We start from the raw sequence: 57,671 nt of genomic DNA on the forward strand, positions 1-57,671 counted from the left end.
ACCCAGCAGCCCGCCCAACACGGCACCAACTGCACGGGTATTGGCGATGGAGTCCTGAATATGCAGGCCAAAGTAGGTGCCCATAATGCAGAACACCGAGAAAATGACGTAGCACAGCAGCTTGTGCGGCAGACGGATGGTCACCTGCATCAGCGGAATAAACAGCGGCGTCTTGCTCAGCAGATAGGCAATGACAAGGTACACGCACATCTGCTGTAGCAGCAGTAACACCTGGTTAAATTCGTACATAAAAACGACTCATCCTGAACAACGGGGCGATCAAAAAAGTGCCGGGTATCCGGTCTGCTTATAGGCGGGTAATTAAATCACGCGGGGTCAAAGAAAACAGTGATGCAGGCAAAGCTTCGAGAGGGAAAAGCAGGCCGATCCCTAGGCAGGGACCGGCTTGGGCGATTTATGGCAACACTTTGGCCGACAGGATCACAATCGGTTTGCTAGGGACATTCTGGTAAGGGCCCACGTTACCGGTTGGCACCTGGGAGATTTTATCAACCACGTCCATACCTTTAACGATCTTGCCAAATACCGCGTAGCCAAAATCACGCTGGCCATGATCGAGGAAAGCATTGTCTGCCACGTTCAGGAAGAACTGGCTGGTGGCGCTGTCTTTATCGGCGGTACGCGCCATGGAAATAGTGCCACGCAGGTTACGCAGGCCGTTGTCGGCTTCGTTCTTGATCGGTGCATTGGTGGTTTTTTGCTGCATATCCGCAGTAAAACCACCGCCCTGAACCATGAAACCTGGGATCACGCGGTGGAAAACGGTGTTGTTGTAGTAACCGCTGTTCACGTAGTCAATAAAGTTCTTGGTTGAGACCGGAGCCTTCTGACTGTCGAGCGCCAATTCGATATTCCCTGCCGAGGTGGTCAGCATGACGTGGGTTTCACCGGCGGCTAATGCGGCGGGTGCCATGGCTGTCAGGGAACACAGCGCAACGAAGGTCACTAAAGTACGTTTGAACATGAACGGGTCCTTTCTTTGAGATACAAACAACGGAAAAGCGCTTTGATTCTAAAGAGCTGTGCCCAGTAGCGCCAGCCATTTACCTATATTTACTCAATTGCCAGACGTTTCTGACTGCGCCCGACTTTATCCTGCGGACAGTATGATCCCCGTACTGATATTTGCCAAGCCGATCACGCATTATTTGCCCATTTTCGCCCTTCGTCGTTTTTTGCGACATGAATCCCGGTTTGGTTTTGCAATCCAGCTAGGCTAAACAAATGAGAGCGCTCTCATTGGCGCTTATAACCATAATAATACTGGAGAGCAATAATGAAGAAGATAGTGCTGTGCTGTGCCGCAGGGATGTCCACCAGCATGCTGGTCAAACGCATGCAAACCGAAGCGCAAAAGCGTGAACTGGCCGTAGAGATTGTGGCCGTACCAGCTGCGGATTTTGAAGCCGAGTTGACAACCGCCAGCGTGGTGCTGTTGGGGCCACAGGTGAAATACGAACTGGCCCGCTTCAGCCAGCTTGCCGAGCCGCATGGCCTGCAGGTTGCCGTCATCGACATGATGGATTACGGCACCCTGCGCGGTGACAAGGTATTAGACAAAGCCCTCAGCCTGATCGCCTGACGCCGCGGAGAACCCCATGAGCCTATACGCTTCCCTGATGCGCGTGGTCGAAAACCATATTGCGCCACTGGCCGGCCGGATTGGTAGCCAGCGCCATATTATTGCCATTCGTGACGGTTTTATCAGCGCCATGCCGTTTTTGATCGTCGGCAGTATCATGCTGATCATCGCCAACCCGCCGTTTGACGCGACCACCACCTCCAGCTTCGGCCAAGCCTGGTTAGGGTTCGCCAAGAAGCACTGGGACACCATCACCATGCCGTTCTTTATGACCATGGGTTTGATGAGCGTATTTGTCTCTATTGGTACCGCCTACAGTTTGGCAAAGCACTACGGAATGGATGCCCTGACCGCCGCATTGCTATCGCTGATGGCATTCCTGCTGGCCTCTGCGCCGCAGGTCGACAACAAGATGTCCCTCGATTTTCTGGGTGGTCAGGGGGTATTCACCGCCCTGATCTGCGCCATTTGGTCGGTCGAACTGATCCGCCTGCTGAAAAAGTACAATATCACCATCCGTATGCCGGAACAGGTTCCCCCCGCCATTGCCCGTTCGTTTGAACTGCTGTATCCGGTAGTGGGCATTCTGTTGACGGTCTATCCCATCAGCCTCCTGATGCAAAGCGAATTCCAACTGCTGCTGCCAGCAGCAATTATGCAGGTATTCCAGCCGCTGATTTCCGTTGGCGATACGCTGCCGGCCATCCTCGTGGCGGTACTGATTGCCAACCTGCTGTGGTTTGCCGGTATTCACGGCGACAACATCGTGACCGGCCTGCTGAACCCGATCTTTATGGCTAACCTGGCCACCAACGCCGCGCTGGTCGCAAACGGTGCAGCCATGACCCAAACGCTAACCGCGCCATTCTGGTCGTTCTATGTCTGTATCGGCGGCTCTGGCTCCACGCTGGTGTTGGCCTTCCTCTACCTGCGCAGCCGCTCAATTCATCTGCGCACCATCGGCAAGCTGAGCGTGGTCCCGGCGGCTTTCAATATCAACGAACCGCTGCTGTTCGGTTCGCCAGTGGTGATGAACCCAACGCTGTTTATCCCGTTGATTGTGGTGCCGATGGTTAACGCCACTCTGGCTTATTTCGCCCTGCACTGGGACATGGTGGAGAAAATGGTAGCGATGGCCCCCTGGACCGCTCCGGCACCGCTGGGAGCGATGATCTCCGCCTCCTGGGATATTCGTGCCGCCGTATTGGTGCTGGTGCTAATGGTGATAGACCTGGCGATCTGGCTGCCATTCTTCAAAGTGTATGAAAAACAACTATTGGCGCAGGAACACGAGCAGGCCGAGGCCGAACGCGAAGCCAGCAACGCCGCCACCGCGCAGTAACAGGAGAAATAACGTGACTGAACTGATGGCTGAAGTCAGCCAGGATTTTGAAAGCACCATTATGGAGCTGCTGGTATTTGCCGGTAGCGCCCGCAGCAGCGCACTGATGGCTTTGCAACAGGCCCGTGCCGGTAATTTCACCGGTTCAGCCGAACATATGGCCGAATCCAGGCAGGCCGTAAAGCAGGCCCACCGCATTCAAACCCAACTGATTGGCATGGACGAAGGCTGCGGCAAACTGGCCATCACCCTGATCACCGTGCACGCGCAGGATCATTTGATGAACGCCATGGTCATTCAGGATCTGGCCGATGACATGATCGAACTTTATCGCCGTCAGGCACAGCAGGAGGCTCGCTCATGAGTTCATTAAAAATCGCCATCATTGGCGGTGGCAGCAGCTACACGCCGGAGCTGGTGGAAGGCCTGATCCTGCGAATTGAAGAGTTGCCAGTGACCGAGCTGGCGCTGGTAGACGTTGAGCCTGGCCGGGAGAAGGTCGAGATCATTGCTGCCTTAACCCAGCGTATGCTGGCCCGTAACGGCTTGGAGCAGGTGAAGGTCAGCGTGCATTTCGACCTGGACGAGGCCATTCGCGGTGCCAGTTTCGTCCTCACCCAGTTCCGTGTAGGCCAATTGCCAGCGCGGGCAGCCGACGAACGCCTGGGGCTGAAATACCAACTGATCGGCCAGGAAACCACCGGCGTTGGCGGTTTCGCCAAGGCGCTGCGTACTATCCCGGTGATGCTGAACATCGCCCGCAAGGTAGAACAGCTGGCCCCCGATGCCTGGATCATCAACTTTACCAACCCGGCAGGTATCGTGACCGAAGCCGTTTCACGCTATACCAAGGCGAAAATCATCGGCCTGTGTAACGTGCCGATCAGCATGCATCACATGATCGCCAATATGCTGAAGGCCCCTTACGCAGAGGTACAGCTGCAATTCGCCGGGTTAAACCACATGGTGTGGGTCCACCAGGTGCTACAAAACGGTAAGGACGTGACCGGCAAGGTGATCGACATGCTGTGTGACGGTGCCGCGCTGACCATGAACAACATCAAGGAAGAGCCTTGGCCGCCAGAGTTCCTGCGTGCCGTTGGTGCGATCCCCTGCCCTTATCACCGTTATTTTTACCAGACCAAAGAGATGCTGGCAGAAGAGATTGCCGCCGCTGCCGAGCGCGGCACCCGCGCTGAACAGGTGATGAAAGTGGAGAAGGAGCTGTTCGAGCTGTATGCTGACCCGCATCTCGACAGCAAGCCCGAGCAACTCAGTTTCCGTGGCGGCTCCTTCTATTCAGAGGTGGCGCTGGAGCTGATCCGCGCTATTCACAACAATCTTGGCACGCAATTAGTGGTCAATACCGCAAACCGTGGCGCTATTCGCGGTTTGCCAGACGATGCTGTGATAGAAACCAACTGTATCGTCGATGCTCAGGGCGCCCATCCGATGACGTTTGGCCAACTGCCGGAATCCATGCATGCGCTGACCCAGCAGGTTAAAGCCTATGAACGCCTGACGATCGAAGCCGCCGTACATGGCGATCGCCGCAGTGGTCTGCTGGCGCTGGTCACCAATCCCCTGGTCGCTAACGCCCAAATTGCCCAGCCGCTGTTGGAAGAGGTGCTGGAGGTGAATAAAGCCTATTTACCGCAGTTTAACGGATAACTATCAACACCGGGTTCGGCTCGCCGGGCCCACTTATCTCCTGTAATCTAGGGGATAAGCCCAGAATCAGGAGCAACAAAATGGTGACGCTGGAAGATGTTGCAGCAATAGCGGGTGTATCCCGCGCGACTGTGTCACGCGTGGTCAACGGCGACAACAAAGTCAAAGCAGTCACCCGCGAGAAGGTCAAACAGGCGGTGGCCGAATTGGGCTACACCCCCAACCCCGCGGCCAGAGCGCTGGCATCCAGCCAAAGCAACACCCTGGGTTTGGTCACCACCTCATACCGTGGCGGCTTCTTTGGCGCCCTGATGGATTTCGTTCAAACCGAAGCCGAGTCCAACGGTAAACAGCTGCTGGTGACCCAAGGCCGTAACAGTGCAGAAAATGAACTGCTGGCGATCCAACGCCTGTTCAGCCTGCGTTGCGACGGCGTGATCCTGCACGTGCGCTGTCTCAGTGACGATCGGCTACGCCAGTTGGCTGCTGAACAGCCCCCCTTTGTGCTACTGGATCGCCTGGTACCCGGTCTGGAAGATCGCTGCGTCACCTTCGATCACGTTTACGCCAGCCAGCTTGCTACCCAGCAGTTGATCGATGCCGGTCATCGGCGCATTGCCTGTATCAGCGGCCCAGCCCAGCGAGCCTCCAGCCAACTGCGGTTACAAGGATTCCTCAATGCCATGCAGGCCGCCAACCTGCAACCGCTAGGCTGCCCGGAAGGGGTGTATGACCTGGAAAGCGGCTACCAGTGCGCTGACCAACTGCTGCGCAGCAAAATGCAGCCTACGGCGATTTACTGCTGCAACGAAGAAATGGCGATGGGTGCCCTGCTGGCGATCAATGAACGTCATCTGCGCGTACCGCAGGATATTTCGTTGGTCTGCTATGACAGCGGCGAGCGGGCGCCTTTTGTCCGCCCAGCGCTCACCAGCGTACATTTCCCTATTACCGAGATGGCACAGTATGCCGCTCGTCTGCTGATCGATCCACTGACCGCGCCAGTGCGCTTTGAGCCGACCATCATCCAACGCGATTCGATCGCCACACTCGGTAACTGATCACACAAAACTTAACAACCTTTCATACCTTGCATCAAAAAATCGATGCTCGTCACATAAACTCCCGTTGTCTATGCTAGGATCCGCCTCCTGGTGGCCTGATCGGGATCTTTTCCTATTTTTACCAGGAAAAACCAGCGGCCTTATGCCAGCTTTAAACCTTAGGGATCTCAGGTTACGGCCTGACAGCCTACGGGTATAAACCACAACAAAGATAATCAGGCCTATTACATGAATGACAGCAACCGCATCCGGCTAACATGGATCAGCTTCTTCTCTTATGCGCTGACCGGTGCATTAGTGATCGTCACAGGGATGGTGATGGGAAACATCGCAGAGTATTTCAATCTGCCGGTTTCCAGTATGAGCAATACCTTTACCTTCCTTAACGCGGGTATTTTGATTTCAATCTTCCTCAATGCCTGGTTGATGGAAATCATTCCGCTGAAACGTCAGCTGATCTTTGGCTTTATCCTGATGCTGCTGGCCATCGCCGGGCTGATGGTGGGCAAAAGCCTGACCCTGTTCTCGCTGTGCATGTTTGTGCTCGGCGTGGTCAGCGGTATCACCATGTCGATCGGTACCTTCCTGATCACCCATATGTATGCTGGCCGCCAACGTGGCTCACGCCTGCTGTTTACCGACTCTTTCTTCAGCATGGCCGGGATGATCTTCCCAATCGTTGCCGCGATGCTGCTGGCGCGTAGCATTGGCTGGTATTGGGTTTACGCCTGTATCGGGTTGCTGTACCTGGCCATCTTCGTGCTGACGCTGTGCTCCGAGTTCCCGGTTCTGGGTAACAAAGGAGAGAACAGCAGTGAGCCGGTGGTGAAAGAGAAATGGGGCGTCGGTGTGCTGTTTCTGGCTATCGCCGCGCTATGCTACATCCTTGGCCAGTTGGGCTTTATCCAATGGGTGCCGGAATACGCCACCAAAACCTTCGGCATGAATATCGACCAGGCGGGCAAAGTAGTCAGCAATTTCTGGACTTCTTACATGATCGGTATGTGGGTGTTCAGTTTCGTGCTGCGTTTCTTTGACCTGCAACGCATCGTTACCGTGCTGGCCGCACTGGCAACGGGTGCCATGTACCTGTTTATCAGCACCGATAATCCTGAGTACCTGAGCTACTACATCATGGCTCTGGGCTTCGTCTCCAGCGCGATCTACACCACGCTGATCACGCTCGGTTCACAGCAGACCAAGGTTTCTTCACCGAAACTGGTTAACTTTATCCTGACCTGCGGCACCATCGGCACCATGCTGACCTTCGTGGTCACCGGCCCGATTGTTGCCAGCAGCGGAGTCCATGCCGCGCTGACAACGGCCAATGGCCTGTATCTGGCCGTGTTTGTGATGTGTCTGCTGCTCGGTTTTGTGACCAAGCACCGCAACCATGGGCATACCACGCATTAATTTCTGTTAGCTTTCCACATGAGGGTTCTGCCAACGCAGAACCCTTTTTTATGTCTAACGCCTGAAGTCGACCTGCTCTGCCTGCTCCAGATACAGCGTGGTTTGCGCAGGCTGAGTGGCCGCGATGACCGCACCAGCACGGATCGAATAACGCACCGGCGTCTGGCGGCGTACCGCATCAAAACCGCTGTCTGCCGGAAGAATGACCAAATCAGCACTATTGCCCGCACGTAAACCGTAATCCGTCAGGTTCAGGGTTCGTGCGCTGTGGGTGGTGATCAGATTCAAACCGTCATCGATCTGGCCATAGCCCATCAGTTGGCAAACATGAAGCCCCATATGCAGCACCTGCAACATATTGGCGGTGCCCAGCGGATACCAGGGATCGAACACGTCGTCATGGCCGAAGCAGACGTTAATGCCCGCCTCCAGCATCTCTTTCACCCGGGTGATGCCACGCCGTTTAGGATAGGTATCAAATCGCCCTTGCAGGTGAATATTCACCAACGGGTTGGCCACGAAGTTGATACCAGACATCTTCAGCAACCGGAACAGCCGTGAGGTATAGGCCCCATTATAGGAATGCATCGCGGTGGTATGGCTGGCGGTAACCTTGGCGCCCATCTCCAGCTTCAACGCCAACGCGGCCACGGTCTCCACAAAGCGGGACTGCTCGTCGTCAATCTCGTCGCAGTGCACGTCCACCAGCCGATCATATTTCTGTGCCAGGGCAAAGGCCTTGTGCAGCGATTCCACGCCGTATTCGCGAGTGAATTCAAAATGCGGGATAGCCCCGACCACATCCGCTCCTAGCCGTAACGCTTCCTCCAACAGGGCTTCTCCATTGGGATATGACAGGATCCCTTCCTGAGGGAAGGCCACGATCTGCAGCGAGATCCAAGGAGCGACCTCCTGTTTGACCTCCAGCATGGCGCGCAGCGCGGTCAGTGTAGGATCGGACACGTCGACATGGGTGCGTACATGCTGCACACCGTTGGCGATTTGCCATTTCAGCGTCTGCCAGGCGCGCTGCTTCACGTCTTCATGGGTGAGCAGTGCTTTGCGCTCCGCCCAGCGTTCAATGCCTTCAAACAGCGTGCCGGACTGGTTCCAGGCGGGCTGCCCGGCAGTTTGCGTGGTATCCAGGTGGATATGTGGCTCGATAAACGGCGGCAGCGCTAGCCCACCCTCGGCATCCAACACGTCGCTGCGCCACTCCACCCCCTCAGGCTGTGGAATGATGTGCGCGATCCGCCCCTGATCGATGGCCAACTGCCATAGTCCTTCATGCCCGCTCAGGCGCAGATTATCGATAAACTTTACCGGATTGTTCGCCATTATTTACCTCTGCTCGGCTCCCATTTGGTTCATCATACTTGGGCAACCGCGGGCTGACAAAATCACCGATTGGCTTTCCTCCCTCTGACTACTCCTCAATGAGTATTTTTTCCTTAACTGTCTCGATTCAGCTAAAGTTGAGCAAAAACCACAACTTATCAAATATCGATAAAAATCATAGATATACCACCTTAGAGGTATATAGGGGCTATCTTGACCTGTATCAATAAATTGCCTTCGGGGAGGAATAAGGTACATGCAGGAAATCAGAATTTTGAGGCAATAATGAGCAGAGTCCAACTCGCGGTTATCGGCAACGGTATGGTCGGCCACCGCTTTATCGAAGATCTGCTGGAAAAGGCAGACAAAGACCAGTTCGAAATCACCATCTTTTGTGAAGAGCCGCGCATCGCCTACGACCGCGTACACCTTTCCTCCTATTTCTCCCACCACACTGCCGAAGAACTTTCGCTGGTTCGCGAAGGTTTCTATGAAAAACAGGGCGTCAACGTGCTGGTCGGCGAGCGCGCGATCACCATTAACCGCGCAGAGAAAGTGATCCACTCCAATACCGGCCGCACGGTTTATTACGACAAGCTGATCATGGCAACCGGCTCCTATCCATGGATCCCGCCGATCAAAGGTTCAGAAACTCAGGATTGCTTCGTTTACCGCACCATCGAAGATCTCAACGCCATCGAATCTTGCGCCCGCCGCAGTAAACGTGGCGCGGTGGTGGGTGGTGGCCTGCTCGGCCTGGAAGCGGCGGGCGCGCTGAAAAGCCTCGGCGTGGAAACCCATGTGATCGAGTTCGCGCCGATGTTGATGGCAGAACAGCTCGATCCGATGGGCGGCGACCAGCTGCGTCGCAAGATCGAGCGCATGGGTGTCAAAGTCCACACCGGCAAGAACACCACTGAAATCATCAACGGCGGCAAAAGCGCACGCAAAACCATGCACTTTGCCGACGGCAGCGAGCTGGAGGTCGATTTTATCGTCTTCTCAACCGGCATCCGCCCGCAGGACAAACTGGCTCACCAATGTGGGCTGGCTACCGCCCCACGCGGTGGTATTGCGATTAACGATAACTGCCAGACCTCCGATCCGGACGTTTACGCCATTGGTGAATGCGCCTCCTGGCAGCAGCGCACCTTCGGCTTGGTAGCGCCGGGCTACAAGATGGCTCAGGTCACCGCCGACCATCTGCTGAGCCGTGAAAACAGCTTCCAGGGCGCCGATATGAGCGCCAAGCTGAAACTGCTGGGGGTTGATGTGGGAGGTATTGGTGATGCGCACGCGCGTACCGAAGGCGCCCGCAGCTACGTCTATCTGGATGAAAGCAAAGAGGTGTATAAGCGCCTGGTCGTTAGCGCAGACAATAAAACGTTGCTCGGCGCGGTGCTGGTCGGCGACACCAGCGACTACGGCAACCTGCTGCAGCTTGCACTGAATAATATCGAACTACCGGAAAACCCGGACAGCCTGATCCTGCCAGCCCATGCCGGCAGCAAACCGGCCATCGGCGTAGATTCGCTGCCAGAAACCGCGCAGATCTGTTCCTGCTTCGACGTCAGCAAAGGCGATATCATCAAAGCGGTGAATATGGGTTGCCATACCGTGGCGGCGATCAAGTCCGAGACCAAGGCCGGTACCGGCTGCGGCGGCTGTATTCCACTGATCACCCAGGTGTTGAACGCCGAGCTGAGCAAACAGGGCATCGAGGTTAACCATCACCTGTGCGAACACTTTGCCTATTCCCGCCAGGAGCTGTACCACCTGATCCGGGTTGAAGGCATCAAGACCTTTGACGAGCTGTTGGCGAAATACGGCAAAGGTTACGGCTGTGAAGTCTGTAAACCGACCGCCGGTTCACTGCTGGCCTCCTGCTGGAACGAGTATGTGCTCAAGCCGCAGCACACGCCGCTACAAGACACCAACGACAACTTCCTGGGTAACATCCAGAAAGACGGCACCTACTCGGTGATCCCACGTTCTGCCGGTGGTGAAATCACGCCGGAAGGTCTGATCGCCGTAGGCAAGATCGCCAAAGAATACAATCTGTACACCAAGATGACCGGCTCAATGCGTATCGGCATGTTCGGCGCGCAGAAAGACGATCTGCCCGCCATCTGGAGCAAGCTGATCGCCGCCGGTTTCGAAACCGGCCACGCCTACGCCAAGGCGCTGCGAATGGCCAAAACCTGCGTCGGTAGCACCTGGTGCCGCTATGGCGTAGGTGACAGCGTTGGTTTCGGCGTGCAGCTTGAACACCGTTACAAAGGCATCCGTACTCCACACAAGATGAAGTTTGGCGTTTCCGGCTGTACCCGCGAATGTGCTGAAGCGCAGGGGAAAGACGTCGGCATTATTGCCACCGAGAACGGCTGGAACCTGTATGTATGCGGCAACGGCGGGATGAAACCGCGCCATGCCGATCTGCTGGCAGCCGATCTCGATAACGAAACGCTAATGCGTTACCTCGACCGTTTCATGATGTTCTACATCCGCACCGGCGATAAGTTGCAGCGTACCTCGGTCTGGCTGGAAAGCCTGGAAGGCGGCATCGATTATCTGCGCAAGGTGATTATCGACGACAAGCTGGGCATCAATGCACAACTGGAAACCGAAATTGCTCGCCTGCGTGAAGCAGTGATCTGCGAATGGAAAGCAACTGTCGAAAATCCTGAATCACAGGTACGTTTCGCTCACTTTATTAACAACAGCCAGCGCGATCCTAGCGTTCAGGTCGTGGCTGAGCGCGAGCAACATCGCCCAGCACGCCCAGATGAACGCATTCCCGTCACCTTGCTGGAAACCGAGGAGAACAACGCATGAGCCAGTGGATCACCGTTTGCCCCATCGCCGATATTCTGCCCGCGACCGGCGTGTGTGCGCTGATCGGCACCCAGCAGGTGGCGATATTCCGCCCCTATGCCGACGAACGGCTGTTTGCCATCAGCAATATCGACCCGTTTGCCCAGGCCAGCGTACTTTCTCGCGGCCTGATTGCCGAGCATCAGGGTGAGCTATGGGTCGCCAGCCCGCTGAAAAAACAGCATTTCCGTCTGCACGACGGTTTCTGCCTGGAAGATGAGAGCCGCTCAGTGGCCAGCTTCGCCAGCCGGGTAGTCGACGGCCTGGTTCAGGTGGCTAACAGAACGAACTGATTTTCGCTACATTATCGTTTTTAGAAACTATCCAACACTTTTATTGACTACCCAATGGATTTCGGATTGTAGCTAGGCAGCAAGCGAATGAGTCCCCAGGAGCTTACTTTTGGTAAGTGACTGGGGTGAGTTCGTGCAGCTAACAACGCTACAGTTCGAAAGACGAAGGGTATAATTCCCAGGGAAATCTATGTTCACCGACACCATCAACAAATGCGCTGCCAACGCGGCACGCATCGTCAAACTGGCCAAAGAGAGTCCACTCGGCTTTTGGATCAGTTCCGCTATGGCCGGGGCCTATGTCGGCCTTGGCATCATCCTGATCTTTACCCTCGGCAACCTGGTGGATCCGTCCATCCGTCCGTTAGTCATGGGAGCCACCTTCGGTATCGCACTGACGCTGGTGATCATCGCCGGTTCAGAGCTGTTCACCGGCCACACCATGTTTCTGATGCTGGGCGTCAAGGCCGGTACCATCAAGCACAGCCAGATGTGGGCCGTACTGCCACAAACCTGGTTGGGTAATCTGCTCGGTTCGGTGCTGGTCGCACTGATGTATTATTACGGCGGCGGTAGCCTGCTGCCAATAGATACCAGCCTGGTTCATACCGTGGCGCTGGCAAAAACCACTGCCCCGGCAGAAGTGCTGTTCTTCAAAGGCGTATTGTGTAACTGGCTGGTTTGCCTGGCGATCTGGATGGCATTGCGCGTTGAAGGCGCGGCCAAATTTATCGCCATCTGGTGGTGTTTGCTGGCGTTTATCGCTTCCGGTTACGAGCACTCAGTCGCTAACATGACGCTGTTTGCCCTATCCTGGTTCGGCCACCACAGCGAAACCTATACCCTGAGCGGTATCGGTCATAACCTGCTGTGGGTGACTCTGGGCAATATGGTCTCTGGTGCCGTCTTTATGGGCCTCGGCTACTGGTACGCCACGCCACGTGCTCAGCGCCCGCAGGTTGAGATTGCCGCTGCACGCCAAAACGCATAATAATTTGGGGGGGGAACGATCGCCCCCGTTATCCACTTCTCCGAGGATTGCCGATGGATTACTTACCCATTTTCTGCCAACTGCAACACAAAGCCTGCCTGCTGGTCGGCGGCGGGGAAGTCGCTGAACGTAAAGCTCGCCTGCTGCTGGAGGCTGGTGCGCAGTTAACCGTCAACTCTATCCAGTTCAGTGAACAATTCCTTATCTGGGCCGAACAGGGCCAGGTGACATTGGTAGAAGGTGAGTTTTCCACCGACTTGCTGGCAGAAAAATGGTTAGTCATTGCCGCAACCGACCGGGTGGAAGTTAACGCCCTGGTCTATCAGTGCGCCAACCAACAGCAGGTGTTCTGCAACGTGGTGGACGACCCCAAACGCGCCAGCTTTATCATGCCTTCGATTATCGATCGTTCGCCGATTATGGTGGCAGTCTCTTCTGGGGGGAAAGCCCCGGTGCTGGCACGTTTGCTAAGGGAAAAACTGGAAGCTATTCTGCCGCAACATCTGGGTCAACTGGCTCAGTTGGCGGGTTCATTGCGCCAGCGGGTGAAGCAGCAGTTTGACAGCATTGGCGCTCGTCGCCGTTTCTGGGAAAAGCTGTTCTTGCACGACAGGTTGGCGCAGTCTCTGGCCAACAGCGATACCCCGCAGGCTAACCAACAGATTGAAAAGCTTTTTGCCGAGCGGCCTGAAGAACAGGGCGAAGTGGTGCTGGTGGGCGCAGGGCCAGGCGATGCAGGCCTGCTGACGCTAAAAGGCCTGCAACAGATCCAGCAGGCTGACGTGGTCGTTTACGACCGCCTGGTTTCTGAAGAGATTATGACTTTGGTACGGCGCGATGCCGAACGCATCTTTGTGGGAAAACGTGCCGGGCATCACTGCGTACCACAAGAGCAAATCAATCAGATCCTGGTAGAACAGGCCAGGCGAGGCCTGCGCGTCGTCAGGCTGAAAGGGGGCGATCCCTTCATCTTTGGCCGGGGTGGCGAAGAGCTGGAAACGCTGGCCGAAGCGGATATACCTTTCTCTGTGGTGCCGGGGATCACCGCGGCTTCGGGTTGCTCGGCCTACAGCGGCATTCCCCTCACCCACCGCGATCACGCGCAAAGCGTGCGCTTGGTGACGGGCCATGCCAAGTCCGACGGCGGATTGGAGTGGGCACAGCTTGCCGCCAAGCAGCAAACGCTGGTGTTCTATATGGGATTAAGCCAGGCGGCGGAAATCCAGCGGCAGTTGATCACTCACGGCATGGCTTCCTCGATGCCCGTCGCGCTGGTCGAGAACGGCACCTCAACTCACCAACGAGTGATCGAAGGCGAGCTGGCACAGTTGGGTGAGCTAGCCAAACAGGCTGCCAGCCCAAGCCTGATTATCGTTGGCAGCGTCGTCAGCCTGCGCAGCAAGCTGAACTGGTTCGCCAGCCGACAAACTCCGGCAGAACTGAGCAAAATGGCATAAAAAAAGCGACCCTTGTGGCCGCTTCAGATTTAGGCTGGGGCTTTGTCTGCATCCATTATGGATGCGGTACAAACCCTACGGCTTCATATACCTTCGCCAAGGTTTCCTGAGCACGAGCACGGGCTTTCGCCGCGCCATCACGCATCACCTGTTGCAGGAATGCCTCATCGTTGCGGAAACGGTGGTAACGCTCTTGCAGCTCAACCAACATACCAGACACGGCCTCTGCTACGGCACCCTTCAGGTGACCATACATCTGCCCCTCAAACTCGGCTTCCAGTTGGGCAATGCTCTTGCCGGTCACGCCGGAAAGGATATCCAGCAGGTTAGACACTCCCGCTTTATTGGCAACATCATAACGAATGACCGGCGGATCCTGGGAATCGGTCATCGCACGTTTGATCTTCTTGGTCACCGCCTTCGGATCTTCCAGCAGGCCGATCACGTTGTTACGGTTATCGTCCGACTTGGACATCTTCTTGGTTGGCTCTTGCAGCGACATCACGCGCGCGCCGGATTTCGGGATAAACGGCTCCGGCACCTTGAACACGTCGCCGTACAGCGCGTTAAAACGCTGGCCAACGTCACGGCTCAGTTCCAGATGCTGTTTCTGATCTTCACCGACAGGCACCTGATTGGTCTGGTACAGCAGAATGTCTGCCGCCATTAGTACCGGATAGCTGAACAGACCGGCGTTGATGTTTTCCGCATAGCGCGACGACTTGTCTTTAAACTGGGTCATACGACTCAGTTCACCGAAATAGGTGTAGCAGTTCAGCACCCAGCTCAGTTGCGTATGTTCCGGCACATGGGACTGTACGAAGATGGTGCTTTTCTCTGGATCGATACCACAGGCCAAGTACAGCGCCAGCGTATCCAGGGTGGCTTTTCGCAGCTGTTGTGCATCCTGACGCACGGTGATGGCATGCAGATCGACGATGCAATAGATGCAATCAAACTCGTCCTGCAGCTGCACCCACTGGCGCAGCGCCCCCATGTAGTTGCCGATAGTCAGTTCACCGGACGGCTGCGCGCCGCTGAAAACGATGGGCTTACTCATAGTTAAATTTCCCGATCTTCTAAAGATGACAGCCCAAGTGCGGGCAACAAATCGGCGAAGCGCTCCAACACGCGGTCAGGGTGGCTCAGGGCGATCGCTTCACCGTAGTTATATCCGTAAGTCAGACCGACGCTCGGGCAACCTGCCGCCTGCGCCGCCTGAATATCATTGCGCGAATCCCCGACGAACAGCACTTCACCGGCCCGCAGGCCAAGCTTGCCGAACACCAGATACAGCGGAGCAGGATGTGGCTTTTTCTCCACCACATCGTCGCCGCCGATGATCAGCGAGAAAAAGTCGATAATGCCGAGGGCCGTCAGCAAAGGAGCGACAAAGGGGGTAGGTTTGTTGGTGACCAGCGCCAGCGGGTAGCCAAGCTTGGCCAACTGGGTCAGCGTCTCTGTCACCTGTGGGAACAGGCGGCTGCCGCTCTCGACGGTTTGCGCATAGAAATGGTCGAAACGTTGACGCATTTGCAGGCACAGTTCCGAAGTGGCTTCCACCTCAGCCCAACGCAGCGCACGTTGGACTAATACATCGGCACCGTTACCAATCCAGGTTCCGACACGGGCCTCACCGGCCTGCGGCAGATCCATTTCCGCCAACGCCAGATCGATGGCCGCGGCCAAACCCGGCGCACTGTCTACCAGCGTGCCGTCGAGATCGAAGGCCAGACCGCGGATAGCGCTAAAATCAGCCATGACTTACCTTCGCCAGTTCGCTACGCATTTGATCGATTACCGCACGGTAATCCGGCTTGCCAAAGATGGCCGAGCCTGCCACGAACATGTCCGCACCCGCCGCTGCGATCTCGGCAATGTTGTCTACCTTCACGCCGCCGTCAACTTCCAGGCGAATATCGCGGCCGCTTTCGTCGATCAGTTTGCGAACCTGACGCAGCTTGTCTAACGTGCCGTGGATAAAGGATTGGCCGCCAAAACCGGGGTTGACCGACATCAGCAGGATCACGTCGATCTTGTCCATCACGTAATCGAGATAGCTCAACGGGGTCGCTGGGTTAAATACCAGGCCCGCCTTGCAGCCGTTCTCTTTGATCAGTTGGATGGTGCGGTCGACGTGTTCGGAAGCTTCGGGATGGAAAGAGATGTAGGTTGCCCCTGCCTTGGCAAAGTCCGGCACGATGCGATCGACCGGTTTTACCATCAGATGGACGTCAATCGGCGCGGTAATGCCGTAATTGCGTAAGGCTTCGCACACCATTGGCCCAATCGTCAGATTAGGTACGTAGTGGTTATCCATCACGTCAAAATGCACCACATCGGCACCGGCGGCCAACACCTTGGCAGTATCTTCACCCAAGCGGGCAAAATCTGCAGACAGAATGGACGGGGCAATCAAAAACTTTTTCATCCGCTTCTCCAAACGTAGGGTTCGAGTTATTCAGCTTTTTTGTACAGCGCCAGAAGTTCGTTCACTTTACTGCGGCCTAAAATATTGCGGCTGATGGTGCGACGAGCCTTCACCACATGCAGCGAAGCATGCTGATACCAGTCACGCGTCAGCTCGGTGTCATGGTTGGAAATCAACACCGGCACCTGGCTTTCAACCGACAGCTGATGCGCAATGCGCGCCAACCCTTGTTGATCAGCCAAACTGAAGCTGTTGGTGTGATAGGCGGTAAAATTCGCCGTTGCCGACAGAGGAGCATAAGGAGGATCGCAATAGACCACCGCCCCTTGGGTCGCCTTCACCATGGTAGCGTGATAGTGCTCGCAGACAAAAGTGGCATTGCGTGACTTTTCAGCAAACCAATACAGCTCTTCTTCCGGGAAGTAGGGTTTCTTGTAACGCCCAAACGGCACATTAAACTCACCACTCAGGTTATAGCGGCACAGGCCGTTATAGCAGTGGCGGTTCAGATACAGGAACAGCAGCGCGCGCCGATACTCATCAGTGGTGGTGTTGAACTCTTCACGCAGCAGGTAGAACTGGTCTGAGTTATTGAATTCGTCGGTGAAAAGCAAGCGGGCATCGCGCACGAAATCATTCGTGCGCAGCTTAACGATGTTATACAGGCTGATAAGGTCGCTGTTGATATCGGCGAGAATATAAGCCTCGTACTCTGTGTTCAGGAAGACTGAACCCGCGCCCACGAAGGGCTCGATTAAGCAGTTACCCTCTGGTAAATGACGACGGATCTCGTCTATCAGCGGGTATTTTCCACCAGCCCATTTTAAAAAAGCGCGGTTTTTCTTCATGCCGTCAGTTAGCTACTTATTACAATTCAGAGCGGCGGATATGTACTCTGCTTCAGACAGCACATCAGCGCACAAAATTAATGATTATTTTTTCAGGTCTTGCTGTACTTGCTGTACAGGGCGGACCCATGGTTTTTTCGCCTGAACGTCCGCCGGCAGCGTAGCGATAGCACGCTTGGCCTCCGCCGAAGAAGCGTAGTTGCCGCTCACTAACACATACCAGGGTTTACCATCACGCTTAGTCTCATACACCATAAAGTGTGGCAAATTCTGTTGCTTGGCAAAGGCATTCAACGTATCGGAGCGTGAGGCACTGCTCAACTGCAGCGTGTAATGGCTACCCGGTGCGGTTTTCAGTGAGCTTCCGCTGCCGCTCACCACACCACTCTTGCCTTTGGCCGGTGGGGTGTAAACCGTGGTGGTGGTCGCAGAAGGTTTGACCGATGCTGTCGGCTTAGTTGCTGCTGGCTTGGTGGCAGGCGTTTTATGCGGCTGCGTCGCAGCGGTTGCATTGTTATTCGCCGCCGGACGCGCGGCAACACCGTTCATCACGGTCGCCGGAGCGGTTGGCAAAGCGGAAACTGGGGCATTAATATTTTGCGCGGCAGCAGCATCAACCTGACCTTGCTGTGATGACAAGGCATCGGCCATGTTGCCAGGCAGATCGACACGCTCACCAGCACCGCCCTGTGACGCTACAGGCTGTGCTTCGGTCGGCGTGCTGGAGATCGGTGGGACACTAACAGTCTGAGGCTGAGAGGTACTGACACCGTTGTTATCGTTGGTATCCGTAGTGCCGCCCGCAACGCCGTTGTTGCTGGTGGTCAGCGACGATGAGCCCGACAGATTGATGTCGCGGGTTGCCCCTTGTTGCGCAACCTCGTGCTTGGTGGGGGCCTTCAGCGCCGAACCGATACCGATGATCAGCAACAGCAGTACCAAAATGCCAATCCCAATCATCATATGCTGGCGTGAAACGGCAAAACGCGGCCCAGTTGCGGCTGGCCGACGTGAACGCGAAGGACGGCGATCGCTGGTATCAGGCCTGAGATCGTCTTCTGGTTTAAATTCATCCATCTGAAACCCTCCAACTAGAGGCAAAATCTCGCCACCTAGGTGGTTAGAGACTATTAACCCGATGATGGCAAAGCGACATCTGTCTCGCCCTGCGCACTAATTAATATAAAGTCTAACAGCAGCCAAGCTACTGTTATAGCCCGCAAGCTCAAGCACTGTCGACCTGCGTCAAATTACGCCATCCATGGAATTGCCCGGCGGGCAAGGTACAGCCGACCTGGCGAAACGTTAACGCTATTGAGTGTAACCGACTTACGCGCGCTGTGTTGGTAAACAGTCAGCGATGGATGCCAGCACCAGCTCATGGTCAACACCGCCACGAACTTCTGCTTCACCAATGCCCTTCGGCAATACCAAACGCAACGCCCCCGCCAACACTTTTTTATCACGCAGCATGTGTGGCAGATAGGCCTCAGGCGCCATCTCCTGCGGCCCGCAAACCGGCAACCCGGCGCGTAACAGCAGCGCCTTGATCCGTACGATGTCGTCAGCCGCGAACTGGCCCAGGCGGCGTGCTGTTTCAGCAGCCATCACCATGCCAGCCGCCACGGCCTCACCATGCAGCCAGACACCGTAGCCCATTTCGGCTTCGATGGCATGGCCGTAGGTATGGCCCAGATTGAGCAACGCCCGCAGACCGTTTTCACGTTCATCGGCGGCCACCACTTCGGCCTTCAATTCGCAACAGTGGCGAATACAGTACGCTAACGCGTCCATATCCAGCGCAACCAGCGCATCAATATTATTTTCCAGCCAGACGAAAAAATCACCATCGAGAATAATCCCGTACTTGATCACTTCCGCCAGACCAGAGGAGAGTTCACGCGCCGGTAAAGTACGCAGGCAGTCCAGATCTACCACCACCGAAGCCGGTTGGTAGAAGGCGCCGATCATATTTTTACCGAGCGGATGATTGACGGCGGTTTTGCCGCCAACGGAGGAATCCACCTGCGAGAGCAGCGTGGTAGGAACCTGGATAAAACGCACACCGCGTTGATAGCACGCGCTAGCAAAGCCGGTCAGATCGCCAATCACGCCGCCGCCGAGGGCAATTAGCGTGGTATCGCGACCGTGGGGCTTTTCCAGCAGCGCCGAGAACACCTGCTCGAGTACGGCCAGAGATTTATACTGTTCGCCATCAGGTAAAATCACCTGATCCACCACTACGCCGCCCTGTTCCAGCACCGACCGGATACGCTCCAGATACAACGGTGCCAAAGTCTGGTTGGTGACCAGCATGACCTGTTCACCCGCCTTTAGCGGCATAAAAGAAGCCGGATCGTCAAACAATCCGGCGGCTATGGTAATCGGGTAGCTACGCTCCCCAAGCGTTACGGTAATTCTCTCCATGTCGCGCTCAGTTCTCGGTGTGGTTTATCCCCGCCAACGCGGGGAACACAATCAGAATTTCCGCATTTGCCCGCGGCCAACACGGAACCCGCTATCAGTTACTTTCCAGCATGTTGATAATCTGGTTGGCAACCACTTTAGCGCTTTGATCGTCGGTGCGGATAGTGACATCTGCAATTTCTTCGTACAACGGATTACGCTCTCTAGCCAGCGCTTCCAGCACCTCACGCGGAGGAGAGTCTACCTGCAGCAGCGGACGCTTCTTGTCGCGCTGGGTACGGGCCAACTGCTTCTCGATAGTGGTTTCCAAATAGACCACGACACCACGCGCCGACAGGCGGTTACGCGTTTCACGCGACTTAACCGAGCCTCCGCCGGTAGCCAGCACAATCCCTTGCTTTTCCGTCAGTTCATTAATGACTTTTTCTTCACGATCGCGGAAACCTTCTTCCCCTTCCACGTCGAATACCCAGCCCACGTCAGCTCCGGTACGTCGCTCAATTTCTTGATCGGAGTCGAAAAACTCCATATTGAGTTGCTGAGCTAACTGACGGCCAATAGTGCTTTTGCCGGCACCCATAGGCCCAACCAGAAAGATATTGCGTTTCTCTGCCATGTTTTTCGGTATTACTAAGACAATTCGTTAATGATAACCCGCCCCGCCAATCAAATTAGCGGCGGGACCTAAACTGAAACCTCATGAGCGATAGTGCGAGATCAGACGAAAAATTATCTCAACACTCTTGGTAGTTTGGCAACCGAATAAATCACTATCCACGCCGCAGGAGGGAAACCATACGTTTTTAACGGCGTCTTATACCCTATGGATCCCAGGTTTCAGCCTGGAAGACGACGGGTACAGCATTAACAAAAAAACCTCGGTGCTCAATTCGGTAACCCTTGTAAGCTAAATCTGCCGCAGCGTCAAACTCAGATGCCTCTAAGGCACGAAAAAAAGTGCATTTGCTTGCCAACTTTTAAGCGTTTTCAACGGCTAGGATCTTGGACTAATACCTCATGAACCAAGCATTGCAGCGAGATCTCCGCCTAGAGTTTATCTGAAAAAGTAACAAGATGTCGTAATCTGGCAGATTAACGATAACTTTCGCCGGTTTCCCTCATTTGGCCTTCGCGTCGTCACCGCGCCAAACATCACGATCGAGACAATTTAAACCTTGATCAGCGTCGGAGTGATGAAAATCACCAGTTCGCGCCTTTTATGCTGCTGGTTGCTGTGTTTGAACAGCGCTCCCAACAGGGGGATATCGCCCACGCCAGGGACTTTATCGGCCGCCTGAGTGCGCTGGCGCTGAAAAATGCCCCCTAAGACAATGGTTTCACCATCTTTCACCGTCACCTGGGTTTTAATCTCCTGCTTGTCGATCGCCAGCGCCTCTCCTTCGCCCTGTTTAATCGAACGCCCGGGCATATTCTGGCTGATCTGTAACGTCAGGGTGATGCGGCCATTGGGTAAAATCTTTGGCGTGACTTCCATGCCCAGCACCGCGTCCTTGAATTCGATCGAGGTGGCACCGCTGGAACCGCTCGACACCTCGTAGGGGATTTCCGTGCCCTGCTTAATGCTGGCGGTTTGCAGATGTGCGGTAAGCAGACGCGGGCTGGCGATAATCTCTACCTGATTTTCCTGCTCCAGCGCCGACAGTTCCAGATCCAGGATGCGCCCGCTGATGCGCGCCAGGTGGAAACCGGCCGTTATGGCGCTGTTCTCTACCGGCAGGCCAACGCTGAAATTGTCTATCCGCAGCGTTTTGGCTGGCCTTTCTTCTGCCGCCAGACCCCACCTTACGCCAAGCTCCCGCAAATTCTCGCTGCTGATGGTGACAATATGGGCAGCCAGCTGCACCTGTTCCAGCGGGGTATCCATCTCTGCCACCCAGGTTTTCAACTGTGCCAGCGCCTGAGCGGTGTCACGCAGCAGCAGCGCGTTGGTGCGTTTATCCACCACTACGCTGCCACGCTCGGTCAATAATTTGCCACGTTGGCTATCCAGGCTCTGGGCTATCTCGCTGGCCTCTGCGTTTTGCAGCGTGATCGTCAGGTTGTGCAACGGCTCCTGCTGCGCCAACGCCCGCTGCCGACGAAGCTGCTCCTGCTCATCCGGCAATGGAAAGACCATCATCACATTACCCTCCAGCGTCATCGTCAGCTTGCCCATGCGTAACACCACTGCCAACGCCTGCTGCCAGGGAACATTATCTAACCGCAGCGTGAGGTTGGTATCGACCCCCTCGGCTGCAACCATGTTCAAATCTTGATACTCCGCCAGCGCCTGTAAAATCAGGCTGACCGGGGTATCATGGAACGCCAGCGACACAGGTTTTTCCTGCTGTACGCTCGCCATCACCATCAACGGAAGAGCCAACCACCCCACCAAAAGCCACTGATATCCTTTCATCGCCTTTCCTTACGGTTTTTCCCCCAAAGTGAGCACCACACTGCCCGTGCGTGGCCGACATACCTCTGCCCCATTCTGCGCAACGAGTTCAAGCTGCCGGGGCCGGATCTGCATCACTTGCCACTCTCCATCCAGCACCCGCTGCCGGGGCAATAACCCTAACCACTGCCCCTGCGGGGTGACCACCCAGCCATAGCGCAACTCAGGCGTGCCAATAATCCCTTTCAGCCACCAGCCAGCCGGTGAAACGGCAGGAGCGGCACAGGCCACCGTTAACGGTGGCTGGAACGGATCGCGATACTGTTCAGCCCACAGCGGGGGCGAGAACAGCAGCAAACACCACCACGCCTTATTCATCCACCACCTCTTTTGGGCTAACCAGAATCAGTTGAGTGGTTAACCCTTCGGGCTGCCTCTCGATCTTCATTTGCCCAATCCTGCGGGTGGATGGCAACTCTTCCATCAAGCGCAGCAAGCCCACGTAATCTAGCTGTAGCCTTATCTTTTGCTGGGCTGGATTCTCCTGCTGCTGGAAACGTAGCAGCCGCCCCCCAAGCTGATAGAGCTGAGCACCAAAATCCCCCGGCTCATCAGGCACGATCAAAACCTGCTGCCCCAAACGCTGCTCAAGCTCCGCTAACGGCGGTAGCCGGCTCAGTTGCTGCTGATGCTCTGCAATCTGGAGTTCCAACTGCTGACGTTGTTCATCCAGCCTTTCCCACCGTTGCCATTCCCCCGAGATCATCCCAATGTAGGCCAACAGCCCAACCCCGGTTAATACCAACCATTGAGCCGCCAGCAGCTGCCAACCAGGTCGGGCGAGCCAGGGGAGCAACCAGTCTTGCAGGGGCTTATCCATCCTGCCCCCAGCGTGCCGTGAAAGTGAACGCCAACCCTCCCTCCTTGCGCTGTGTGACTTCAACCAGGCGGCAGCCCTGCAGCAAAGGTAGCGCGGCCAACCGCCGCTCAAAGGTAACGATCTCCGCATACCCCCCACCTCGCCCCCGCAGCGAGATCCCCTTGGGATCTCCTTCAAACCCCGTAAGCCACAGAGTGTCAGGCAGCGTTACCGAGAGCTGTTGCAATAGCGACAGGTAACGCAGGTTCAGCGCACGATTGTGCTGGTAACGGGCGTTTTCTGCGGCCAAACGGGCCAATTCGGCCATCATTTTCTGCGTCTGTTGAATACGCCCTGCCATCTCAGTGTCTTGCTGCGTTAAGCCCTGCAGCATCGAATGTTGCCTTGCCTGTTGGTAGTTCAGCAAAAAGTAGACTGCCGCGAGCATAGCCAGCACCAACAGCAATTGAACAACGAAACAGCGTAACCAGAAGGTATAGCGCTGCCGCTGCCGTCTGAGGCGCCAGGGTAATAGATTGACCTGATACATCAGGCATCCTCGCGGCGCAGCGCCAACCCGCCAGCCAGAACAAACGCCATCGGCTGAGAAGGCAGCGGTGGATATAAGCGGCTGAAAGCCGTGAACGGTGACCAAGGCATGGCGCCTTCCGGAGCGGCCTCGTCCAGCACGCTGCTGTAATACACCTCTTTAGCCCCCAGAGCTGGGCAAGCTGAGCGCATAGCTGCCAACGCCTGCTTGACGCTGACGGCCTCCCCCGCAGGCAAAACGCCATAAGTAAAGGGCATCGCTCGCGGTGCAACCCATAGCCATTCCGACTCCAGGCGGTGCAGCAGCCCAGCATCGGGAGCCAGGCCAGCAAATGCCGCCATCATGCTTAGCGCGTTGGGCGCGATATCGATCACATGGGGATGCAGATCCGCCTGTTGCAGGCAATGCAGCCATTGTTGCAGCTCCTGCTGGCGGGCTGCGGTGAGCAACAACTGATGGGTATTGGGCTGCGCCTGGCGGTAATCCATTGCTAACGTCTGGCTGTCTAACGGAAACTGTTTCAGGCCTTGGGTAGTGATGTAATCGTGGCGAACCGGCTCCTGCAGGCGGAGGTCTGGCAAGGGCAACGTCTGCTGTAAAACCCGCTGCGCGGGTAAAGCAATGCGTAAGGAAATATGTCTTGGTAACCGGCTACGCCACTGCTTGAGTACCGTCACCAGCATTTCCGAACTCTCTAAATGCCCCGCCCGCAGCGCCGAGTGTGGCAATGCCTGTTGCCACCAGTGGCGCAATTGCCAACCGTTGCGACGACGCTGTGCAGCCAGCGCTCTGATGCTGTGATCCTGGATATCCAACCCCACCTGCCACGTTTGAGAAAACATATTTCACCCCACCTCCATACCCTCAGATAACAAAAGAACATATCCATGTTGCAGGCTTGCCTTTATACTACCGCGCGGTTGTTTATAAACTGCCCAATTGACATGAAATGGGAAATCTCAGGTGAAGTTCGTAAAGTATCTTTTAATCCTTGCAGTGTTTTGCATCGTGCTGGGAGCAGCCTCGATTTTTGGCTTGTACAAATATGTCGAGCCACAGCTGCCCGATGTCGCAACGCTGAAAGACGTGCGGCTACAAATCCCAATGCAGGTTTACAGCGCTGAGGGCGAACTGATCGCCCAATATGGTGAAAAACGCCGTATTCCTCTCAAGCTGGACCAAATCCCACCGGTGATGGTGCATGCCTTCATCGCCACGGAGGACAGCCGTTTCTATGATCATCACGGAGTCGATCCCGTTGGTATCTTCCGTGCCGCGTCGGTCGCGCTGGTTTCCGGCCATGCTTCGCAGGGGGCCAGTACCATCACCCAGCAGTTGGCCAGAAACTTCTTCTTGAGCCCGGAACGCACCTTGATGCGCAAAATCAAGGAAGCCTTCCTGGCAATCCGCATTGAACAGATGCTGACCAAGGATGAAATTCTTGAGCTGTATCTGAACAAAATCTATCTGGGTTACCGCGCTTATGGCGTGGGTGCTGCCGCGCACGTCTATTTTGGTAAAGATGTCAGCCAACTGACGCTGAGCGAAATGGCCACCATTGCCGGGTTACCCAAAGCACCTTCCACCTTTAACCCGCTGTACTCCCACGATCGCTCAGTAGCGCGTCGTAACGTGGTGCTATCGCGGATGTTGGATGAGCGTTACATCACGCAGGCGCAGTACGATCAGGCCCGCAGTGAACCTTTGGTGGCCAATTACCATGCGCCGGAAATCAGCTTCTCTGCCCCTTATCTTTCAGAGCTGGTCCGTCAGGAGATGATCAAGCGTTACGGTGAAAACGCCTATACCGACGGTTACAAGGTGTACACCACCATCACCAAGCGGCTGCAGCTGGGCGCGCAGGAGGCGGTACGTAACAACATCCTCAACTACGACATGCGCCACGGCTATCGCGGCCCGTCAAACGTGCTGTGGAAAGTAGGTGAGCCAGCCTGGGATCAGAAACAGATTGTCGATTCCCTGAAGAACCTGCCGAACTACGGCCCGCTGTCTCCTGCGGTGATCCTGCAGACAGATGCCGAACAGGCTACCGCCATGCTGGCCGATGGCAGCCGCATTGCGCTCCCCATGTCTGGTATGCGCTGGGCACGTGCGTTCAAGAGCGATACTGTGCAAGGTTCTACGCCGAAGCGCGTCACCGACGTGGTGCAGCCCGGCCAGCAGATCTGGGTGCGTAAAGTTAACGACAACTGGTGGCTGTCACAGGTTCCGGACGTGAACTCGGCGCTGGTGTCGCTCGATCCTAACACTGGCGCTATCAAGGCGTTGGTCGGCGGCTTCGATTTCAACCAGAGCAAGTTCAACCGCGCAACCCAGGCACTGCGCCAAGTGGGCTCCAACATCAAACCGTTCCTGTACACCGCGGCAATGGACAAGGGTCTGACGTTGGCCTCCATCCTCAACGATCTGCCGATCACCCGTTGGGATGCCGGTGCCGGTACCGACTGGCGGCCGAAAAACTCTCCGCCAACTTACGTCGGTCCTATCCGGCTGCGCCAAGGCCTTGGCCAATCGAAAAACGTGGTGATGGTGCGGGCAATGCGCGCCATGGGCGTGGACTATGCCGCTGAATATCTGCAACGCTTTGGTTTCCCTGCGCAAAACATCGTGCATTCGGAATCTCTGGCGCTGGGCTCGGCTTCGTTCACCCCGCTACAGGTGGCACGCGGCTATGCCGTGTTGGCCAACGGTGGCTATCTGGTTGACCCATACTTCATCACCAAGATCGAAGACGATACCGGTAACGCGATATTCGAAGCCAAACCCAAAGTGGTCTGCGACAGCTGTAACCTGCCGGTGATTTACGGTGATACGCATCGTTCGGCCATGCTTTCCGATGATAACACCGAGAACGTGGCGGTCTCGCAGGAAGGCAACAATGCCAACGTACCGATGCCGCAACTTGAGCAGGTTACCCCGGCACAGATGCAGCAGGATAACGACCAGCAGTATGCACCACATGTGATCAGCACCCCGCTGTCGTTCCTGATCCGTGATGCGTTGAACACCAATATCTTCGGTGAACCAGGTTGGATGGGTACGGGTTGGCGCGCAGGCCGCGACCTTAAACGCCATGATATCGGCGGCAAAACCGGTACCACCAACAGTTCGAAAGATGCCTGGTTCTCCGGCTACGGCCCAGAAACAGTAACATCGGTGTGGATCGGTTTCGACGATCACCGCCGCAATCTTGGCCGTGCCTCCGCTTCGGGTGCCATTCCCGATCAGATTTCCGGTGGTGAAGGTGGGGCAAAAAGTGCTCAACCGGCTTGGGATGATTTTATGAAGGTAGCGCTGGAAGGCCTGCCAGAACAGAAAGTCACACCACCGCCGGGGATTGTCAGCGTGACCATCGACAAGAGCACAGGCAAACTGTCCAATGGGGGCGGGGGTAGCCGTTCCGAGTACTTTATCGAAGGTACTCAACCCACGGAGTTCTCGGTACATGATGCCGGAACCACCCTGACAGATCCTGGTGGCGAAAGCCACGAGCTGTTCTAAAAGCAACAATGGCCGGAGCAATCTGGCCATTTTTTTATCTTAACTGTCGGATGCAACGCCCCTACACGACGTAGCCGGTGGAAGCAGGTTAGCGTTAACCGCGCAGGAATGCCTCTGTCAGGAACAGTGCGCTGACGTTCCGCGCCTCACGGAAGTCCGGTTCAGCCAGCAGTGCCATCATGTTGGCTATTGGCCAACGCACCTGTGGCAACGGTTCTGGCTCGTCCCCCTCCAGGCTTTGCGCATAGAGATCGTGCGCCAGTACGATGTTCATCTGGCTGGAAAAATAGGAAGGAGCCATCGTCAGTTTGCTGAGGAAATCAAAACGCCCGGCCCCAAAGCCGACTTCTTCCATCAGTTCACGGTTAGCGGCTTCCAATACCCCTTCACCAGGATCGATCAGCCCTTTGGGGAAGCCCAGTTCATAGGATTCAGTGCCCACCGCATATTCACGGATCAGCAGCAAATCATCTCCTATCACCGGCACAATCATCACTGCTTCACGTTCCGAAGGGCGCATACGCTCATAGACCCGCCGCACACCGTTACTGAACTCCAGATCGACTGACTCAACGTTAAATAAACGCGAGCGCGCGACCGTTTCTACTTTCAGAATTTTAGGTTTTTGCAGGTGTTTATCCATGATTGCCTCAAATAGGTTAACCGCCTAATAGGCTGAATATTCAGCACTCTCAGGCAAGTAACCAGGATAATAATATGCGCGTTGTGCCAGACAGCAAGAGGGGCAAGCGCTGGCTAAACTCGATCTTGATCACATTGTGCGTTAATGGGAACCATTACCGCAACGAACTTAGCCTGTAATTTACTTTTTTTTAACAAACCTGACCAGCCGCCATCCAGTGGATAAAAAAGAGATAGGCAAATAAGATAATCCTGATATCCCACCATCATGAGGATTGCTATGCTCACACAGGTAGAAAATCGTACGGTGAATGCCCAACGATAACCACGAATGAGAGCCGGATAACAATTTAACGGTGGGTCATTCTATCTCTGGGCGGTTAACTCCGTATAATGTCAGGCTTTGCGGTTAGGATTGGCGGTTTCATGGGCGTAGGACGAGAATAGCATGAGCACAGTAGCGTTGATATTGGCCTTAGCGCTAGCCTGCCTGATCGCTGCTGGCCTCTACTTATGGTTTAAATTCCGCCCCCAGCCAGCCTTGGCAGGTATCCTGCCGTTAGTCAAACCTACCCACCGCAAGCTGACCGCACCAGAACGGGCTGCGATTGAGTATTACCTCAACCAACAGAACCGTCTGGGCAACAAACTGCTGTCAGGCTCCTCTCCACTACCTTCCGTCAGGCTGGCGTTGACCACACAGAGCGATAACGTTTACCCCATCACCCATGCCATCACCCGCTATGGCCTGGCAAGCGATGAGCCCAACAACTGGCGTTACTATCTCGACTCGGAAGAGATCCATCTGCCTCCATTCTGGGAGCAGTACATCAGTGCCGATAACCACGTCGAAGTGATCAAGACCCAGACGCTGCCACTGGTGATCTCACTCAACGGCCATTCGCTGCTGGATCATATTTACGACAGCCCGCCATCGCCGGTAGTAACCGCAGCCCCGACTAGAAACGCCTCCATCCGCAAGGAAGAGAGCGAACATATTGAGTTGGTGAACATCCGCAAGGAAACCCGCGAAGAACATGAGCTCAACCGGCCGAACGGCGTCAAGGAAGCAGCCCTCATCTCTACGGCCCTACTGCTGCTGTTCCTCAGCCTGATCAGTCCGGTGGTGGTGATCCCCTGGATCATTCTGGTGGCAGTGCTGATGATCGCCTGGGGCTGCTGGCATCTGTTACGCCGCCCGGGCGAAAAAGAACTGAAAGAGGTGCACAACCTGCGCGGCACGCCAAAGCGCTGGGGGTTATTCGGCGAGTCCAATCAGGGGCAAATCAGTAATATCTCTTTGGGGATTATCGATTTGATCTATCCCCCACACTGGCTGCCTTACCTGAATGCGGATCTGGGTAAAACCACCAATATGGATATCTATCTCAACCGACAGGTAGTGCGTCAGGGGCGCTATCTTTCCCTGCATGACGAAGTGAAGCACTTCCCCTTGCAGCACTGGGGCAAAAACGCCGTATTAGCGGCCAGTTCGCTCGTGGTGCTGTTGTTACTGTTAATCTATATTCCACTCAGCCTGCCCGCTAAATTGAGCACTGCGTGGTTACAGGGCGCACAGAAAACGGAAGTCACTAGCGTTCAGGCGCTGGAGGCCATCCCGCTGCATATCGGCGACAGGCTGAAAATTCAGGGCAACGGCATGTGCTACGTCCCTTCGGGCAACAACAGCGCCACTGCACCGAGCTTTATGCCTTTCGATTGCTCGGGGATCTACTGGAATACGGCTACCCCGTTGCCACAGCCCGAGTCGGAAGTAATCGATAAAGCCGCCGCGCTGATGGCCACCATCAACCGACAACTGCACCCAAGCCCAAGCGGTTCCGATCAGAAAGTGAACCCGCAGTTGGCCAGTGCCATTGAAAAATCAGGCATGATCCTGCTGGATGACTTTGCTGATATCGTGTTGAAAACGCAGGATCTGTGCGGCACGCAGGCCGACTGTGCGCGCTTGAAGAACGCGTTGGTCAACCTGGGGAACGTCAAGAACTGGGCCGCCCTGGTGAAACGCGCCAAATCCGGGGCGCTGGAAGGCGTTAACGTCCTGCTGCGGCCGGTCAGCGCTGAATCGCTGGAAAATCTGAGCAACGCGGCCACCTCTGCCTTTGTGGTGCAGGAAACCCGTCAGGCTGCTGCAGCCCTCAACAGCCCACCACCGGGCGGTTTCTTGATCACCAGTGACGAAGGCAAACAGTTGGTGGATTATCCCCTGCCTGCACAGCCACTGAACGAATACAACCCACTTGACCAATGGAAAGAGCTACAGCGCCTTAGCAGCCTGTTACTACATACGCCGTTCCAGGCAAACGGGGTGATCACCAATATCTTTGTCGATGCTAACGGCACCCGACATATCGCCCTGCATAGTGAACCGGATATCGTGACCCTGTGGCGCTATCTTGGTGCCAGCCTGCTGTTGCTGGTGTTGGTTATCGTACTGGGTTACAACTCCTGGCGGCTGGTACAGCGCAGGCGCAAAAACCAGCATCGTCTCGCCGATATCCAGCGCTATTACGAAAACTGCTTCAACCCGCAGCTCACCCCGATATCCATACGCCCGATGGCGTAGCCTCAGCCCTGCCATCCGCCTATACTAGGCTGTATGTTTTTTTAGCATCCGCGGGATACCGCTATCCCGCCTATGGAGTTGGTACATGGTTCCTGAGTTTGACTGGCACGATATTGATACCGTACTGCTGGATATGGACGGCACCCTGCTTGATCTGGAATTCGACAGCCATTTTTGGTTAACGCTGGTACCACAGGCATTGAGTGAGCAACGAGCCATTCCCTTCGATGACGCCAGCAAAATCATTCACCAGGAATACCTGGCCGTGCAACACACCATGAACTGGTACTGCTTTGATTACTGGAGCGAGCGCCTCGGGCTGGATATCTACCAAATGACCAGCGAAGTCGGTAACCGCGCTCGATTGCGTGAAGATACCCAGCCGTTTTTGCAGGCGTTACGCGATGCCGGGCAGCGCACCATCCTGCTCACCAACGCACATCCACACAGTCTGGCGGTGAAGATTGAGCACACGGGTTTGGATCGACACCTTGATTTATTACTTTCCACCCACACATTTGGTTATCCAAAGGAAGATCAACGTCTGTGGCAGGCCGTGCAGCAGCAAACCGGTTTTGACCCGCAGCGCACGCTGTTTGTGGATGATGGTGAACCGATTCTGGATGCCGCCCGCAAGTTTGGTATCCGTTACTGCCTAGGCGTGCAAAACCCGGATTCCAGCATGGCGAGTAAAACTTTCCAGCGTTATCCGTCGATGAGCGACTACCGCCAGTTGATACCAGCGTTGGAACGGAGGGAGCAATGAAAGCCAAAGCAACACCGGATGAGGCCGTCCGCCTGGATAAATGGCTATGGGCCGCCCGATTTTATAAAACCCGCGCACTGGCCCGTGACATGATCGACGGCGGCAAGGTGCACTACAACGGGCAGCGCGGCAAGCCGAGTAAACCCGTTGAAATCAATGCCGAAATCAAGCTGCGTCAGGGTAATGACGAACGAACCATCATCGTGCTGACCCTCAACAGCCAGCGGCGTGGGGCAGACGAGGCGCAGCTGATGTATCAGGAAACCGACGCCAGCATTGCCAATCGCGAGAAAGTGGCACTGGCACGCAAAATGAATGCGCTGACCATGCCGCACCCAGACCGCCGTCCAGACAAGAAAGAGCGGCGCGATTTGATTAAATTTAAATTTGGCGAGCAGGAATAATCCCTCGCCTCAAAGAGAGAAAACTATGTCCAACCATGACCAATTACACCGTTACCTGTTCGAAAACTACGCGGTGCGCGGTGAGCTGGTTACCGTCAGCGAAACCTATCAGCACATCCTGACCAACCATGACTATCCGGCCCCGGTACAAAGCCTGCTGGGCGAGTTGCTGGTAGCCACCAGCCTGCTGACCGCCACACTGAAGTTCGACGGTGACATTACCGTTCAGGTACAAGGTGATGGCCCGCTGAAACTGGCGGTGATCAACGGCAACAATCGCCAGGAGATGCGTGGCGTAGCCCGTGTAGAAGGCGAGATTGCGGCCGACAGCACCCTGCACCAAATGCTGGGTAACGGCATTATGGTGATCACCATCAGCCCGTCTGAAGGAGAACGCTATCAGGGCGTGGTGGGTCTGGAAGGCGAAACGCTGGCCCAGTGTCTGGAAGGGTATTTCCGTCAGTCCGAACAACTGCCAACGCGCTTGTTTATCCGCACCGGCGAAGCCGAAGGCAAACCAGCGGCTGCTGGCATGCTGTTGCAGGTACTGCCCGCTCAGGATGGCAATGCCGATGATTTCGACCATCTGGTACAGTTAACCGCCACCATCAAGGATCAGGAGCTGTTCACCCTGCCGGCTAACGAAGTACTGTATCGCCTCTACCATCAGGAAGAGGTTACGCTGTACGAACCCCAGGACGTGATCTTCCGCTGCACCTGTTCACGCCAGCGCTGTGCCAATGCCTTGATTACGCTGCCAACGGAAGAAGTGGCCGATATGCTGGAACAGGATGGCAACATCGATATGCACTGTGATTACTGTGGTAATCATTATGTATTCGATGCGCTAGACATCGCCGCCCTCCACAACGGCAATGCCGACAGCAGCACCCAACTGCATTAAGCAAAACCGCGCTGTGACGTGCGTCGAGTTGTGACGCACGTCAGCTCTCACCGTTTGCACGCTTGCTTTATTCCGTGGTCTACATCTCATAACGTAACTAAAAAATGTTTAATACGTTAAATATTTGATACCTATCGCGGTTACATCTCTATGGATCCCTACAATTGTCGCCAGAAATTCTGTGATCAAGGAGTAGTGACATGCGTGTTAATGGTATAACCCACCAGGATCTTGCCGCTTATGGAATTCATAACGTTGGTGAAATCGTTCACAATCCGAGTTATGAATTACTGTTTAAGGAAGAAACGGACCCTTCACTGCAAGGGTTTGAGCGTGGAGTAGTAACCAATCTGGGTGCCGTTGCCGTCGATACCGGCATCTTCACCGGCCGTTCGCCAAAAGATAAGTACATCGTCCGTGACGATATCACCCGGGACACCGTCTGGTGGGCCGATCAAGGTAAAGGCAAGAACGATAACAAACCTCTCAGCCCTGAAGTCTGGGCAGATCTGAAAAAACTGGTCACTGAGCAGCTTTCCGGCAAGCGCCTGTTCGTGGTCGATACCTTCTGCGGCGCTAACGCAGACTCCCGCCTGAAAGTCCGCTTTATCACAGAAGTGGCCTGGCAAGCGCATTTCGTCAAAAACATGTTTATCCGCCCTAGTGATGAAGAACTGCAGGGCTTTGAGCCTGATTTCGTGGTGATGAACGGCGCCAAGTGCACCAACCCGAACTGGCAGCAGCAGGGAATGAACTCGGAAAACTTCGTGGCATTCAACCTGACCGAGCGTATGCAGCTGATCGGCGGTACCTGGTACGGCGGCGAAATGAAAAAGGGTATGTTCTCCATCATGAACTACCTGCTGCCGCTTAAAGGCATTGCTTCCATGCACTGCTCAGCCAACGTGGGCGAGAAAGGCGATGTGGCAGTGTTCTTCGGCCTGTCCGGCACCGGTAAAACCACGCTGTCCACCGATCCGAAACGCCAACTGATCGGCGATGACGAACACGGCTGGGATGACGATGGCGTCTTCAACTTCGAAGGCGGCTGCTACGCCAAGACCATCAAGCTGTCGGAAGAAGCCGAGCCAGATATCTATCACGCCATCAAGCGTGATGCGCTGCTGGAAAACGTCACCGTCCTAGCCGACGGTACCGTGGACTTCAACGACGGATCGAAAACCGAGAACACCCGCGTTTCCTATCCGATCTACCACATCCACAACATCGTCAAGCCGGTGTCTAAAGCGGGCCACGCAACCAAGGTGATCTTCCTGACTGCGGACGCCTTCGGCGTACTGCCGCCAGTGTCACGCCTGACGGCCAACCAGACCCAGTACCACTTCCTGTCCGGTTTCACCGCCAAGCTGGCCGGTACCGAGCGCGGCGTTACCGAGCCAACGCCAACCTTCTCTGCCTGCTTTGGCGCGGCATTCCTGTCACTGCACCCAACCCAGTATGCAGAAGTGCTGGTCAAACGCATGCAGGCAGCCGGAGCCCAAGCTTACCTGGTGAATACCGGCTGGAACGGCACCGGTAAGCGTATCTCGATTAAAGACACTCGCGGCATTATCGACGCCATCCTCAACGGTGAAATTGATAAGGCAGAAACCATCACGCTGCCAATCTTCGATCTGTCGATGCCAACCGCCCTGCCAGGCGTTGATCCGGCCATCCTCGATCCGCGTGCCACCTATGCCAGCATAGAACAGTGGGAAGAGAAGGCGCACGATCTGGCGAACCGCTTTATCACCAACTTCGACAAATACACCGATACCCCGGCAGGCGCTGCACTGGTCAGCTCGGGTCCAAAACTGTAATAGCGTTGATTACCCTCCTAAGCCAAGGCGCGGAACTCCGCGCCTTTTCTATTTTTTGCTTGATTTTTAGACAATCAAGCAGGAATATAAAGCAATGCTATCATTGCTAGCACAGGAGGTTTGAATGGCTACCATAACCGTCAGGGATCTAGATGATGAAATAAAAGAGCTGTTGCGCATTTCAGCGGCTAAAAATGGTCATTCCATGGAGGAGGAAGCACGCATGATCTTGAAACAGGCCTTAATGAAGAAGCCAGCGAGTTATGGCTTGGGAACCTGGATGCACCAGCACTTTGCCGAATTCGGTGGCGTAGAACTGGATATCCCGCCGCGCGACGAGATGCCACGCATAGTCACCTTTGGCGATGAAGATGACAAAGCATGATTATTCTCGACACTAATATCATTTCAGAAATGATGCGCCCCTATCCGCATTACAACGTCGTCACCTGGCTAGACGAAAAAGACAATAATGAGCTGTATCTAAGCGCGATTGTGATTGCTGAGTTGTTCAGTGGCGTTGCCCGTATGCCGGAAGGCAAGTGACAGCGGGAACTAAAAATCAAGTTGGCAGAGGCAATACAGACAAAGTTTGATGAGCAAATTCTGCCATTTGATGCAATGAGCGCAATGCAGTATGCACAACTGATGGGCCGAAACCAGCGTCAAGGGAAGTTAATGAGCATACCCGACACACAAATCGCCGCCATCTGTCTACAATATGGTGCCACCCTTGCTACGCGCAATATCAAAGATTTTCTCCATTGCGGCATTGAGTTAATCGATCCATGGCAGGCCATTGGTGATCAGCGTCTGCATGAAGAAGCGGCAGGATACGGCACAAAGCCCTGACCAGGCCACAGTGCTGCGGCCTTAAGTCAGGATATCAGGCGTTTTCTTTGGCTGGCGGAGTCCCGCTGGAAGTTTCTTTCTTCTCGATCGGTAATGGGAGATAAGCTCGGATACGCAGCCCACCACGCTCGCTGGTGCCGATATCCAGCACGCCAGTATGAGCATCAATGATACGCTGCACAATCGCCAGCCCTAACCCAGTGCCGCTGGTGCTACGCGCACTGTCGCCACGCACAAAAGGTTGGAACAGGTGCTTCAGCTCTTCCGGCTTGATACCAGGGCCATCATCCTCCACCTGGAACCAGCTGCGCTGTAGTTCGCTCCCGCTGCTGACCTTGATCCAGCCGTTGCCATAGCGTGCCGCATTCACCACCATATTCACCACCGCACGTTTGATCGATAGCGGATGCACATCCACTATCAGCTCGCCCGGCAGAATATCGGTTTCAATCACCCGCTCGTAGCCACTTTCGGTCGCCACCACTTCGCCCAGAATGGAATTTAGATCGCAAATTTCGGTTTGCATCTCCTGGCCGGTACGCAGGTAATCAATAAACTGTTCGATGATGGCGTTACATTCTTCGATATCTTTATTGATCGATTCCGCCAGATAACCGTCTTGCCCACTCATCATTTCCGTTGCCAGACGGATACGCGTCAACGGCGTGCGCAAGTCGTGACTCACCCCTGCCATCAGCAGCGTACGATCATCCGCCAGCAGCTTCACCCCAGAGGCCATCTGGTTGAAGGCCCGGGTCACGGAACGCACTTCAGAGGCACCATACTCACGTAGCGGCGGCGGAATAATACCTTTGCCTACCTGCAAGGCAGCATGCTCAAGCTCCACCAGAGGGCGGTTCTGAATGCGGATAAACAGCCAGGCGCCGCCTATCGCCAGCAGCATAATCGCCAGGGTATAGCGGAACAGCGGCGAGAAATCGCCTTGATGGATTTCGGTCAGCGGGACACGCACCCAGATATCTGGCTGCAACCAGGTTTTCAGCCAGACTACCGGGGAGTTTTTGTTCACCTCGACGCGGACGTCGGTCGGGCCGCCCAGTTGCTGCGCCATCTGCTGGCTAAGGAATTGGTAGTGTTGCGCCCAGCGCAGGCCGCTCTCTTCCGCGGCCGCGTTGGTATAAAGCGAAATGCCCAGCTCGCGGTAGATCTCACGGCGGAACGCTGGCGGCACCTCCAGCAAGGTGCCGTCCTCCAGTTGCAGCCGATCGGTCATCAGCATACGAACTTCGTACGCCAGCACCTTATTGAACTGCTGTAGACTGGGCAGGATGGCAAAGTTAAGCACCACCAGATAGGTCGTCACCAGGCTGACGAACAGCAAGGTGACGATCAACAGCAAAGTTCGGGCAAACGAGCTACGCGGTGAAAAGCGTAATCTCCTCATGCCTTACTGCCGTCCGGGACGAAGACGTAGCCAAGACCCCAAACGGTCTGGATATAGCGTGGATGTGCCGGATCTTCCTCAACCATGCGGCGCAGGCGTGAGATCTGCACGTCGATGGAGCGCTCCATCGCACTGTATTCGCGGCCACGGGCCAGGTTCATCAGCTTATCGCGCGACAACGGTTCACGTGGGTGGCTGACCAAGGCTTTCAGCACGGCGAACTCACCGCTGGTTAATGGCATAGGTTCATCTTCACGGAACATCTCGCGCGTGCCGAGGTTCAGTTTGAATTTACCAAAGGCGATCACCGCTTCTTCCTGAGAAGGCGCACCCGGCAGTTCGTTGGCCTGACGGCGCAGCACGGCACGGATACGAGCCAGCAATTCACGTGGGTTGAACGGTTTAGGGATATAGTCATCGGCACCAATTTCCAGCCCGACGATACGGTCCACTTCTTCACCCTTGGCGGTCACCATAATGATCGGCATCGGGTTGCTTTGGCTGCGCAGGCGACGGCAAATGGACAGCCCGTCTTCACCCGGCAACATCAGGTCTAATACCATCAGATGGAAAGACTCACGCGTCAGCAAACGATCCATTTGCTCAGCGTTGGCAACGCTGCGCACCTGAAAACCCTGTTCGGTTAAGTAACGCTCTAAAAGCGCACGCAGGCGCATGTCATCATCGACGACCAGAATCTTGTGATTCTCTTGCATTGTCTGACTCCCAAAGGCTGTATTGCCTGATTCTAGACTGTGGCCCGCACTTATGCATTGGTACCGCTGGCGGCTATTTGGCAACAGCCTCGTATTGTTCAAAAACTCCATCATTACTGACAGCGTTTAATGGTATATATTCTAGACGAAATTGTTACAAAGCTTATTCTTTTGCCCAAATATCAACAATTTTCACTTAAACCGGAGCCACAGATCGGTAAAAAACCTCCCGCTGCGTATGATGTACACTCTTGGCAGAAAACCGCAAGACTGGCGAATTGGCAGTGTACCTTAGGTTTATGAAAAAAACGCCAACGGATATGGTGACCGCTTTATGCGAGAATGCCCACTGCTCCTGTGATTCGATGATGGATGACGATGAAAACATTGCTGATCACCCGTGAGGGTTACAACAAGCTCAAAAAAGAACTGGATTTCCTGTGGCGTGAAGATCGCCCGGAAGTGACCAAGAAAGTCACCTGGGCCGCCAGCCTGGGCGACCGGAGTGAAAATGCCGATTACCAGTACAATAAAAAGCGGCTGCGTGAGATCGATCGCCGGGTGCGCTATCTCACCAAGTGCCTTGAGCAACTGAAAATTGTCGATTATTCGCCACAGCAGGCGGGCAAGGTGTTCTTTGGTGCCTGGGTAGAGATCGAGAATGACGATGGTGATACCAAACGCTTTCGCATCGTTGGCTACGACGAAATCTTTGGCCGCAAAGACTATATCTCCATCGACTCACCAATGGCTCGCGCCTTGCTGAAAAAAGAGGTGGGGGATACGGCCACGGTTGAGACCCCGGCAGGTATTGCCTACTGGACGGTCAACGAGATCGAATATATCAAAGACGAAGAATAGTTGAGACCGTAGGGGCGCTGCATGCTGCGCCCGTCAAAACCTCGGCCCTCTGGACTGGCATTTTCCCCCTGCAAAACGTATAACTATCCCCCTATCGATTATCGCTGCTAACAGATACCTGACTTATGACTGATCCACTGAGCCGCATTATTGCAACCGAACTGCAGGCCCGCCCGGAGCAAGTTGACTCCGCCATCCGTCTGCTGGATGAAGGTAATACCGTACCGTTTATCGCACGCTATCGTAAGGAAGTCACCGGGGGCCTGGATGATACCCAACTGCGTCAGTTGGAGACTCGTCTGGGCTATCTGCGTGAACTGGAAGATCGCCGCCAAACCATCCTCAAGTCCATTGAAGATCAGGGTAAACTGACCGAACAGTTGGCGGGGGCAATCAACGCCACGCAAAGCAAAACCGAACTCGAAGACCTTTACCTGCCCTACAAACCAAAACGCCGCACCCGTGGGCAGATTGCTATTGAAGCCGGTCTGGAGCCACTGGCAGACTCCCTGTGGCAAGATCCGCAACAGCAGCCAGAACAGCTGGCCGAAGGGTTTGTCGATGCCGAGAAAGGCGTGGCAGACGTCAAAGCGGCGCTGGACGGCGCACGCTACATCCTGATGGAACGCTTTGCCGAAGACGCTACCCTGCTGGCCAAGGTGCGTGACTACCTGTGGAAAAACGCCCATCTGGTGTCCAAGGTTGTGGAGGGTAAAGAGGAAGAAGGCGCGAAATTCCGCGACTACTTCGACCACCACGAACCGATTGCGCAAGTGCCTTCGCACCGTGCGCTGGCGATGTTCCGTGGCCGTAATGAAGGCGTGCTGCAGCTGGCACTGAATGCCGATCCACAGTTTGAAGAAGCCCCGCGTGAAAGCCAGGGTGAGCTGATTATCACCAACCATCTCAACCTGCGCCTGAACAACGCACCGGCAGATGCCTGGCGTAAATCCGTGGTTAACTGGACGTGGCGCATCAAGGTGTTGCTGCATCTGGAAACCGAGTTGATGAGTACCCTGCGTGAGCGCGCGGAAGACGAAGCGATCAACGTCTTCGCCCGCAACATGCACGATCTGCTGATGGCAGCCCCAGCCGGTATGCGCGCCACCATGGGCCTGGATCCTGGCTTGCGTACCGGCGTTAAAGTGGCGGTGGTTGATGCCACCGGCAAGTTGGTTGCCACCGATACCGTTTATCCGCACACCGGGCAGGCAGCCAAAGCCGCTGCGGTCGTTGCCGCGCTATGCATCAAACACAAGGTTGAGCTGGTTGCCATCGGTAACGGTACCGCATCCCGCGAAACCGAGCGTTTCTTTGCCGAGCTGCAACAGCAGTTCCCCGATGTGAAGGCCCAGAAAGTGATCGTCAGCGAGGCCGGCGCTTCAGTGTATTCCGCTTCCGAACTGGCCGCGTTGGAGTTCCCGAACCTCGACGTTTCCCTGCGTGGTGCGGTTTCCATCGCCCGCCGTCTGCAAGATCCACTGGCCGAGCTGGTTAAGATCGATCCGAAATCTATCGGCGTGGGCCAATACCAACACGACGTCAGCCAAAGCCAATTAGCCAAGAAGTTGGACTCGGTGGTGGAAGACTGTGTGAACGCCGTTGGCGTTGATCTGAACACCGCCTCCGTGCCGCTGCTGACCCGCGTGGCTGGCCTGACGCGCATGATGGCGCAGAATATCGTCACCTGGCGTGATGAGAATGGCCGCTTCAGCAACCGTGAACAGCTGCTGAAAGTGAGCCGTTTGGGGCCAAAAGCTTTCGAGCAATGCGCGGGCTTCCTGCGCATCAACCACGGCGATAACCCGCTGGATGCATCAACCGTCCACCCGGAAACCTACCCTGTGGTGGAACGCATTCTGGCCGCGACCCGCCAGGCACTGCAAGATTTGATGGGCAACCCAAGTGCGGTACGCAGCCTGAAAGCCAGCGACTTTACCGATGAGAAATTCGGCGTACCGACGGTCACCGACATTCTGAAAGAGCTGGAAAAACCGGGCCGTGACCCTCGCCCAGAATTCAAAACCGCAACCTTCGCCGAAGGGGTGGAAACCCTCAACGACCTGCAGGTGGGCATGATCCTGGAAGGTTCGGTCACTAACGTCACCAACTTTGGTGCCTTTGTCGATATCGGCGTTCATCAGGACGGCCTGGTGCACATCTCGTCACTGGCGGACAAGTTCGTTGAAGATCCGCACACCGTGGTGAAAGCTGGCGATATCGTCAAGGTGAAGGTGATGGAGGTGGATCTACAGCGTAAGCGTATCGCGTTGAGCATGCGCCTGGATGAGCAACCGGGTGAAGGTTCACCACGCCGTGGCGGGGGCAATAATAACGCTCCAGCTCGCGATAAAACCTCACGCCCTGCGGCTAATAAGCCTAAACCACGCAACAGCACCCCGGCAGGTAACAGCGCCATGGGTGACGCGCTGGCCGCTGCGTTCGGTAAGAAATAATAAGCAGAGGGAATAAACTCTTATTCCCTCTTTTAGCTGCCTCTTGATCAGATCTCCTGTTCAAGAGGCTTCGCTGGATTATTACTGCCGATGATATTCATGTATTCAACTACGGGCTTCTGGAGTTCGTAGATAACTTAGCCTTCTAACGCCACCTGTTGCGGCTAAACGGACGCAGCATGCGGCAGCCCGACAATGTTGACTTGCCGCAATAAAATGGCGATTTTTTGTCATCCCCGTTTCGCGTCATCGCCTGCATCCCCCGCAGCGGTAAAAATGCCTGTTTGTTAACACCCTTATTAACACTACCTCCTCAGGCTACTGATTGTGCCGTAAACACAAATACTTACCCCTCTCATTTACAGCAAACCATGTTGCCAGATCCACGCAGTGAAACTCTCAGCCGCGCCAATAGGGCTACAACTGTTTCATCACCGCAAGAAGATGCACAAATTTGCAACTTAATTAACCTTTTGCGCTCATTTGCAGTGCGTTTTGCTTAGTGCTAAAACTAATGCAAGCAAACCGTCTCATCCCAAATGTGACGACACTTACAATTACCCATACATTCTGTATTGAATACGATAATGGTTATCACTATGATTCTGCGTATTCATTGCTCCGCTTTATGGCTCGGCGTTTCTGGCCCCATTCACCTTTTCGCAGGTTGTCTGGGCAGCAAATGTTCTGAAGGTGGCATTCCTGTGGGAATTCCCAACTCATTGAGAAGGCAATATGCAGCTGCTTCCTAAACATACCTATAAAATCACCGGCTTCTCCAACGAGATCAGCCCGGCCTACCGCCAGAAATTACTGTCGCTTGGCATGCTGCCCGGCTCGCAGTTTGACGTGGTACGCGTGGCTCCGCTTGGCGACCCGATAGAAATAAAGACTCGCCGCGTCAGTCTGGTGCTGCGGAAAAAAGATTTAGACCTGATCCTGCTAGATAGCCAACTGTAACGCGCTGTCCCCGCTTCAGGCAGTTGCCGTGTGCAAACGCGGAAGATACTTAATTAATTGATATCACGTTGGTTTATGAAAAAAATCACTATTGGCTTAATCGGTAACCCGAACTCGGGCAAGACGACGCTGTTCAACCAGCTCACCGGGGCGCGCCAGCGGGTCGGTAACTGGGCCGGGGTGACGGTTGAGCGTAAAGAGGGCCAGTTTACAACGCCGCAGTCTCAGGTCACGCTGGTGGATTTACCAGGCACCTACTCGCTCACCACCATCTCTGAACAAACCTCGCTGGATGAGCAGATCGCCTGTCACTACATCCTGAGCGGCGATGCGGATATGCTGATCAACGTGGTCGATGCCTCCAACCTGGAACGCAACCTCTACCTGACACTGCAACTGCTGGAGCTGGGTATTCCGTGCATCGTGGCGTTGAACATGCAAGATATTGCCAAGAGCCAGAATATTGAGATCGATGTCGCCGCCCTGGCCGAGCGCCTTGGCTGCCCGGTGGTATCCATGGTTTCCACCAAGGCCGACGGCATTGGCCTGCTGAAACAGACCATCGACAATCACCGTTTCAACCAGTTAAAAGCGCTAGTGGCTTATCCACCGCTGCTGCTAAACGAAATCACTACGCTGACCGAGGCCATGCCTCAACAGCTGCCCACCGAACAGCGGCGCTGGCTGGCCCTGCAAATGCTGGAGGGTGACATCTACAGCCATCAGTTGGCCGGGAAAGCCACCGAGCTGCTGGCACATTCCAGGTTAGCGCTGCAACAGCAGCAGCAGGAAGATCCCGCGCTGGTGATTGCCGATGCCCGCTACCAGTCGATCGCCACCCTCTGCGATGCGGTCAGCAACTCAAAGCTGGCGCTGCCAAACCGCCTGACGGAGGTGCTGGATCGGGTGATCCTCAACCGCTGGCTGGGGGTGCCAATCTTCCTGCTGGTGATGTACATCATGTTCGTACTGGCGATCAACATCGGCGGCGCACTGCAACCGATCTTCGATCTCGGTTCGGCGGCCATCTTTATTCAGGGCATCCAGTGGGTCGGTTATACCCTGCATTTCCCGCAGTGGCTGACCGTCTTCCTGGCGCAAGGCGTGGGCGGCGGTATCAATACCGTGCTGCCACTGGTCCCACAAATCGGCATGATGTACCTGTTCCTGTCATTCCTGGAAGACTCCGGCTATATGGCGCGAGCGGCATTTGTGATGGACCGCCTGATGCAGGCGCTCGGGTTGCCGGGTAAATCCTTTGTGCCGCTGATCGTTGGCTTTGGCTGTAACGTGCCGTCCATTATGGGCGCACGCACCTTGGATGCCCCACGTGAACGCCTGATCACCATCATGATGGCCCCTTTTATGTCCTGCGGCGCGCGTTTGGCAATCTTTGCCGTATTCGCCGCGGCCTTCTTCGGCAAGGATGGCGCGGGGGTGGTGTTCTCACTGTATATGCTCGGCATCGTGGTGGCGATCCTCACCGGCCTGGTGCTGAAATACACCATCATGCGCGGCGAAGCGTCGCCGTTTGTGATGGAGCTGCCGGTTTATCACGTGCCGCATCTGAAAAGCCTGCTGCTGCAAACCTGGCAACGCCTGAAAGGCTTTGTGCTACGCGCCGGGAAAGTGATCGTGATTGCCAGCATCTTTATTGGCGGCTTGAACAGCTTCTCGTTCAGCGGCCAGCCGGTAGACAGCATCAATGATTCCGCTCTGGCCTCAGTCTCCAAGGTGCTGACTCCGCTGTTGCAACCCATGGGCGTACACAGTGATAACTGGCAGGCGACCGTCGGGCTGGTGACGGGGGCGATGGCCAAAGAGGTGGTGGTCGGGACGCTCAACACGCTTTACACCGCAGAGAACATCACCAATGAGCAGTTCGATGCCACCAACTTCAATCTGCTTGAGGAACTCGGTGCCGCCGTCAATGAGACCTGGCAGGGTCTGAAGAACACCTTCAGCCTGAGCGTTCTCTCCAACCCTATCGAAGCCAGCAAGGGCGATGGTGAAATGGGCGTGGGCTCAATGGGCGTCATGAGTAGCAAATTTGGCACCTCAATCTCGGCCTACAGCTATCTGATTTTCGTGTTGCTGTACGTTCCCTGCGTCTCGGTGATGGGAGCCATTGCACGTGAGTCCAGCCGTGGTTGGATGACTTTCTCTATCCTGTGGGGGCTGAACGTGGCCTATTCTCTGGCAACGCTGTTCTATCAGATCGCGACCTTCAGCCAACATCCGCAATACAGCGCAACGGCGATCCTGATCGTGCTGCTGTTCAATGCGCTGGTGCTATTGGGTTTGCGCAAGGCACGGAGCCGCGTAACCATCCGTTTGCGTAGCGCCACCTCGGCGTCCTGTTGTCAAAGTTCGGGTGACTGCCACTAATGGCCAGCCTGCTGCAAATCCGTGATGCGCTTGCCCTACGGGGCAGCGCTCAGGCACAGCAGCTGAGCCACCAACTGGCAACGCCCTTGCCATTGGTTGAGGCAATGCTGCAACGTTTGACCGCGATGGGGAAAGTTGAACGTATTGAGCTTGATAGCAGCGAATGCCTGAGCGGCAGCTGCAAGCGTTGCCCGGAAGGGTTGGCTTGTAAAACGGTGATTTATCGTTTGAAGGGCTGAATACAGGGGCGCGATAGTTTACCTGCGCCCCTCGTTTGAGGATTATTGCTTGTCTTTATACACGTCAGCTACTGCGCTGAATTTGCCGTGTTCACGAGCCGCCAGGACGACATAATATTGGCCCCCTTTCTCATCAGCCAGTTTGGACAATTCATCTTTCAAGTCCATAGGATCGGTGGCCTGTGCAGTTGAAGACACGGTGCCAACTTTCTCATACTTGCCTGGGTTCTTATCCAGTTCGTCTTTAGTTAGCAAGGTTGCTGCCATCGAACCGAAAGACACTGAACCTACAATCAACGCCGCAACGATCATCTTCAATGATTTCATGATAATACCTCTCAATGGAAAAATTAGTTTTTATGAAAGCACTAACAAGAAATGCGTCATCGAGCTTGGCTACTGCGACGTCTAACAGCTTCGTTGCTTTCCCTGACGAAGCTCTCTCTGCCCAGAAACAAATCGCCAAAGTGAAGATTGATACGGCCCTATTCACCTTGTAGCCACGCATTTACCCCTTCAAGTATCGAACAGGTTCAGTTTTTATCCACTCATTGGTTAAAGTTTTACCACCGTTTTGTGCCTTTATAATCTGTAATCAATAAGATATCCCCGCCAGGCCGCGCCATTACTCGATTGTGACAAATTGCTTAATAATGTTAGCGAAAGCTTCTGGATGCGAAATAAACGGCGCATGGGCCGCTTTGGCGATCACCTCCGAGGTGGAGTTTGGCCACAGCTCATCCAGCAAAGTGGCCACCTTGCGTGGTACCAGCCCGTCGAGATAGCCATAAATACGCAGTACCGGCATTGTCAGCGCCGCCAAGGTCTGGCGTTGATCCACTGTACGCAACATCTCCAGACCAGCGTTAAGCACCTCAACGCCCGGCATCGGCTGATTGAGCACCACGGTTTTCAACTGGCGTGCATCCTGGCGAGCGCTTTCCGTACCCAACGTTTGTAACGCCAGGAAACGCTCCACGGTGCGTTGGAAATCATGGCTGAGCTGCTGCTGGAAGCCGCTGAGCACCTCCGGACGGATCCCTGGCCACGGATCGTGCGCCGTAAAGCAGGGCGAAGAGGCCACGGTGATAAGCCCCGTTACCCGCTCAGGCTGCATCAGCGCTATCTGCCCGGCCACCAGCCCACCAAGAGACCACCCCAGCCAATAAGCCTGCTTGGGCGCGGCGGCCAGCAGTATCTCCGCCATCTTCGTTAATGAAACGGCTCCATAGCCCTGGCTGCGGCCATAGCCAGGCAAGTCCACCAGGTGTAGGCGAAAATGCGGAGCCAATCGCTCCAACGTGCAACCCCAAACCTCGGCATTCAATCCCCATCCGTGCAGCAACACAAGATCGCGATCGCCTTCACCTAAGGTTTGCCAATACAGCGCTGTCATCAGTTATTGTCCTTACTCGTCGCCTTCCAAACGGTAGCGTTTTACACAACTCGAAATTCATAGAGTATTAAAAAGGGGAGGTGACTATGCTACCAATCCACAGCCGCTGTTGGCTATGCCGGCAACCATTACGGCTGATGCAACAGGGCATCTGCAGCTACTGCCTGCGTACGCTGCCCGCCAAACCTTGTTGCTGCCCAGTTTGCGGCTTGCCCAGTGGCGATCCCCATCAGCCTTGTGGGCGATGTCTGCAAAAACCGCCCCCTTGGCAAGCGTTGGTCTTTGTCACGGATTACCGCCCCCCCATCAGCACCCTGGTGAGAAATTTCAAATTCCAGCAGACACCAGCGCTGGCTCCCACTCTGGCTCGTTTGATCCTGCTGCACTGGCTGCAAGCGCACCGAGAGCAACATCTGAACAGACCGGAAGTTATTTTAACGGTACCCTTGCAGGATAAACGCTGCTGGCGGCGCGGCTATAATCAAAGCGATCTGCTGGCCCGACCACTAGCCCGCTGGTTGGGCTGTGAATATCACCCTGCGGCATTACGCCGCATCAGGGCAACCGCGCCACAACAGCAATTGATAGCGCGCCTGCGGCGGCGTAATCTGCGTGGTGCTTTTCGTTGTGATGAGAACCTGGCAGGAAAGCATGTGGCACTGCTGGATGATGTAGTTACCACTGGCAGCACCGTGGCGGAGATCGCTACACTATTACAGAAGCAGGGCGTCGCATCATTGCAGATTTGGTGCGTTTGCCGCACGTTGTAGTACCACGGCAATGGGCGTATTATAACCTACTATAGAAGTCAACTATTGAGCTAATGCTATGATCCGTATAACAGATGCTGCACAGGAACACTTTGCCAAGCTGTTGGCAAGCCAAGAAGAAGGCACCCAAATCCGCGTATTCGTGATCAATCCGGGTACGCCGACGGCCGAATGCGGTGTCTCTTATTGCCCGCCAGACGCGGTGGAAGCAACAGATACCGAGCTCAAGTTCGAGAAGCTGTCCGCTTACGTCGATGAACTGAGTACGCCTTATCTGGACGACGCCGAGATCGACTTCGTCACCGATCAGCTCGGCTCACAGCTGACGCTGAAAGCGCCGAACGCCAAAATGCGTAAAGTGGACGACGATGCGCCACTGATGGAGCGCGTAGAATACGTACTGCAATCACAGATCAACCCGCAACTGGCTGGCCACGGTGGCCGCGTGACGCTGATGGAAATCACCGACGACGCACTAGCCATCCTGCAGTTCGGCGGCGGTTGCAACGGTTGTTCAATGGTAGACGTGACGCTGAAGGAAGGGATCGAGAAAGAGTTGCTGCAAAAGTTCCCGGAACTGAAAGGCGTGCGCGATCTCACCGAGCACCAGCGCGGCGAGCACTCTTACTACTGATAAATAGCAGGGCGCAATTCCGTTTTGCGCCCTGCCTATCTCCATCGAGGTCGGTAAGCCGCCCCGATGCATTTAGCCTACCGAAACCTTTCTGCGTCGTTTATCCAAATCCTTCAGTAAGCGATTCACCTCAGGATCGGCAAACATTTCTTCCAACGTGAGGCTCAACTTACGCCGCCAGTTCGGATACTGATCGCTGGTGCCTGGAATATTCACCGGCTCCGCCATATCCAACCAGTCTTCCGGTTGCAGGCCCAGCAGCGCGCTGGCACTGTCTGCCACATAGCGTTGCAGACCCCGATTCAGCAACGGGCTCATACCCAACAACGAGGCTTTCTTGCCGACCTTTTGCGGTACGCAGCCGTAACGATGCAGCCCGTCCAGTAACCCCTGCTTGGCCCGTTCACGATCGGCAAACAGCTCTTTGAGCACTTCCGCATCCGGGTATAACCCCAGTTGGTTGCCGAGCGTCAGGTCGCCACTTTGCCAATAACCGCGCAGCGTTGGCAGATCGTGAGTGGTAATGGTCGCCATCGCCTGCACCGGATAAGACTGCGGCGCACGGAACTGCTTCTCGGCATCGTGCTCGAAATACAGCACCTTGTAGGAATAGACGCCGCTATCACGCAGTTTGCCGACGATCTCCACCGGCACGGTCCCCAAATCCTCCCCAATCACCATACAACGATGGCGCTGACTCTCTAAGGCCAAGAGCGCCAGCAGATCGTCAACCGGGTATTTCACATAAGCACCGTGATCGGCCGTTTCACCATAAGGGATCCACCATAAACGCAGCATCGCCATTACGTGATCGATACGCAAAGCACCACAGCTGGTCATATTGGCGCGCAGCAAATCGATAAACGGCTGATACCCCCGCGCCACCATCACATGTGGGTCCATCGGCGGCAGGCCCCAGTTTTGCCCCAGCGGCCCTAGAATATCCGGCGGAGCACCCACGGAGGCTTGCATGCAATACAGCTCACGTTCACACCAGGTTTCCGCCCCGCCCTCTGCCACCCCAACCGCCAGATCGCGGTACAGGCCAATCGGCATCTGCCGCTGCTGGCTTTGATTGAAGCACTCGGCAAACTGGCTGGCCGCCAACCATTGCAGCCACAGGTAGAAGGTAATCTCATCCTCATGCTGCTTACAGAAGGTTTCCACTGCCGGGCTGTTGCCCTGCTGATACTCCTCCGGCCAGGCTGGCCATCCCCACATAGTGCTGTCTTTGGCATTGAGATAAGCATGTAACGCATCGAACGCCGCCTGCTGATACAGGCTATTGCCCCCTTCGCCAACAAAGCGCTCAAACTCCTGCTTCAGCGCATCTTGCGGCTTGCGAGCCTGGAAATACGGGAAAGCCAGCTTCAAGGCCACCAGCTTTAACTGCGTTACCGTGCTGTAGTCCACCAGTTCGCTGTTACGCGCTTTGGCCAACAGCTTCTGCGTCGCAGCCTTCTGCCACCACTTTTGCGCGGCCTGGCTGAGCTGGAAATCCTCTACCACGTTGACGTCGATATACACCACGTTCAACCAGCGGCGCGAAGACGGGCTATAAGGACTGGCGCTTTCCGGGCTGGCCGGATACAGCGCGTGGATCGGGTTGAGCCCGATAAAGGCCCCGCCGCGTTCGCCAACCTCGCCAACCATCGCTCGGAGATCGCCAAAATCCCCAATACCCCAGTTACGCTCGGAACGCAGCGTGTAGAGCTGAACGCAGGCTCCCCACAGCTTCTTGCCGGTCAGTAATGCATCCGGCTCGTAGCAACGCTTGGGGGCGACAATCAGCCGACAGACCCATTTCTGCTCCCCCTGCGTCAAAGTGAGTTGGTGATAACCCTGCGGCAATTTGCTCGGCAGGGTTAGTGTTTTATGCGCACCGGCACGGCCCTCTTGCTGGCTACCGTCCTCACGCAACAACACCCAGTGAAACTCGCCTTCCCCCCCCAGCGGCAGCGCCACCGGGTTTCCGTGATAAAAGACTTTAACCTGCGGCAAGGGAGCCGTTGACGGCTGCAATGACGCAGGGTTCATCGCCGCCAACAGCTTGCGTTTGGTTTCCGGCGAAATTGCCTGCCGTTGGCCGTGGGCATTGATGTAATCGGCAGCAATCCCAGCCTGGGCTGCTACCTGATCGATACCTTTACTCATTCGCACTCCTTAACGCTTGGCTTGCCAAATGCGTTGCTGATAGTCACGGATCGAACGATCCGAGCTGAACATGCCTACGCGCGCGGTGTTAAGGATAGTGCGGCGCGTCCATTCGTCGCGGTCACGATACAGTTTGTCTACCTGCCGTTGAGCTTCGCAGTAGGAAGCGAAGTCCGCCAGCACCAGATACGGATCGCCACCTTCCAACAGGCTATGCAGCATCATATCGAAAGCGTGCTTGTCCCCATGGCTGAATGCGCCGCTGGCCAGTTCGTCCAGGATAGCCTTCAGGTGCTTGTCTTTCTTGCGATAGCTCAACGGATCATAACCCTTGGCCAACAACGCTTTAACCTGCTCCACGGTGTTGCCGAAAATAAAGATGTTGTCCTCGCCGACCTGCTCGGCGATCTCGACGTTGGCTCCGTCCAGCGTACCAACGGTCAGTGCGCCGTTCAGCGCCAACTTCATATTGCCGGTGCCTGAAGCTTCTTTACCAGCGGTGGAGATCTGCTCGGAAATGTCCGCCGCCGGGATCATCAGTTCAGCGACGGAAACGCGGTAATCAGGGATGAAGGCCACTTTCAGGCGATCCTTGACGATCGGATCGTTATTGATCTTCTCTGCCGCCTGGTTGATCGCATAGATGATGTTCTTCGCCAGGTAGTAGCCCGGCGCGGCTTTGGCACCAAACAGGAATACGCGTGGCACGATGTCCAGGTTCGGGTTATCCCGCAGTTGGCGATACAGCGAAAGAATATGCAGCAGGTTCAGGTGCTGGCGCTTGTATTCGTGCAGGCGTTTGATCTGCACGTCGAAGATTGCGTCTGGATTGAGCGTCAGCCCCATTACGCTGTGCACGTAGTTGGCCAGGATCACCTTGTTATCACGCTTGATCTGCTGATATTTCTCGCGGAATGCGGCGTCTTCGGCGTATTTTTCCAGCCCCTTCAGCGCATCAAGATCGTTGGCCCACTCGACTTTCAGGGTGGTATCGATCAGACCTGACAATGCTGGGTTACACTGCTTGAGCCAGCGGCGCGGCGTAATACCGTTGGTGACGTTGTGGAACTTGTTCGGCCACAGCTGGTGATATTCCGGGAACAGATCTTTTACCACCAGATCCGAGTGCAGCTGGGCCACACCGTTCACCGCAAAGCCGCTGACCACGCACAGGTTGGCCATGCGTACCTGCTTGTTGTGGTGTACTGCCAGCTTGGCCCACACCGCCTCATCGCCCGGCCAGTGTTGGTCTACCAACCGCTTAAAGTTGGCGTTGATCTGCTTGATGATGGCGAAGTGGCGCGGCAGCAGGCTGCGGACCAGTTTCTCATCCCAGCACTCCAGGGCTTCCGGCATCAGGGTGTGGTTGGTATAGGCAAAGGTCTTGCTGGTGATCGCCCAGGCCGCATCCCAATCCAGTTGGTGCTCATCGAGCAGGATACGCAGCAGTTCTGGAATGGCGATAGTTGGGTGGGTGTCGTTGAGTTGGATAACTTCATACTTCGGCAACTCTTCAATCTTGCGCCCGGCCAGATGGTGTTTACGCAGAATATCGGCCACCGAGCAGGCACACTGGAAATACTGCTGCATCAGGCGCAGGCGTTTGCCAGCCTGATGGTTGTCATTCGGATAGAGCACCTTGGTCAGCTTGGCGGCTTCAACACCCTGCTTTTCCGCCTGCAGGAATTTGCCGTCGTTGAAATCCCCCAGATCGAATGGATGAGTATGCGTTGCCTGCCACAGGCGCAGCGGCTGGGTGACCCCGTTACGGAAACCCAGCACCGGCAGATCCCAAGCTTCCCCACGCAGGGTAAACTCCGGGTGCCACAGCTCACGGCCATCGGCCAGTTTCTCTATCTTGCCACCAATCCCGACATCCACCGCCAGCGCAGCATTATGGCGGAACCATGGGTAGCTCTCGCGCTGCCAGTTATCCGGTGCCTCTTGCTGATGGCCTTCTTTGAACGACTGACGAAACAGCCCGTATTGATAGTTCAGCCCATAACCGGTAGCCGGTTGCTCCACCGTGGCCATCGAATCCAGGAAGCAAGCGGCTAAACGCCCCAGCCCACCGTTACCTAACGCCGGATCGGTTTCCTGTTCCAACAGATCTGCCAGTTTGACATCCTGCTCTGCCAACGCGGCTTCCACGGCGTCATACCAGCCAAGGTTGATCAGGTTGTTGGCGGTCAGGCGGCCAATCAGGAATTCCATCGAGATATAGTTCACATGGCGCAACGACTTGCTGCTTTTACGCGGCGCAGGCTGCGCGGCCAGCTGTTCGGCTAGAGCAGCACTGACCGCCTCCCACCATTGATGCTGGGTCATCTGCTGTGCGGAGCTGAGGCCAAAACGCTGCCACTGACGAGTCAGTGCAGCCAGAAAAACGTCCTTTTTGAGCATAGGCTGTGACATAGGTAAAACTCTCTATCCGGTGTACCCGTTGTCCTTCAAGCGACAGCTTGAGTTCCAATTGGGTAGTAAATGGGCCAATTTTTCCACTATCGTGCCGGGGAGAACCCGCAATGGCATCATCCCGCCTGGGGATTAGCTGGGGAGGAGGATTGGGGCGTAGCTGAAACTGTGATCTCAGGCACTTTTTAACCCTCTTGCGTGCGGTAAAGAAAACCCATCGATATCACCGGTGAGCATAAAATAGACGGCAAATCTTGCGACGTTAGCACAGTTATGATAGTTGATGAAGTTTTGTACTTGTCCACAAACAGCCGAAAAGCAGGGTAATTTCTGGGGGTAATCAGACGCGATGTAAAGCGCGGTTAGAGCGGAACCGGGGGCAAACATAAAAAAGTGTGATCGATAGCAATTTACCTTCAAGCCAAAGCGCAAGCTTGTTGCATTAACGTTGACGATGTTCGAAGTTAAAGAGGGGGATTAATTACGAGCTACAAAATAATTAACTCAACCCGGTCCCGAGACAGGAACACGGTGAGATGAATTTCTTCGGGCAGTCCTTCGGCGGCGGGAACCGCACTTTACACCTGGAATATTATGCTGATCCCATCAAAACTGAGCCGTCCGGTACGGCTGCAAAATACCGTGGTTCGCGATCGCCTACTGGCAAAGCTGGCAGGTGCGGCGAACTATCGCCTGACTTTGGTCAATTGCCCGGCAGGATACGGTAAGACCACGCTGGTGGCACAATGGGCCGCAGGCAAATCAGATCTGGGGTGGTACTCCCTGGACGAGAGCGACAACCAGCCGGAGCGCTTCGCCAGCTACCTGATCGCCGCGCTGCAACAGGCCACCGCTGGCCACTGCGTGAAAAGCGAGGCATTAAGCCAGAAACACCAATATGCCAACCTTTCGGCGCTGTTTGCTCAGCTGTTTATCGAGCTGTCCGACTGGCACCAACCGCTGTACCTGGTGATCGACGATTACCACCTGATCACCAATGACCAGATCCATGAAGCGATGCGTTTCTTCCTGCGCCACCAGCCGGAAAATCTGACGCTGCTGATCCTTTCCCGCACCCTGCCTCCCCTGGGGATCGCCAATCTTCGCGTACGCGATCAGTTGTTAGAGCTGAGCACGCGCCAATTGGCTTTTAATCATCAGGAGGCTAAACAGTTCTTTGATTGCCGCCTCACTTCCCCGCTGGAGCACAATGACAGCAGCCGTCTGTGTGACGAAGTGGAGGGGTGGGCAACCGCCTTGCAACTAATCGCTCTCTCCGCCCGCCAGTCCACCTCTTCCGTTCAGCAATCGGCCAAGCGCCTGGCCGGGCTGAATGCCAGCCATCTGTCCGACTATCTGGTGGATGAGGTGCTGGATCGCGTCGATGCCGATGCCCGCGCGTTCCTGTTGCGCTGCTCGGTACTGCGTTCGATGAACGATGCGTTAATCGTTCGCCTGACCGGGGAAGACAACGGCCAGCAGCGCCTGGAAGAACTTGAGCGCCAGGGCCTGTTTATTCACCGTATGGACGACACCGGCGAATGGTTCTGTTTCCATCCGCTGTTTGCCTCGTTCCTGCGCCAGCGTTGCCAGTGGGAATTGGCGCTGGAACTGCCAGGCCTGCACCATGCGGCGGCGGAAGGTTGGCTGGCGCTCGGGTACCCGGCGGAAGCCATTCACCATGCGTTGGCAGCCAGCGATGTCAGCATGTTACGCGATATCCTGTTGCAACATGCCTGGTCATTATTCCATCACAGCGAACTGGCCTTGCTGGAGGAGTGTCTGAATGCCCTACCGTACGAACGGCTGATCCAGAACCCGAAACTGGCACTGCTGCAAGCCTGGCTGGCACAAAGTCAGCACCGTTACAGCGAAGTAAACACCCAGCTGGAACGTGCCGAACAGGCCATGCTCCAGCAAAAGATCGTCATTGACCAGACTCTGCATGCTGAATTTGACGCGCTGCGTGCTCAGGTGGCGATCAATGCCGGTAAACCGGAAGAAGCCGAACGCCTGGCTACCGAGGCACTGAAGTTCCTACCGCTATCCAGCTATTACAGCCGTATTGTGGCTACCTCGGTCACCGGTGAGGTTCACCACTGCAAAGGGGAGCTGGCACGGGCGCTGCCCATGATGCAGCAGACCGAACAGATGGCTCGCCGCCATCAGGCTTACCACTATGCGCTGTGGGCACTGTTGCAACAGAGCGAAATTCTGATCGCGCAAGGGTTCCTGCAAGCCGCCTATGAAACGCAGGATAAGGCCTTCGAACTGGTGCGTGAACAACATCTGGAGCAGTTACCGATGCACGAATTCCTGCTGCGCATCCGCTCACAGGTGCTCTGGTCGTGGTCACGGTTGGACGAAGCCGAAGAGGCGGCACGTGAAGGGTTGAAGGTATTGGCTAACTACCAGCCGCAGCAACAGTTGCAATGCCTGGCGATGTTGGCGAAATGCTCGCTGGCGCGTGGCGACCTGGATAATGCCAATGCTCACCTGCTACGCAGCGAAGTCCTGCTGCACGGCTCGCAGTATCACCGAGACTGGCTAACCAACGCCGATAAACCAAGGGTGATCCACTGGCAGATGACCGGGGATACCGCCGCAGCGGCCAATTGGCTACGCCATACCGAAAAACCGGGGATGGCCAACAACCACTTTATGCAGGGGCAATGGCGTAATATCGCCCGCGTGCAAATCCTGCTTGGGCAGTACGAAGAAGCCGAAGTGGTGTTAGACGAGCTGAACGAAAATGCCCGCCGCCTGCGGTTGGTGAGCGATCTCAACCGTAACCTGCTGCTCAGTAACCAACTCTACTGGCAGATGGATCGCAAAGTGGATGCCCAGCGCGTGCTGATAGAATCACTTTCGCTGGCCAACCGTACCGGGTTTATCAGCCACTTTGTGATCGAGGGAGAAGCCATGGCGCAGCAACTGCGTCAACTGATCCAGCTCAACACGCTGCCGGAGATGGAACAGCATCGCGCCCAGCGCATTCTGCGCGATATCAACCAGCATCATCGGCACAAGTTCGCCCATTTTGACGAGAACTTCGTCGATAAGCTGCTCACTCACCCGCAAGTGCCGGAGCTGATCCGCACCAGCCCGCTGACGCAGCGTGAATGGCAGGTGCTGGGCCTGATTTATTCCGGTTACAGCAACGATCAGATCGCTGGGGAGCTGGCCGTGGCAGCCACCACCATCAAAACCCATATCCGTAATTTGTACCAGAAACTGGGGGTCGCACATCGGCAGGAAGCGGTGCAGCAGGCTCAGCAGTTGCTGAAAATGATGGGCTATGGGGCCTAGTTTTCATGGGGTTAAGCCAGGGACCGTTCCCCCCTCCATACTAAACACCGTAGAAGAGGGGAATATAGTGAACCCGGTGAGGATTTGTGTCATCCCCACAGTTGGGCGATGGCACGTTTGAACTCGCGGGCGGCGGCCACAGGATCGGCGGCATCGCGAATGCTGCGACCAGCAATAAACACATGAATAGGAATGCCCTTGAACAACGGCAAATCTTCCAGGGCTAAACCACCGGTAACGGTCACCTTGAAGCCCATGTTGGTAAGGCGTTTGATGGCGGTGATATCCGCATCGCTCCATGCCACCCCGGCAGCCTGCGCATCGCGGCTGCGGTGGTAAACCACTTGTTGGATCCCCGCGTCACGCCATTCTTGTGCCTGCTCCCAGGTCCAGAAACCGGTCAGTTCAATCTGCACATCGCCGTTAAACTCTTTGGCTACCGCCAGCGCCCCTTTGGTGGTGTTGATATCGGCACAGCAGATCACCGTCACCCAGTCCGCATTGGCCTCAAAGCACATGCGCGAGAGGATCTTGCCGGCGTCGGCGATTTTGGCATCCGCCAGCACGATGCGGTCTGGATAAAGCGCCTTCAGATCGCGTACCGCACGAACCCCTTCGGCCACGCACAAAATGGTGCCAACCTCGATAATATCGACCTCATTGGCGATCAGGCGCGTGGTACGGTAGGCGTCATCCATTGACTGGTTATCCAGCGCGACCTGTAACATCGGTAAAGTATTTGCCATCTTGCTTGCTCTCCTTAGTGGGCTGCCGCTGCGGCAGAAGTCAGGTTAATCAGATCCAGTACCTGCTGGGGTGTGCGGCAGGCCCGCAGGCGATCAAAGTTGGTCTCATCCTCAAACAGATTAACCACCTGCAGGATGCCGACCTCTTGATGCGTTTTCGCATCCACCGCCGCCATGGTGATCAAGATATCGATTGGGTCGTTGTCCTCATCGCCAAAGCAGACCGGCGTTTTCAGCGTGACCAGAGCAAAGCCGGTTTTTAACACCCCTTCCTCCGGCCTGCCGTGGGGCATGGCCAGCCCCGGGGCCAAGACAAAGTACGGGCCAAACTGCTCAACACCGGCCAGAATGGCGTTGAAATAGCGCGGTTCTACCACACCGGCTTCCACCAACAGGTCGACGCCTATTTTTACCGCTTGCTGCCAGTCTTGCGCCTCGGCCTGCAACAAAATCGACTTGTTATGCGCCAGCGAATCACTCAGCTTCATTGCCATTGCCTCACTTGATGTCTTTGGGGAAATGAGCGCCGATCACGTCCATCAGCTTGGGACCAAAATCGGCGGCAGACAGCATATTGCGTACTCCCACCACATACTTATTGCCGCTGACAATGATTTCATCCGCTACGTGGGTAGAGGCAATAATGATGTCGGCGCCGCTCAGTTCGGATTTGTATTCCCCCACCGCGCAACTGTTTACCGTATGATCGACGCCTTGCTGGGTGAGGAACTGGTCGACTTTCATTTTCATGATCATGGAACTGCCTTGCCCACAACCGCATACCGCTAGAATTCGTACCGTCATGCTTGTGCTCTCCAGTTAGTTTGAAGCCGATTCAGTAAGTTGTTTTTCCGCATCCTCTTCCGCGCGCAACGTGCGCCCGGCAAAGAACATGTACAACAGCGCAATAACCACCACCACACCCATAAACCACAGGCCGAAGCTCAGGCCCTGCATCAGCGGCGGTGCCAGAATTGACCAGTCCGCCATCCCCATCCAGGCACTTAGCCCGGTCAGTTTGATGGCCCATACGCAGCCAAAGATTTCGATCATTCCCATCACCAGGCAAATCTTCATCGCCGCACGCCAGCCGCCGAAATGGTTGGCAAACACGCCGATGGTGGCGTTGGAGAAGAACATCGGGATAAAACCGGGAATGATCATGATGGAAGAGCCAATCGCCAGCAGTACGCCCACGGCGATCAACTGCCCCACGGTGCCCCACATAAAGCCCCACACCACCGCATTAGGAGCAAAGCTGTAAATAGCGGCGCAATCGATGGCCAGCACCGCTCCAGGGATCAGGCGTTGGGAAATGCCGTTGAAGGCTTCGGTCAGTTCGGCAACGAACATCCGCACCCCCTGCACGATGATGAAGATAGCGACGGCAAACATCAGGCCGGTTTGCAGGATGTAGATCGTCCAATGGGTTTTACCCGCCATCTGCTGCAGGGTATCGAGCCCGAAGGAACAGAGAATGATGCCGAAGAACACCGTCATTACGATGGCGGTAGAAACAATGTTGTCATGGAAGATATTGAGCCAGCCGGGTAGTTTGAGATCCTCTACGCTGTCCTCTTTTTTACCGAGGTAAGGCGCCACCTTATAGGCCACCCAGGAAGCAAACTGCTGTTGGTGACCGATGGAGAATCCGCTGTTTTCTGTCACCGACTGGGTTGGCTTGAACATCATGTTGGAGGTGATCCCCCAATACAGCGAGGCGATCAGGGCGCTACACAAAATGGTGGTCCACATGTCGTAACCCAAGATGTAGAAGAACACCGCGATCAGCCCCACCTGCTGGAACATGATATGGCCCGTCAGCATGATGGTGCGGATGCCGGTGATGCGCCGCAGCAAGACATAAACAATATTCAGCGCCAGTGCCAGCAGCACCGCATAGCCCACCCAGCTGTAGGCATCCCCCATCCGTTCAATGGTTGCCATCATTGAGGCATAGGTGTCTGAGATGGCACCGTTGATGCCATAAACCTCGGAAAGTTTGGCCACCACCGGTTTGAAGGTGCCGGTCAGGATGCCGGAACCTGCCTGCAACAGCATAAAACCGATGATGGTTTTGATGGTGCCTTTGATGATCACTGCCGCGCTTTTGCGCAACAACAGATAGCCCAGCAGTGTGACCAGCCCCAGTAACAACGGGGCATTGGT

General features: G+C 55.4%; 51 protein-coding genes and 1 pseudogene (1 of these 52 running past the window's edge). 26 read left to right on the forward strand and 26 right to left on the reverse strand.

The features are described from left to right. On the reverse strand, nt 1-249 hold a 249-nt coding region (locus tag KAJ71_RS14875), incomplete at its 3' end, for a LytS/YhcK type 5TM receptor domain-containing protein (protein ID WP_283106785.1). A 166-nt stretch (nt 250-415) separates the two neighbouring features. Next, nucleotides 416-985, reverse strand: coding sequence for a peptidylprolyl isomerase A (gene ppiA / locus KAJ71_RS14880; RefSeq protein ID WP_021181682.1), 570 nt, complete (start codon nt 983-985; stop codon nt 416-418). A gap of 312 nt (nt 986-1,297) precedes the next feature. Here ppiA and KAJ71_RS14885 point away from each other — a divergent pair, with 312 nt between their 5' ends. The 6 genes from KAJ71_RS14885 (at nt 1,298) to tsgA (ending at nt 7,093) form a co-directional block, all read left to right on the forward strand. Then, nucleotides 1,298-1,603, forward strand: coding sequence for a PTS sugar transporter subunit IIB (locus tag KAJ71_RS14885; RefSeq protein WP_248946451.1), 306 nt, complete (start codon nt 1,298-1,300; stop codon nt 1,601-1,603). A gap of 16 nt (nt 1,604-1,619) precedes the next feature. After that, on the forward strand, nt 1,620-2,945 hold the full coding sequence (locus tag KAJ71_RS14890) for a PTS sugar transporter subunit IIC (protein ID WP_248946452.1): 1,326 nt from the start codon (nt 1,620-1,622) through the stop codon (nt 2,943-2,945). A 25-nt stretch (nt 2,946-2,970) separates the two neighbouring features. Continuing rightward, complete coding sequence (locus KAJ71_RS14895) at nt 2,971-3,309, forward strand: PTS lactose/cellobiose transporter subunit IIA (RefSeq protein WP_248946577.1); 339 nt, start codon at nt 2,971-2,973, stop codon at nt 3,307-3,309. Beyond that, the gene (locus KAJ71_RS14900) at nt 3,306-4,616 is read left to right on the forward strand and encodes a 6-phospho-beta-glucosidase (RefSeq protein ID WP_248946454.1); all 1,311 of its coding nucleotides are present in this window, start codon (nt 3,306-3,308) and stop codon (nt 4,614-4,616) included. Before KAJ71_RS14895 ends, KAJ71_RS14900 begins: the two co-directional genes overlap by 4 nt. A gap of 80 nt (nt 4,617-4,696) precedes the next feature. After that, the gene (locus KAJ71_RS14905; protein ID WP_248946455.1) at nt 4,697-5,677 is read left to right on the forward strand and encodes a LacI family DNA-binding transcriptional regulator; all 981 of its coding nucleotides are present in this window, start codon (nt 4,697-4,699) and stop codon (nt 5,675-5,677) included. Between the two features lie 231 nt (nt 5,678-5,908). Beyond that, nucleotides 5,909-7,093, forward strand: coding sequence for an MFS transporter TsgA (gene tsgA / locus KAJ71_RS14910; protein WP_248946456.1), 1,185 nt, complete (start codon nt 5,909-5,911; stop codon nt 7,091-7,093). Nucleotides 7,094-7,147: 54 nt separating this feature from the next. On the opposite strand, the gene KAJ71_RS14915 is transcribed toward tsgA, so the two are convergent. Continuing rightward, on the reverse strand, nt 7,148-8,431 hold the full coding sequence (locus KAJ71_RS14915) for a cytosine deaminase (protein ID WP_248946458.1): 1,284 nt from the start codon (nt 8,429-8,431) through the stop codon (nt 7,148-7,150). A gap of 285 nt (nt 8,432-8,716) precedes the next feature. Here KAJ71_RS14915 and nirB point away from each other — a divergent pair, with 285 nt between their 5' ends. The 4 genes from nirB (at nt 8,717) to cysG (ending at nt 14,046) form a co-directional block, all read left to right on the forward strand. Beyond that, on the forward strand, nt 8,717-11,266 hold the full coding sequence (gene nirB / locus KAJ71_RS14920) for a nitrite reductase large subunit NirB (protein WP_248946459.1): 2,550 nt from the start codon (nt 8,717-8,719) through the stop codon (nt 11,264-11,266). Then, complete coding sequence (nirD, locus tag KAJ71_RS14925; protein ID WP_248946460.1) at nt 11,263-11,598, forward strand: nitrite reductase small subunit NirD; 336 nt, start codon at nt 11,263-11,265, stop codon at nt 11,596-11,598. Before nirB ends, nirD begins: the two co-directional genes overlap by 4 nt. Nucleotides 11,599-11,788: 190 nt before the next feature. Continuing rightward, the gene (gene nirC, locus KAJ71_RS14930; RefSeq protein WP_248946461.1) at nt 11,789-12,589 is read left to right on the forward strand and encodes a nitrite transporter NirC; all 801 of its coding nucleotides are present in this window, start codon (nt 11,789-11,791) and stop codon (nt 12,587-12,589) included. A 53-nt stretch (nt 12,590-12,642) separates the two neighbouring features. After that, complete coding sequence (cysG, locus tag KAJ71_RS14935) at nt 12,643-14,046, forward strand: siroheme synthase CysG (RefSeq protein ID WP_248946462.1); 1,404 nt, start codon at nt 12,643-12,645, stop codon at nt 14,044-14,046. Nucleotides 14,047-14,101: 55 nt separating this feature from the next. Here the strand turns inward: cysG and trpS are convergent, their stop codons facing one another. The 12 genes from trpS to pilM all read right to left on the reverse strand — a co-directional run bounded on the left by trpS (nt 14,102) and on the right by pilM (nt 24,398). Then, the gene (trpS, locus tag KAJ71_RS14940; RefSeq protein WP_248946464.1) at nt 14,102-15,106 is read right to left on the reverse strand and encodes a tryptophan--tRNA ligase; all 1,005 of its coding nucleotides are present in this window, start codon (nt 15,104-15,106) and stop codon (nt 14,102-14,104) included. 2 nt (nt 15,107-15,108) lie between these two features. Beyond that, entirely contained in the window at nt 15,109-15,807 is a 699-nt protein-coding gene (locus tag KAJ71_RS14945; protein ID WP_248946465.1) for a phosphoglycolate phosphatase, read from the reverse strand. Beyond that, a complete protein-coding gene (gene rpe, locus KAJ71_RS14950; RefSeq protein WP_024482734.1) occupies nt 15,800-16,477 on the reverse strand; it encodes a ribulose-phosphate 3-epimerase in 678 nt (225 codons plus the stop codon). The genes KAJ71_RS14945 and rpe overlap by 8 nt, the downstream gene beginning before the upstream one ends. A gap of 26 nt (nt 16,478-16,503) precedes the next feature. Further along, a complete protein-coding gene (gene dam / locus KAJ71_RS14955) occupies nt 16,504-17,325 on the reverse strand; it encodes an adenine-specific DNA-methyltransferase (RefSeq protein WP_248946467.1) in 822 nt (273 codons plus the stop codon). An 84-nt stretch (nt 17,326-17,409) separates the two neighbouring features. Beyond that, nucleotides 17,410-18,402: an SPOR domain-containing protein gene (locus KAJ71_RS14960; protein ID WP_248946469.1), complete on the reverse strand. Its 993-nt coding sequence runs from the start codon at nt 18,400-18,402 to the stop codon at nt 17,410-17,412. Between the two features lie 252 nt (nt 18,403-18,654). Further along, complete coding sequence (gene aroB, locus KAJ71_RS14965) at nt 18,655-19,752, reverse strand: 3-dehydroquinate synthase (protein ID WP_248946471.1); 1,098 nt, start codon at nt 19,750-19,752, stop codon at nt 18,655-18,657. Between the two features lie 94 nt (nt 19,753-19,846). Then, nucleotides 19,847-20,368 carry a shikimate kinase AroK gene (gene aroK / locus KAJ71_RS14970; RefSeq protein ID WP_005271698.1) on the reverse strand — a complete coding sequence of 174 codons (522 nt, stop codon included), beginning with the start codon at nt 20,366-20,368 and terminating at the stop codon, nt 19,847-19,849. A gap of 552 nt (nt 20,369-20,920) precedes the next feature. Beyond that, nucleotides 20,921-22,168, reverse strand: coding sequence for a DNA uptake porin HofQ (hofQ, locus tag KAJ71_RS14975; RefSeq protein ID WP_248946473.1), 1,248 nt, complete (start codon nt 22,166-22,168; stop codon nt 20,921-20,923). Nucleotides 22,169-22,177: 9 nt separating this feature from the next. Further along, nucleotides 22,178-22,525: a hypothetical protein gene (locus tag KAJ71_RS14980; protein WP_248946474.1), complete on the reverse strand. Its 348-nt coding sequence runs from the start codon at nt 22,523-22,525 to the stop codon at nt 22,178-22,180. Then, nucleotides 22,518-23,027: a hypothetical protein gene (locus KAJ71_RS14985; RefSeq protein WP_248946475.1), complete on the reverse strand. Its 510-nt coding sequence runs from the start codon at nt 23,025-23,027 to the stop codon at nt 22,518-22,520. Before KAJ71_RS14985 ends, KAJ71_RS14980 begins: the two co-directional genes overlap by 8 nt. Beyond that, nucleotides 23,020-23,556: a PilN domain-containing protein gene (locus KAJ71_RS14990; RefSeq protein ID WP_248946477.1), complete on the reverse strand. Its 537-nt coding sequence runs from the start codon at nt 23,554-23,556 to the stop codon at nt 23,020-23,022. The genes KAJ71_RS14985 and KAJ71_RS14990 overlap by 8 nt, the downstream gene beginning before the upstream one ends. After that, nucleotides 23,556-24,398: a type IV pilus biogenesis protein PilM gene (gene pilM, locus KAJ71_RS14995; RefSeq protein WP_248946479.1), complete on the reverse strand. Its 843-nt coding sequence runs from the start codon at nt 24,396-24,398 to the stop codon at nt 23,556-23,558. The genes KAJ71_RS14990 and pilM overlap by 1 nt, the downstream gene beginning before the upstream one ends. Before the next feature lie 121 nt (nt 24,399-24,519). Between pilM and mrcA the strand changes: the two genes are divergently transcribed. Further along, a complete protein-coding gene (mrcA, locus tag KAJ71_RS15000; RefSeq protein WP_248946480.1) occupies nt 24,520-27,078 on the forward strand; it encodes a peptidoglycan glycosyltransferase/peptidoglycan DD-transpeptidase MrcA in 2,559 nt (852 codons plus the stop codon). Nucleotides 27,079-27,172: 94 nt separating this feature from the next. Here mrcA and nudE read toward each other — a convergent pair whose 3' ends face one another. Then, the gene (gene nudE / locus KAJ71_RS15005; RefSeq protein ID WP_248946482.1) at nt 27,173-27,721 is read right to left on the reverse strand and encodes an ADP compounds hydrolase NudE; all 549 of its coding nucleotides are present in this window, start codon (nt 27,719-27,721) and stop codon (nt 27,173-27,175) included. A 447-nt stretch (nt 27,722-28,168) separates the two neighbouring features. Here nudE and KAJ71_RS15010 point away from each other — a divergent pair, with 447 nt between their 5' ends. The 7 genes and pseudogenes from KAJ71_RS15010 (at nt 28,169) to KAJ71_RS15040 (ending at nt 35,053) form a co-directional block, all read left to right on the forward strand. After that, nucleotides 28,169-30,307, forward strand: a complete 2,139-nt coding sequence (locus KAJ71_RS15010) for an intracellular growth attenuator family protein (RefSeq protein ID WP_248946483.1) — start codon at nt 28,169-28,171, stop codon at nt 30,305-30,307. Between the two features lie 85 nt (nt 30,308-30,392). Further along, nucleotides 30,393-31,073 (forward strand): GMP/IMP nucleotidase, encoded by a 681-nt coding sequence (gene yrfG, locus KAJ71_RS15015; RefSeq protein WP_248946484.1) that lies wholly within the window; start codon nt 30,393-30,395, stop codon nt 31,071-31,073. Further along, the gene (hslR, locus tag KAJ71_RS15020) at nt 31,070-31,477 is read left to right on the forward strand and encodes a ribosome-associated heat shock protein Hsp15 (protein ID WP_248946486.1); all 408 of its coding nucleotides are present in this window, start codon (nt 31,070-31,072) and stop codon (nt 31,475-31,477) included. The genes yrfG and hslR overlap by 4 nt, the downstream gene beginning before the upstream one ends. Nucleotides 31,478-31,502: 25 nt before the next feature. After that, nucleotides 31,503-32,381 (forward strand): Hsp33 family molecular chaperone HslO, encoded by an 879-nt coding sequence (gene hslO / locus KAJ71_RS15025; RefSeq protein WP_248946487.1) that lies wholly within the window; start codon nt 31,503-31,505, stop codon nt 32,379-32,381. A 200-nt stretch (nt 32,382-32,581) separates the two neighbouring features. After that, entirely contained in the window at nt 32,582-34,201 is a 1,620-nt protein-coding gene (gene pckA, locus KAJ71_RS15030) for a phosphoenolpyruvate carboxykinase (ATP) (RefSeq protein ID WP_024482749.1), read from the forward strand. Between the two features lie 124 nt (nt 34,202-34,325). Next, nucleotides 34,326-34,586, forward strand: a complete 261-nt coding sequence (locus KAJ71_RS15035) for a FitA-like ribbon-helix-helix domain-containing protein (protein WP_059199455.1) — start codon at nt 34,326-34,328, stop codon at nt 34,584-34,586. Next, a pseudogene (locus KAJ71_RS15040) lies at nt 34,583-35,053 on the forward strand (type II toxin-antitoxin system VapC family toxin). Before KAJ71_RS15035 ends, KAJ71_RS15040 begins: the two are co-directional and overlap by 4 nt. A gap of 34 nt (nt 35,054-35,087) precedes the next feature. Here KAJ71_RS15040 and envZ read toward each other — a convergent pair. Both envZ and ompR read right to left on the reverse strand, forming a co-directional pair. Next, on the reverse strand, nt 35,088-36,458 hold the full coding sequence (envZ, locus tag KAJ71_RS15045) for a two-component system sensor histidine kinase EnvZ (protein WP_248946490.1): 1,371 nt from the start codon (nt 36,456-36,458) through the stop codon (nt 35,088-35,090). Continuing rightward, complete coding sequence (ompR, locus tag KAJ71_RS15050; protein WP_004709363.1) at nt 36,455-37,174, reverse strand: osmolarity response regulator transcription factor OmpR; 720 nt, start codon at nt 37,172-37,174, stop codon at nt 36,455-36,457. Before ompR ends, envZ begins: the two co-directional genes overlap by 4 nt. Nucleotides 37,175-37,552: 378 nt before the next feature. Between ompR and greB the strand changes: the two genes are divergently transcribed. From greB to KAJ71_RS15075, 5 genes are all read left to right on the forward strand, one after another. Then, on the forward strand, nt 37,553-38,035 hold the full coding sequence (gene greB / locus KAJ71_RS15055; RefSeq protein ID WP_021181715.1) for a transcription elongation factor GreB: 483 nt from the start codon (nt 37,553-37,555) through the stop codon (nt 38,033-38,035). Between the two features lie 125 nt (nt 38,036-38,160). Next, nucleotides 38,161-40,491, forward strand: coding sequence for a Tex family protein (locus KAJ71_RS15060; RefSeq protein ID WP_248946491.1), 2,331 nt, complete (start codon nt 38,161-38,163; stop codon nt 40,489-40,491). Between the two features lie 735 nt (nt 40,492-41,226). Next, entirely contained in the window at nt 41,227-41,451 is a 225-nt protein-coding gene (gene feoA / locus KAJ71_RS15065; protein WP_248946492.1) for a ferrous iron transporter A, read from the forward strand. A gap of 75 nt (nt 41,452-41,526) precedes the next feature. Further along, on the forward strand, nt 41,527-43,839 hold the full coding sequence (gene feoB, locus KAJ71_RS15070) for a Fe(2+) transporter permease subunit FeoB (protein ID WP_248946493.1): 2,313 nt from the start codon (nt 41,527-41,529) through the stop codon (nt 43,837-43,839). Further along, nucleotides 43,839-44,078 carry a FeoC-like transcriptional regulator gene (locus KAJ71_RS15075; protein WP_248946494.1) on the forward strand — a complete coding sequence of 80 codons (240 nt, stop codon included), beginning with the start codon at nt 43,839-43,841 and terminating at the stop codon, nt 44,076-44,078. Before feoB ends, KAJ71_RS15075 begins: the two co-directional genes overlap by 1 nt. A gap of 42 nt (nt 44,079-44,120) precedes the next feature. Here KAJ71_RS15075 and KAJ71_RS15080 read toward each other — a convergent pair whose 3' ends face one another. Both KAJ71_RS15080 and bioH read right to left on the reverse strand, forming a co-directional pair. Beyond that, nucleotides 44,121-44,405, reverse strand: a complete 285-nt coding sequence (locus KAJ71_RS15080; RefSeq protein ID WP_065684045.1) for a YdgH/BhsA/McbA-like domain containing protein — start codon at nt 44,403-44,405, stop codon at nt 44,121-44,123. A gap of 298 nt (nt 44,406-44,703) precedes the next feature. Beyond that, the gene (gene bioH, locus KAJ71_RS15085) at nt 44,704-45,474 is read right to left on the reverse strand and encodes a pimeloyl-ACP methyl ester esterase BioH (RefSeq protein ID WP_248946495.1); all 771 of its coding nucleotides are present in this window, start codon (nt 45,472-45,474) and stop codon (nt 44,704-44,706) included. An 86-nt stretch (nt 45,475-45,560) separates the two neighbouring features. On the opposite strand from bioH, the gene gntX reads away from it, so the two are divergent. Together gntX and nfuA are read left to right on the forward strand one after the other, a co-directional pair. Beyond that, nucleotides 45,561-46,244 (forward strand): DNA utilization protein GntX, encoded by a 684-nt coding sequence (gene gntX, locus KAJ71_RS15090; RefSeq protein WP_248946496.1) that lies wholly within the window; start codon nt 45,561-45,563, stop codon nt 46,242-46,244. 58 nt (nt 46,245-46,302) lie between these two features. Continuing rightward, nucleotides 46,303-46,878 (forward strand): Fe-S biogenesis protein NfuA, encoded by a 576-nt coding sequence (gene nfuA / locus KAJ71_RS15095; protein ID WP_248946497.1) that lies wholly within the window; start codon nt 46,303-46,305, stop codon nt 46,876-46,878. Nucleotides 46,879-46,950: 72 nt separating this feature from the next. Here the strand turns inward: nfuA and malQ are convergent, their stop codons facing one another. Further along, nucleotides 46,951-49,032: a 4-alpha-glucanotransferase gene (gene malQ, locus KAJ71_RS15100; RefSeq protein WP_248946498.1), complete on the reverse strand. Its 2,082-nt coding sequence runs from the start codon at nt 49,030-49,032 to the stop codon at nt 46,951-46,953. A 9-nt stretch (nt 49,033-49,041) separates the two neighbouring features. Next, nucleotides 49,042-51,447, reverse strand: a complete 2,406-nt coding sequence (gene malP / locus KAJ71_RS15105) for a maltodextrin phosphorylase (protein WP_248946499.1) — start codon at nt 51,445-51,447, stop codon at nt 49,042-49,044. Nucleotides 51,448-52,041: 594 nt separating this feature from the next. On the opposite strand from malP, the gene malT reads away from it, so the two are divergent. Beyond that, nucleotides 52,042-54,756 carry an HTH-type transcriptional regulator MalT gene (malT, locus tag KAJ71_RS15110; protein ID WP_248946500.1) on the forward strand — a complete coding sequence of 905 codons (2,715 nt, stop codon included), beginning with the start codon at nt 52,042-52,044 and terminating at the stop codon, nt 54,754-54,756. A gap of 89 nt (nt 54,757-54,845) precedes the next feature. Here the strand turns inward: malT and KAJ71_RS15115 are convergent, their stop codons facing one another. The 4 genes in view from KAJ71_RS15115 to KAJ71_RS15130 are tightly spaced (at most 15 nt apart) and all read right to left on the reverse strand, a layout consistent with a single transcriptional unit that may run on beyond the window. Further along, complete coding sequence (locus KAJ71_RS15115; RefSeq protein ID WP_248946501.1) at nt 54,846-55,502, reverse strand: 3-keto-L-gulonate-6-phosphate decarboxylase UlaD; 657 nt, start codon at nt 55,500-55,502, stop codon at nt 54,846-54,848. A gap of 14 nt (nt 55,503-55,516) precedes the next feature. Next, on the reverse strand, nt 55,517-55,990 hold the full coding sequence (gene ulaC / locus KAJ71_RS15120; protein ID WP_248946502.1) for a PTS ascorbate transporter subunit IIA: 474 nt from the start codon (nt 55,988-55,990) through the stop codon (nt 55,517-55,519). A 10-nt stretch (nt 55,991-56,000) separates the two neighbouring features. Then, complete coding sequence (gene ulaB, locus KAJ71_RS15125; RefSeq protein WP_248946503.1) at nt 56,001-56,306, reverse strand: PTS ascorbate transporter subunit IIB; 306 nt, start codon at nt 56,304-56,306, stop codon at nt 56,001-56,003. A 15-nt stretch (nt 56,307-56,321) separates the two neighbouring features. After that, a protein-coding gene (locus KAJ71_RS15130; RefSeq protein ID WP_248946578.1) for a PTS ascorbate-specific subunit IIBC crosses the window boundary here: on the reverse strand, nt 56,322-57,671 show its 3' portion. It continues 48 nt past the right edge of the window; only the last 1,350 of its 1,398 coding nucleotides appear in the window; its start codon lies beyond the right edge, outside the window; it ends in the stop codon at nt 56,322-56,324.

Origin of the sequence: Serratia silvae, assembly GCF_023282985.1 — a bacterium.
Lineage (GTDB): Bacteria > Pseudomonadota > Gammaproteobacteria > Enterobacterales > Enterobacteriaceae > Chania > Chania silvae.

What these genes read in the sequence shown, in the direction of transcription:
- KAJ71_RS14895 (WP_248946577.1), top strand. Translation starts at nt 2,971, where the DNA reads ATGGCTGAAGTCAGCCAGGATTTTGAAAGCACCATTATGGAGCTGCTG.
- nudE (WP_248946482.1), bottom strand. Translation starts at nt 27,721, where the DNA reads ATGGATAAACACCTGCAAAAACCTAAAATTCTGAAAGTAGAAACGGTC.
- KAJ71_RS14945 (WP_248946465.1), bottom strand. Translation starts at nt 15,807, where the DNA reads ATGGCTGATTTTAGCGCTATCCGCGGTCTGGCCTTCGATCTCGACGGC.
- hslR (WP_248946486.1), top strand. Translation starts at nt 31,070, where the DNA reads ATGAAAGCCAAAGCAACACCGGATGAGGCCGTCCGCCTGGATAAATGG.
- rpe (WP_024482734.1), bottom strand. Translation starts at nt 16,477, where the DNA reads ATGAAAAAGTTTTTGATTGCCCCGTCCATTCTGTCTGCAGATTTTGCC.
- KAJ71_RS14890 (WP_248946452.1), top strand. Translation starts at nt 1,620, where the DNA reads ATGAGCCTATACGCTTCCCTGATGCGCGTGGTCGAAAACCATATTGCG.
- bioH (WP_248946495.1), bottom strand. Translation starts at nt 45,474, where the DNA reads ATGACAGCGCTGTATTGGCAAACCTTAGGTGAAGGCGATCGCGATCTT.
- ulaB (WP_248946503.1), bottom strand. Translation starts at nt 56,306, where the DNA reads ATGACGGTACGAATTCTAGCGGTATGCGGTTGTGGGCAAGGCAGTTCC.
- nirD (WP_248946460.1), top strand. Translation starts at nt 11,263, where the DNA reads ATGAGCCAGTGGATCACCGTTTGCCCCATCGCCGATATTCTGCCCGCG.
- KAJ71_RS14960 (WP_248946469.1), bottom strand. Translation starts at nt 18,402, where the DNA reads ATGGATGAATTTAAACCAGAAGACGATCTCAGGCCTGATACCAGCGAT.
- dam (WP_248946467.1), bottom strand. Translation starts at nt 17,325, where the DNA reads ATGAAGAAAAACCGCGCTTTTTTAAAATGGGCTGGTGGAAAATACCCG.
- aroB (WP_248946471.1), bottom strand. Translation starts at nt 19,752, where the DNA reads ATGGAGAGAATTACCGTAACGCTTGGGGAGCGTAGCTACCCGATTACC.
- KAJ71_RS14985 (WP_248946475.1), bottom strand. Translation starts at nt 23,027, where the DNA reads ATGGATAAGCCCCTGCAAGACTGGTTGCTCCCCTGGCTCGCCCGACCT.
- greB (WP_021181715.1), top strand. Translation starts at nt 37,553, where the DNA reads ATGAAAACATTGCTGATCACCCGTGAGGGTTACAACAAGCTCAAAAAA.
- tsgA (WP_248946456.1), top strand. Translation starts at nt 5,909, where the DNA reads ATGAATGACAGCAACCGCATCCGGCTAACATGGATCAGCTTCTTCTCT.
- aroK (WP_005271698.1), bottom strand. Translation starts at nt 20,368, where the DNA reads ATGGCAGAGAAACGCAATATCTTTCTGGTTGGGCCTATGGGTGCCGGC.
- KAJ71_RS15060 (WP_248946491.1), top strand. Translation starts at nt 38,161, where the DNA reads ATGACTGATCCACTGAGCCGCATTATTGCAACCGAACTGCAGGCCCGC.
- envZ (WP_248946490.1), bottom strand. Translation starts at nt 36,458, where the DNA reads ATGAGGAGATTACGCTTTTCACCGCGTAGCTCGTTTGCCCGAACTTTG.
- KAJ71_RS14980 (WP_248946474.1), bottom strand. Translation starts at nt 22,525, where the DNA reads ATGAATAAGGCGTGGTGGTGTTTGCTGCTGTTCTCGCCCCCGCTGTGG.
- hslO (WP_248946487.1), top strand. Translation starts at nt 31,503, where the DNA reads ATGTCCAACCATGACCAATTACACCGTTACCTGTTCGAAAACTACGCG.
- KAJ71_RS14885 (WP_248946451.1), top strand. Translation starts at nt 1,298, where the DNA reads ATGAAGAAGATAGTGCTGTGCTGTGCCGCAGGGATGTCCACCAGCATG.
- feoB (WP_248946493.1), top strand. Translation starts at nt 41,527, where the DNA reads ATGAAAAAAATCACTATTGGCTTAATCGGTAACCCGAACTCGGGCAAG.
- KAJ71_RS14915 (WP_248946458.1), bottom strand. Translation starts at nt 8,431, where the DNA reads ATGGCGAACAATCCGGTAAAGTTTATCGATAATCTGCGCCTGAGCGGG.
- KAJ71_RS14900 (WP_248946454.1), top strand. Translation starts at nt 3,306, where the DNA reads ATGAGTTCATTAAAAATCGCCATCATTGGCGGTGGCAGCAGCTACACG.
- KAJ71_RS15010 (WP_248946483.1), top strand. Translation starts at nt 28,169, where the DNA reads ATGAGCACAGTAGCGTTGATATTGGCCTTAGCGCTAGCCTGCCTGATC.
- nirC (WP_248946461.1), top strand. Translation starts at nt 11,789, where the DNA reads ATGTTCACCGACACCATCAACAAATGCGCTGCCAACGCGGCACGCATC.
- gntX (WP_248946496.1), top strand. Translation starts at nt 45,561, where the DNA reads ATGCTACCAATCCACAGCCGCTGTTGGCTATGCCGGCAACCATTACGG.
- malP (WP_248946499.1), bottom strand. Translation starts at nt 51,447, where the DNA reads ATGTCACAGCCTATGCTCAAAAAGGACGTTTTTCTGGCTGCACTGACT.
- ulaC (WP_248946502.1), bottom strand. Translation starts at nt 55,990, where the DNA reads ATGAAGCTGAGTGATTCGCTGGCGCATAACAAGTCGATTTTGTTGCAG.
- yrfG (WP_248946484.1), top strand. Translation starts at nt 30,393, where the DNA reads ATGGTTCCTGAGTTTGACTGGCACGATATTGATACCGTACTGCTGGAT.
- ompR (WP_004709363.1), bottom strand. Translation starts at nt 37,174, where the DNA reads ATGCAAGAGAATCACAAGATTCTGGTCGTCGATGATGACATGCGCCTG.
- KAJ71_RS15035 (WP_059199455.1), top strand. Translation starts at nt 34,326, where the DNA reads ATGGCTACCATAACCGTCAGGGATCTAGATGATGAAATAAAAGAGCTG.
- pckA (WP_024482749.1), top strand. Translation starts at nt 32,582, where the DNA reads ATGCGTGTTAATGGTATAACCCACCAGGATCTTGCCGCTTATGGAATT.
- KAJ71_RS14905 (WP_248946455.1), top strand. Translation starts at nt 4,697, where the DNA reads ATGGTGACGCTGGAAGATGTTGCAGCAATAGCGGGTGTATCCCGCGCG.
- KAJ71_RS15075 (WP_248946494.1), top strand. Translation starts at nt 43,839, where the DNA reads ATGGCCAGCCTGCTGCAAATCCGTGATGCGCTTGCCCTACGGGGCAGC.
- trpS (WP_248946464.1), bottom strand. Translation starts at nt 15,106, where the DNA reads ATGAGTAAGCCCATCGTTTTCAGCGGCGCGCAGCCGTCCGGTGAACTG.
- nirB (WP_248946459.1), top strand. Translation starts at nt 8,717, where the DNA reads ATGAGCAGAGTCCAACTCGCGGTTATCGGCAACGGTATGGTCGGCCAC.
- cysG (WP_248946462.1), top strand. Translation starts at nt 12,643, where the DNA reads ATGGATTACTTACCCATTTTCTGCCAACTGCAACACAAAGCCTGCCTG.
- ppiA (WP_021181682.1), bottom strand. Translation starts at nt 985, where the DNA reads ATGTTCAAACGTACTTTAGTGACCTTCGTTGCGCTGTGTTCCCTGACA.
- KAJ71_RS15115 (WP_248946501.1), bottom strand. Translation starts at nt 55,502, where the DNA reads ATGGCAAATACTTTACCGATGTTACAGGTCGCGCTGGATAACCAGTCA.
- malT (WP_248946500.1), top strand. Translation starts at nt 52,042, where the DNA reads ATGCTGATCCCATCAAAACTGAGCCGTCCGGTACGGCTGCAAAATACC.
- KAJ71_RS15080 (WP_065684045.1), bottom strand. Translation starts at nt 44,405, where the DNA reads ATGAAATCATTGAAGATGATCGTTGCGGCGTTGATTGTAGGTTCAGTG.
- KAJ71_RS14990 (WP_248946477.1), bottom strand. Translation starts at nt 23,556, where the DNA reads ATGTATCAGGTCAATCTATTACCCTGGCGCCTCAGACGGCAGCGGCAG.
- nfuA (WP_248946497.1), top strand. Translation starts at nt 46,303, where the DNA reads ATGATCCGTATAACAGATGCTGCACAGGAACACTTTGCCAAGCTGTTG.
- feoA (WP_248946492.1), top strand. Translation starts at nt 41,227, where the DNA reads ATGCAGCTGCTTCCTAAACATACCTATAAAATCACCGGCTTCTCCAAC.
- hofQ (WP_248946473.1), bottom strand. Translation starts at nt 22,168, where the DNA reads ATGAAAGGATATCAGTGGCTTTTGGTGGGGTGGTTGGCTCTTCCGTTG.
- pilM (WP_248946479.1), bottom strand. Translation starts at nt 24,398, where the DNA reads ATGTTTTCTCAAACGTGGCAGGTGGGGTTGGATATCCAGGATCACAGC.
- malQ (WP_248946498.1), bottom strand. Translation starts at nt 49,032, where the DNA reads ATGAGTAAAGGTATCGATCAGGTAGCAGCCCAGGCTGGGATTGCTGCC.